The organism is Psychroserpens mesophilus, assembly GCF_050617655.1.
GTDB lineage: Bacteria > Bacteroidota > Bacteroidia > Flavobacteriales > Flavobacteriaceae > Psychroserpens > Psychroserpens mesophilus_A.
The window spans coordinates 115,343-172,382 of the sequence record NZ_JBODQC010000004.1; the positions used below are offsets into that span (position 1 = coordinate 115,343).

General features: G+C 32.3%; 63 protein-coding genes and 1 tRNA gene (2 of these 64 cut by a window edge). 37 read left to right on the forward strand and 27 right to left on the reverse strand.

Annotated elements, in window-relative coordinates; translation table 11 throughout:
- The 12 genes from ACRHNM_RS09160 to ACRHNM_RS09215 all read left to right on the forward strand — a co-directional run.
- A protein-coding gene (locus ACRHNM_RS09160; RefSeq protein WP_431135837.1) for a glycosyltransferase family 4 protein crosses the window boundary here: on the forward strand, positions 1 to 195 show its final stretch. 990 nt of this gene lie to the left of the window's left edge; only the last 195 of its 1,185 coding nucleotides appear in the window; its start codon lies off the left edge, out of view; it ends in the stop codon at positions 193 to 195.
- Positions 196 to 244: 49 nt separating this feature from the next.
- Positions 245 to 1,300, forward strand: a complete 1,056-nt coding sequence (locus tag ACRHNM_RS09165; protein ID WP_431135838.1) for an exostosin domain-containing protein — start codon at positions 245 to 247, stop codon at positions 1,298 to 1,300.
- A 140-nt stretch (positions 1,301 to 1,440) separates the two neighbouring features.
- Complete coding sequence (locus ACRHNM_RS09170) at positions 1,441 to 2,133, forward strand: class I SAM-dependent methyltransferase (RefSeq protein WP_431135840.1); 693 nt, start codon at positions 1,441 to 1,443, stop codon at positions 2,131 to 2,133.
- 24 nt (positions 2,134 to 2,157) lie between these two features.
- Positions 2,158 to 2,880, forward strand: coding sequence for a sulfotransferase family protein (locus ACRHNM_RS09175; RefSeq protein WP_431135842.1), 723 nt, complete (start codon positions 2,158 to 2,160; stop codon positions 2,878 to 2,880).
- Between the two features lie 77 nt (positions 2,881 to 2,957).
- A complete protein-coding gene (locus ACRHNM_RS09180) occupies positions 2,958 to 3,791 on the forward strand; it encodes an FkbM family methyltransferase (RefSeq protein WP_431135844.1) in 834 nt (277 codons plus the stop codon).
- On the forward strand, positions 3,791 to 5,113 hold the full coding sequence (locus tag ACRHNM_RS09185) for a glycosyltransferase family 2 protein (protein ID WP_431135845.1): 1,323 nt from the start codon (positions 3,791 to 3,793) through the stop codon (positions 5,111 to 5,113). Before ACRHNM_RS09180 ends, ACRHNM_RS09185 begins: the two co-directional genes overlap by 1 nt.
- Positions 5,113 to 6,213 carry a glycosyltransferase family 4 protein gene (locus ACRHNM_RS09190; RefSeq protein ID WP_431135847.1) on the forward strand — a complete coding sequence of 367 codons (1,101 nt, stop codon included), beginning with the start codon at positions 5,113 to 5,115 and terminating at the stop codon, positions 6,211 to 6,213. Before ACRHNM_RS09185 ends, ACRHNM_RS09190 begins: the two co-directional genes overlap by 1 nt.
- Positions 6,213 to 7,340, forward strand: a complete 1,128-nt coding sequence (locus ACRHNM_RS09195; RefSeq protein WP_431135849.1) for a glycosyltransferase — start codon at positions 6,213 to 6,215, stop codon at positions 7,338 to 7,340. Before ACRHNM_RS09190 ends, ACRHNM_RS09195 begins: the two co-directional genes overlap by 1 nt.
- A gap of 105 nt (positions 7,341 to 7,445) precedes the next feature.
- Positions 7,446 to 8,255: a transglutaminase domain-containing protein gene (locus ACRHNM_RS09200; RefSeq protein WP_431135851.1), complete on the forward strand. Its 810-nt coding sequence runs from the start codon at positions 7,446 to 7,448 to the stop codon at positions 8,253 to 8,255.
- Between the two features lie 85 nt (positions 8,256 to 8,340).
- A complete protein-coding gene (locus ACRHNM_RS09205) occupies positions 8,341 to 9,696 on the forward strand; it encodes an O-antigen ligase family protein (protein ID WP_431135853.1) in 1,356 nt (451 codons plus the stop codon).
- The gene (locus ACRHNM_RS09210) at positions 9,656 to 10,690 is read left to right on the forward strand and encodes a glycosyltransferase family 4 protein (RefSeq protein ID WP_431135854.1); all 1,035 of its coding nucleotides are present in this window, start codon (positions 9,656 to 9,658) and stop codon (positions 10,688 to 10,690) included. The genes ACRHNM_RS09205 and ACRHNM_RS09210 overlap by 41 nt, the downstream gene beginning before the upstream one ends.
- A gap of 29 nt (positions 10,691 to 10,719) precedes the next feature.
- Positions 10,720 to 12,114, forward strand: a complete 1,395-nt coding sequence (locus ACRHNM_RS09215) for a sugar transferase (RefSeq protein WP_431135856.1) — start codon at positions 10,720 to 10,722, stop codon at positions 12,112 to 12,114.
- Between the two features lie 2 nt (positions 12,115 to 12,116).
- On the opposite strand, the gene ACRHNM_RS09220 is transcribed toward ACRHNM_RS09215, so the two are convergent.
- Entirely contained in the window at positions 12,117 to 13,286 is a 1,170-nt protein-coding gene (locus ACRHNM_RS09220; RefSeq protein WP_431135858.1) for a DUF4105 domain-containing protein, read from the reverse strand.
- Positions 13,287 to 13,298: 12 nt separating this feature from the next.
- A complete protein-coding gene (locus ACRHNM_RS09225) occupies positions 13,299 to 14,369 on the reverse strand; it encodes a PorV/PorQ family protein (RefSeq protein ID WP_431135860.1) in 1,071 nt (356 codons plus the stop codon).
- A gap of 198 nt (positions 14,370 to 14,567) precedes the next feature.
- Between ACRHNM_RS09225 and ACRHNM_RS09230 the strand changes: the two genes are divergently transcribed.
- The 3 genes from ACRHNM_RS09230 (at position 14,568) to ACRHNM_RS09240 (ending at position 16,968) form a co-directional block, all read left to right on the forward strand.
- Entirely contained in the window at positions 14,568 to 15,323 is a 756-nt protein-coding gene (locus ACRHNM_RS09230) for a CDP-alcohol phosphatidyltransferase family protein (RefSeq protein WP_431135862.1), read from the forward strand.
- Between the two features lie 27 nt (positions 15,324 to 15,350).
- Entirely contained in the window at positions 15,351 to 16,226 is an 876-nt protein-coding gene (locus ACRHNM_RS09235; protein ID WP_431135864.1) for a DUF808 domain-containing protein, read from the forward strand.
- A gap of 199 nt (positions 16,227 to 16,425) precedes the next feature.
- Complete coding sequence (locus ACRHNM_RS09240; RefSeq protein WP_431135865.1) at positions 16,426 to 16,968, forward strand: serine acetyltransferase; 543 nt, start codon at positions 16,426 to 16,428, stop codon at positions 16,966 to 16,968.
- Positions 16,969 to 17,008: 40 nt separating this feature from the next.
- On the opposite strand, the gene lptB is transcribed toward ACRHNM_RS09240, so the two are convergent.
- The 3 genes from lptB to ACRHNM_RS09255 form a co-directional block, all read right to left on the reverse strand.
- Entirely contained in the window at positions 17,009 to 17,752 is a 744-nt protein-coding gene (gene lptB / locus ACRHNM_RS09245; protein ID WP_431135867.1) for an LPS export ABC transporter ATP-binding protein, read from the reverse strand.
- Between the two features lie 200 nt (positions 17,753 to 17,952).
- Positions 17,953 to 18,783: a twin-arginine translocase subunit TatC gene (tatC, locus tag ACRHNM_RS09250; protein ID WP_431135869.1), complete on the reverse strand. Its 831-nt coding sequence runs from the start codon at positions 18,781 to 18,783 to the stop codon at positions 17,953 to 17,955.
- Positions 18,783 to 19,748, reverse strand: coding sequence for a KpsF/GutQ family sugar-phosphate isomerase (locus ACRHNM_RS09255; RefSeq protein WP_431135871.1), 966 nt, complete (start codon positions 19,746 to 19,748; stop codon positions 18,783 to 18,785). The genes tatC and ACRHNM_RS09255 overlap by 1 nt, the downstream gene beginning before the upstream one ends.
- An 86-nt stretch (positions 19,749 to 19,834) precedes the next feature.
- Here ACRHNM_RS09255 and recQ point away from each other — a divergent pair, with 86 nt between their 5' ends.
- The 3 genes from recQ (at position 19,835) to ACRHNM_RS09270 (ending at position 23,180) form a co-directional block, all read left to right on the forward strand.
- A complete protein-coding gene (gene recQ, locus ACRHNM_RS09260) occupies positions 19,835 to 22,036 on the forward strand; it encodes a DNA helicase RecQ (RefSeq protein ID WP_431135873.1) in 2,202 nt (733 codons plus the stop codon).
- A gap of 165 nt (positions 22,037 to 22,201) precedes the next feature.
- The gene (locus ACRHNM_RS09265) at positions 22,202 to 22,435 is read left to right on the forward strand and encodes a thioredoxin family protein (protein WP_431135875.1); all 234 of its coding nucleotides are present in this window, start codon (positions 22,202 to 22,204) and stop codon (positions 22,433 to 22,435) included.
- A 139-nt stretch (positions 22,436 to 22,574) separates the two neighbouring features.
- On the forward strand, positions 22,575 to 23,180 hold the full coding sequence (locus ACRHNM_RS09270) for a MarR family winged helix-turn-helix transcriptional regulator (protein ID WP_431135876.1): 606 nt from the start codon (positions 22,575 to 22,577) through the stop codon (positions 23,178 to 23,180).
- Positions 23,181 to 23,187: 7 nt separating this feature from the next.
- On the opposite strand, the gene ACRHNM_RS09275 is transcribed toward ACRHNM_RS09270, so the two are convergent.
- Positions 23,188 to 23,646: a hypothetical protein gene (locus tag ACRHNM_RS09275; protein WP_431135877.1), complete on the reverse strand. Its 459-nt coding sequence runs from the start codon at positions 23,644 to 23,646 to the stop codon at positions 23,188 to 23,190.
- A gap of 154 nt (positions 23,647 to 23,800) precedes the next feature.
- On the opposite strand from ACRHNM_RS09275, the gene ACRHNM_RS09280 reads away from it, so the two are divergent.
- Positions 23,801 to 24,733, forward strand: a complete 933-nt coding sequence (locus ACRHNM_RS09280) for a peptidylprolyl isomerase (protein WP_431135879.1) — start codon at positions 23,801 to 23,803, stop codon at positions 24,731 to 24,733.
- A 235-nt stretch (positions 24,734 to 24,968) separates the two neighbouring features.
- Here ACRHNM_RS09280 and ACRHNM_RS09285 read toward each other — a convergent pair whose 3' ends face one another.
- The 3 genes from ACRHNM_RS09285 to recF are packed head-to-tail and all read right to left on the reverse strand — an operon-like array spanning position 24,969 to position 26,784.
- Positions 24,969 to 25,265, reverse strand: a complete 297-nt coding sequence (locus tag ACRHNM_RS09285) for a DUF721 domain-containing protein (RefSeq protein ID WP_431135881.1) — start codon at positions 25,263 to 25,265, stop codon at positions 24,969 to 24,971.
- 14 nt (positions 25,266 to 25,279) lie between these two features.
- The gene (locus tag ACRHNM_RS09290; protein ID WP_431135882.1) at positions 25,280 to 25,702 is read right to left on the reverse strand and encodes a lipocalin family protein; all 423 of its coding nucleotides are present in this window, start codon (positions 25,700 to 25,702) and stop codon (positions 25,280 to 25,282) included.
- A 2-nt stretch (positions 25,703 to 25,704) separates the two neighbouring features.
- A complete protein-coding gene (gene recF / locus ACRHNM_RS09295) occupies positions 25,705 to 26,784 on the reverse strand; it encodes a DNA replication/repair protein RecF (protein ID WP_431135884.1) in 1,080 nt (359 codons plus the stop codon).
- A 121-nt stretch (positions 26,785 to 26,905) separates the two neighbouring features.
- On the opposite strand from recF, the gene ACRHNM_RS09300 reads away from it, so the two are divergent.
- The 7 genes from ACRHNM_RS09300 to ACRHNM_RS09330 all read left to right on the forward strand — a co-directional run bounded on the left by ACRHNM_RS09300 (position 26,906) and on the right by ACRHNM_RS09330 (position 33,322).
- The gene (locus ACRHNM_RS09300; RefSeq protein ID WP_431135886.1) at positions 26,906 to 27,670 is read left to right on the forward strand and encodes a tetratricopeptide repeat protein; all 765 of its coding nucleotides are present in this window, start codon (positions 26,906 to 26,908) and stop codon (positions 27,668 to 27,670) included.
- A gap of 2 nt (positions 27,671 to 27,672) precedes the next feature.
- A complete protein-coding gene (gene ribH / locus ACRHNM_RS09305) occupies positions 27,673 to 28,155 on the forward strand; it encodes a 6,7-dimethyl-8-ribityllumazine synthase (protein ID WP_431135887.1) in 483 nt (160 codons plus the stop codon).
- 352 nt (positions 28,156 to 28,507) lie between these two features.
- Positions 28,508 to 28,795 (forward strand): riboflavin synthase subunit beta, encoded by a 288-nt coding sequence (locus ACRHNM_RS09310; protein ID WP_431135889.1) that lies wholly within the window; start codon positions 28,508 to 28,510, stop codon positions 28,793 to 28,795.
- A complete protein-coding gene (mutL, locus tag ACRHNM_RS09315) occupies positions 28,795 to 30,654 on the forward strand; it encodes a DNA mismatch repair endonuclease MutL (RefSeq protein ID WP_431135891.1) in 1,860 nt (619 codons plus the stop codon). The genes ACRHNM_RS09310 and mutL overlap by 1 nt, the downstream gene beginning before the upstream one ends.
- A 10-nt stretch (positions 30,655 to 30,664) precedes the next feature.
- A complete protein-coding gene (locus ACRHNM_RS09320) occupies positions 30,665 to 31,417 on the forward strand; it encodes a rhomboid family intramembrane serine protease (RefSeq protein ID WP_431136218.1) in 753 nt (250 codons plus the stop codon).
- Entirely contained in the window at positions 31,414 to 32,289 is an 876-nt protein-coding gene (locus ACRHNM_RS09325) for a rhomboid family intramembrane serine protease (protein WP_431135893.1), read from the forward strand. Before ACRHNM_RS09320 ends, ACRHNM_RS09325 begins: the two co-directional genes overlap by 4 nt.
- Before the next feature lie 10 nt (positions 32,290 to 32,299).
- Positions 32,300 to 33,322, forward strand: a complete 1,023-nt coding sequence (locus ACRHNM_RS09330; protein ID WP_431135895.1) for an endonuclease/exonuclease/phosphatase family protein — start codon at positions 32,300 to 32,302, stop codon at positions 33,320 to 33,322.
- Positions 33,323 to 33,432: 110 nt separating this feature from the next.
- Here ACRHNM_RS09330 and ACRHNM_RS09335 read toward each other — a convergent pair whose 3' ends face one another.
- The 14 genes from ACRHNM_RS09335 to ACRHNM_RS09400 form a co-directional block, all read right to left on the reverse strand.
- A complete protein-coding gene (locus tag ACRHNM_RS09335; RefSeq protein ID WP_431135897.1) occupies positions 33,433 to 33,741 on the reverse strand; it encodes a DUF6122 family protein in 309 nt (102 codons plus the stop codon).
- Positions 33,741 to 34,361, reverse strand: coding sequence for a WbqC family protein (locus ACRHNM_RS09340; protein WP_431135899.1), 621 nt, complete (start codon positions 34,359 to 34,361; stop codon positions 33,741 to 33,743). Before ACRHNM_RS09340 ends, ACRHNM_RS09335 begins: the two co-directional genes overlap by 1 nt.
- Positions 34,362 to 34,388: 27 nt before the next feature.
- Complete coding sequence (gene lepB / locus ACRHNM_RS09345) at positions 34,389 to 35,969, reverse strand: signal peptidase I (protein WP_431135901.1); 1,581 nt, start codon at positions 35,967 to 35,969, stop codon at positions 34,389 to 34,391.
- 60 nt (positions 35,970 to 36,029) lie between these two features.
- On the reverse strand, positions 36,030 to 36,731 hold the full coding sequence (gene dapB / locus ACRHNM_RS09350; RefSeq protein WP_431135903.1) for a 4-hydroxy-tetrahydrodipicolinate reductase: 702 nt from the start codon (positions 36,729 to 36,731) through the stop codon (positions 36,030 to 36,032).
- A gap of 3 nt (positions 36,732 to 36,734) precedes the next feature.
- Positions 36,735 to 37,325, reverse strand: coding sequence for a DUF5683 domain-containing protein (locus tag ACRHNM_RS09355; protein ID WP_431135905.1), 591 nt, complete (start codon positions 37,323 to 37,325; stop codon positions 36,735 to 36,737).
- Positions 37,315 to 38,214, reverse strand: coding sequence for a ParB/RepB/Spo0J family partition protein (locus ACRHNM_RS09360; RefSeq protein ID WP_431135907.1), 900 nt, complete (start codon positions 38,212 to 38,214; stop codon positions 37,315 to 37,317). The genes ACRHNM_RS09355 and ACRHNM_RS09360 overlap by 11 nt, the downstream gene beginning before the upstream one ends.
- Positions 38,214 to 38,978 (reverse strand): ParA family protein, encoded by a 765-nt coding sequence (locus tag ACRHNM_RS09365; RefSeq protein ID WP_431135909.1) that lies wholly within the window; start codon positions 38,976 to 38,978, stop codon positions 38,214 to 38,216. Before ACRHNM_RS09365 ends, ACRHNM_RS09360 begins: the two co-directional genes overlap by 1 nt.
- A 158-nt stretch (positions 38,979 to 39,136) precedes the next feature.
- The gene (locus ACRHNM_RS09370) at positions 39,137 to 41,977 is read right to left on the reverse strand and encodes a M16 family metallopeptidase (RefSeq protein WP_431135911.1); all 2,841 of its coding nucleotides are present in this window, start codon (positions 41,975 to 41,977) and stop codon (positions 39,137 to 39,139) included.
- 240 nt (positions 41,978 to 42,217) lie between these two features.
- Entirely contained in the window at positions 42,218 to 44,341 is a 2,124-nt protein-coding gene (gene scpA, locus ACRHNM_RS09375) for a methylmalonyl-CoA mutase (RefSeq protein WP_431135913.1), read from the reverse strand.
- Positions 44,342 to 44,359: 18 nt separating this feature from the next.
- Positions 44,360 to 45,001: a hypothetical protein gene (locus tag ACRHNM_RS09380; RefSeq protein WP_431135915.1), complete on the reverse strand. Its 642-nt coding sequence runs from the start codon at positions 44,999 to 45,001 to the stop codon at positions 44,360 to 44,362.
- Between the two features lie 11 nt (positions 45,002 to 45,012).
- A complete protein-coding gene (locus tag ACRHNM_RS09385; RefSeq protein WP_431135917.1) occupies positions 45,013 to 46,395 on the reverse strand; it encodes a methylmalonyl-CoA mutase subunit beta in 1,383 nt (460 codons plus the stop codon).
- Entirely contained in the window at positions 46,388 to 46,690 is a 303-nt protein-coding gene (locus ACRHNM_RS09390; protein WP_431135919.1) for an FtsB family cell division protein, read from the reverse strand. The genes ACRHNM_RS09385 and ACRHNM_RS09390 overlap by 8 nt, the downstream gene beginning before the upstream one ends.
- On the reverse strand, positions 46,690 to 47,298 hold the full coding sequence (gene udk / locus ACRHNM_RS09395) for a uridine kinase (protein WP_431135921.1): 609 nt from the start codon (positions 47,296 to 47,298) through the stop codon (positions 46,690 to 46,692). The genes ACRHNM_RS09390 and udk overlap by 1 nt, the downstream gene beginning before the upstream one ends.
- Before the next feature lie 100 nt (positions 47,299 to 47,398).
- Complete coding sequence (locus tag ACRHNM_RS09400) at positions 47,399 to 48,502, reverse strand: PQQ-dependent sugar dehydrogenase (RefSeq protein ID WP_431135923.1); 1,104 nt, start codon at positions 48,500 to 48,502, stop codon at positions 47,399 to 47,401.
- A 122-nt stretch (positions 48,503 to 48,624) separates the two neighbouring features.
- Here ACRHNM_RS09400 and ACRHNM_RS09405 point away from each other — a divergent pair.
- Together ACRHNM_RS09405 and ACRHNM_RS09410 are read left to right on the forward strand one after the other, a co-directional pair.
- Positions 48,625 to 48,699: transfer RNA gene (locus ACRHNM_RS09405), tRNA-Pro, on the forward strand.
- 319 nt (positions 48,700 to 49,018) lie between these two features.
- Positions 49,019 to 49,447 carry an FKBP-type peptidyl-prolyl cis-trans isomerase gene (locus tag ACRHNM_RS09410; RefSeq protein ID WP_431135925.1) on the forward strand — a complete coding sequence of 143 codons (429 nt, stop codon included), beginning with the start codon at positions 49,019 to 49,021 and terminating at the stop codon, positions 49,445 to 49,447.
- 164 nt (positions 49,448 to 49,611) lie between these two features.
- On the opposite strand, the gene ACRHNM_RS09415 is transcribed toward ACRHNM_RS09410, so the two are convergent.
- Both ACRHNM_RS09415 and ACRHNM_RS09420 read right to left on the reverse strand, forming a co-directional pair.
- Positions 49,612 to 49,764 carry a hypothetical protein gene (locus ACRHNM_RS09415; RefSeq protein WP_431135927.1) on the reverse strand — a complete coding sequence of 51 codons (153 nt, stop codon included), beginning with the start codon at positions 49,762 to 49,764 and terminating at the stop codon, positions 49,612 to 49,614.
- A 10-nt stretch (positions 49,765 to 49,774) separates the two neighbouring features.
- Complete coding sequence (locus tag ACRHNM_RS09420; RefSeq protein WP_431135928.1) at positions 49,775 to 51,139, reverse strand: NAD-dependent succinate-semialdehyde dehydrogenase; 1,365 nt, start codon at positions 51,137 to 51,139, stop codon at positions 49,775 to 49,777.
- Between the two features lie 168 nt (positions 51,140 to 51,307).
- Here ACRHNM_RS09420 and ACRHNM_RS09425 point away from each other — a divergent pair, with 168 nt between their 5' ends.
- The 4 genes from ACRHNM_RS09425 to ACRHNM_RS09440 all read left to right on the forward strand — a co-directional run bounded on the left by ACRHNM_RS09425 (position 51,308) and on the right by ACRHNM_RS09440 (position 53,044).
- Positions 51,308 to 51,691 carry a YtxH domain-containing protein gene (locus tag ACRHNM_RS09425; RefSeq protein ID WP_431135930.1) on the forward strand — a complete coding sequence of 128 codons (384 nt, stop codon included), beginning with the start codon at positions 51,308 to 51,310 and terminating at the stop codon, positions 51,689 to 51,691.
- 3 nt (positions 51,692 to 51,694) lie between these two features.
- The gene (locus ACRHNM_RS09430; protein ID WP_431135932.1) at positions 51,695 to 52,042 is read left to right on the forward strand and encodes a hypothetical protein; all 348 of its coding nucleotides are present in this window, start codon (positions 51,695 to 51,697) and stop codon (positions 52,040 to 52,042) included.
- A 9-nt stretch (positions 52,043 to 52,051) separates the two neighbouring features.
- Positions 52,052 to 52,252, forward strand: coding sequence for a hypothetical protein (locus tag ACRHNM_RS09435; RefSeq protein ID WP_431135934.1), 201 nt, complete (start codon positions 52,052 to 52,054; stop codon positions 52,250 to 52,252).
- 204 nt (positions 52,253 to 52,456) lie between these two features.
- Positions 52,457 to 53,044 carry a hypothetical protein gene (locus ACRHNM_RS09440; RefSeq protein ID WP_431135936.1) on the forward strand — a complete coding sequence of 196 codons (588 nt, stop codon included), beginning with the start codon at positions 52,457 to 52,459 and terminating at the stop codon, positions 53,042 to 53,044.
- A gap of 106 nt (positions 53,045 to 53,150) precedes the next feature.
- Here the strand turns inward: ACRHNM_RS09440 and ACRHNM_RS09445 are convergent, their stop codons facing one another.
- Positions 53,151 to 54,194, reverse strand: a complete 1,044-nt coding sequence (locus ACRHNM_RS09445; protein WP_431135937.1) for a helix-turn-helix transcriptional regulator — start codon at positions 54,192 to 54,194, stop codon at positions 53,151 to 53,153.
- A 358-nt stretch (positions 54,195 to 54,552) separates the two neighbouring features.
- Here ACRHNM_RS09445 and ACRHNM_RS09450 point away from each other — a divergent pair, with 358 nt between their 5' ends.
- The 5 genes from ACRHNM_RS09450 (at position 54,553) to ACRHNM_RS09470 (ending at position 56,847) form a co-directional block, all read left to right on the forward strand.
- Positions 54,553 to 54,987, forward strand: coding sequence for a hemerythrin domain-containing protein (locus ACRHNM_RS09450; protein ID WP_431135939.1), 435 nt, complete (start codon positions 54,553 to 54,555; stop codon positions 54,985 to 54,987).
- Between the two features lie 5 nt (positions 54,988 to 54,992).
- On the forward strand, positions 54,993 to 55,187 hold the full coding sequence (locus ACRHNM_RS09455; protein WP_431135942.1) for a hypothetical protein: 195 nt from the start codon (positions 54,993 to 54,995) through the stop codon (positions 55,185 to 55,187).
- Positions 55,156 to 55,389: a hypothetical protein gene (locus ACRHNM_RS09460; protein WP_431135944.1), complete on the forward strand. Its 234-nt coding sequence runs from the start codon at positions 55,156 to 55,158 to the stop codon at positions 55,387 to 55,389. Before ACRHNM_RS09455 ends, ACRHNM_RS09460 begins: the two co-directional genes overlap by 32 nt.
- 173 nt (positions 55,390 to 55,562) lie before the next feature.
- A complete protein-coding gene (locus ACRHNM_RS09465; protein WP_431135946.1) occupies positions 55,563 to 56,012 on the forward strand; it encodes a ferritin-like domain-containing protein in 450 nt (149 codons plus the stop codon).
- Positions 56,013 to 56,130: 118 nt separating this feature from the next.
- The gene (locus ACRHNM_RS09470; protein WP_431135948.1) at positions 56,131 to 56,847 is read left to right on the forward strand and encodes an SOS response-associated peptidase family protein; all 717 of its coding nucleotides are present in this window, start codon (positions 56,131 to 56,133) and stop codon (positions 56,845 to 56,847) included.
- 26 nt (positions 56,848 to 56,873) lie between these two features.
- Here ACRHNM_RS09470 and ACRHNM_RS09475 read toward each other — a convergent pair whose 3' ends face one another.
- Positions 56,874 to 57,040 carry the end of an arsenate reductase family protein gene (locus ACRHNM_RS09475; protein ID WP_431135950.1) on the reverse strand. The gene runs 244 nt beyond the window's last position, so the window shows 167 of its 411 coding nt (coding positions 245-411); the start codon falls outside the window, past its right edge; the stop codon is at positions 56,874 to 56,876.

Sequence of the window (57,040 nt, forward strand, 5' to 3'; positions counted from 1 at the left end):
GTATTAGATACTAAAACAGGATGGGTTGTTCCAAAAAGAAACCCTAGAGCTTTAGCCAATACGATTCAAAAAGTAATAGATATGACTTTCATCGACCAGCAAAAGATTCAAGAAAATGCCATAAACAGGATTGAAAAGGAATTTCACTTAAAACAGCAACAGCAAAGCTTTGTTAAGTTCTACTCAGAAGATTAAAAAAAAGCTATAAAAATCAATATATTTACAGCCCAACACTGCCTCAAATATGAATATATACATTCCTGATATAGATTTTAATACTGTAGAAAAAAGGCATTTGTTCATTGCTACACGACCATTTTTTTTAGGATCAGCTTGGGGAAATGATACAGATCTTAAAAAAAGTTGGGGTATAAATACAACTTACAACTATACAAATAATATTTCTGATGCTCAGGTAATGTTTTTGCCAAAGCCTATCAATTATTATCAAAAAAAAGAACTACAACAAACCGATGAATTATGCAAACAACATAACTTATTATGTTATGGTTTTATCATTGGAGATTGTAGCACTATTTTTCCCTTTTTTGATCGTCTGATGTATTTTCGGGTTGGAGGTTTTAAAGGACAGCTGCCTAAAAACAATATTGGGTTACCAGTTGCTTTGTCAGATATTTACAACAGTCTTTACGAAGGAAAGGCTTTTGAAATAAGAGCTAAACAAAAATTACCAACTATTGGGTTTTGCGGACATGCTAATTTATCTGCTAAAAAGAAATGGAAAGATAAACTTGGTTTTGTAAAGAAAAACGTGCTGCGATTCATTAAAAATCCATTTAACGCAAGCTACGAACCTCTATTTTCCTCTGCGTACGAGCGATTTAAATTGCTTAAAACCTTAGAAAATTCTTCATTAATAAAAACTAATTTTATTTATAGAAATGAATACAGAGCAGGTGCAAATACAAAAAAAGTACGCAAGCAAACAAATAAAGAGTATTATGAAAATATTAGAGAGTCAGATTACATATTATGCGTTAGAGGAGCAGGAAATTTCTCTGTACGTTTATATGAAACCTTAATGATGGGTAGAATTCCAGTATTTGTAGATACTAATTGTCTGTTACCATTTGAAGAAGAATTAAACTGGAAAAAACATTTAGTTTGGGTTCCTTGGAAAAGACGACATGAAATTTCTAAAATCGTTTCTGATTTCCATAACAACTTAAATCATCAGGAATTTAATGAGCTACAACACTCTAACAGGTTACTTTGGGAAAATTCACTTTCAATTGTAGGCATTTTTGAGTACATAAGAAAAAAAACAATTACGAACTGATCTGTTGTTTATATACATATTCTTATAAATGTTTTACAGTTTAATATATTATGTGTTATTATTGCATAGTTAATAACCGTATTGTACAAGAACCTTTTATGACAAATTACGAATTCATGCGCTGGATAACTTTTCCTATCATGACAACTCATTTAGTTACAGTAAGGAATGATATTAAAAGACTTTTAAAAACGAATGCAAAAACTGAAAGGACAACCATTTTAGATGTTGGTGGTCGTAAATCGCCTTATACAATAAACCTTCCAGCAAATATAGTTTTACTGGATGTACCGCAAGAAAGTGGAGATAAACAAAAATTAAATTTAGGTTTTACCAATACACTTCTGACAGAGGTTAAAAAAAAACGCTCTAATATAACTAATATTATTATTGAAGACATGACGCAATCTACTCTGCCTGAAGCATCTTATGACGCTGTAGTTTGTGTTGAAGTTATTGAACATGTTCCAGAAGACGACTTGTTTATTCAAAATATAGCTAAAGTTATAAAAGAAGGAGGTTGGGCTTATTTTACAACACCTAATGGTGATTATATAAAAAACGAAGGTCCTAACAAGAACCCAGATCATATTAGACATTATAAAAGACAAGAATTACAAGATTTATTAGAAAAGTATTTTCAAAGGGTTGAAGTGCATTATGCTGTAAAAACAGGGAAATATCGTGTTTGGGGCTTGAGAAGCTTTAAACTGAAACAACCTTTGCTAATTTTACGAACTTTAATGGGGAATTTTATTAATAAAATTCAATCTAAAGGAGTTGAGAACTCACCAATTAAAACAGCGCATTTGGTGGCTGTAGTTTACAAATAAATGTCAATTGAAGCGTATTAATTTATGGTCAACCAAAAACAGTTAATTTTTATTTCAGGAACAGGAAGATCAGGAACACATCTTGTCGGAAGATCAATTTCAAGCCATCCAGAAATTACTGCTCGAATAGAAGAACCTTATACTTTTGGATTAATAACAAGAATAGCTACAACTCAAGATATAGCTTTTATATTAAAAACATTTTTATTTAAAATACTACTTAAATTTAGACTCGCTAAAGTTTTAAAAGAGTCTTCAAATCATGTGTTGGAGAAATCACACCCTTCGTTATGGTTAGTAGATTTTTTATCTAAAGGATTCAAGACCTCTAAATTTATTTTTGTTTATCGTGATCTCGAACCTACAGTTAGTAGTATGTTAGAGCATAAAGGCGTGAAAACCTGGTATAATAAGTTGCCTCAAAATAAAATTAATAGGTTTTTAGGTATCAATTCATCAAATGTTACAGAATTTGAAACCTATTCGCTAGAAGAAAAATGTGCTTTACGCTGGAAATCTCATTATGATGAGATTTTTCGTTTGCAAAAAAAATATCCACAACAGGTGTATGTGTTGAAATATGATGACTTTTTATCTCATCCTGATAAAATACTTGAAGATGTTTCTCTGTTTTTAAATATCTCTAATGCATTCACAATAGAAACGTTCAAAACAGAATCTCTGGATAAATGGAAAAGTAAATTAAACCTTGACCAGTTAAAAAGGATTAGAAAAATTGTAATGTAACTCATTTATATTGCTTCAAGTTATTAACTAATTATGATTAATATAAGTCATTAAAAATTAAAACTAAGATTAAAGAAATGAATCTTAAAAAAACAATCAAAGGACTGTTATACGTTTTTAGAGGTAAAAGCACTAAATTCTCTAAGGTTACTTTATGTGGTGTTCCTTTAGTTCTCATAAAAAACACAACGCGTGAAAACCCTGATCAAGATGATGCATGGTGGTTTTATCTGGCAAAACATCACAATGTTATTTATGATATTGGTTGTAATATTGGATATACAGCTTTGTTAGCATTAATTCAAGACCCTAACAAACAAATGGTATTGGTTGATCCAAATCCTGAAGCCTTACAAAAGGCAGCAACCAATATAATTAATAATGGTTTAGGAAATAGAACGCAATACATTACCGCATTTGTAGGTGATAAACTAGATGATACTATCAAGTTTTATACGATTGGATCTGGAGCTGCAGGAAGTATGTATGCCTCTCATGCAGAAACAGCTGCTTCTGTAAATTCTTTTATGGAAGTAAAAACAGTGACTCTAGATTATTTGTATTCCTTATATGGTGTTGAGCCAGATTTAGTTAAGATAGATGTAGAAGGTGCTGAAACATTAGTTATGCAAGCCGCAAAAAAACTAGCAAATAGTTCAAAATGTAGTTTTTTTATTGAGATGCACAATGTAGAAAATCTTGGTATGGAAGCAGCAGGTCAAATGATGCTAGACTGGTGTGCAGAAATGGATTATAAAGCTTGGTATCTCAAAACAGGAGAACAACTACAAACAGCTGAAACTATTAAAAACAGAGGCAAATGTCATTTGTTACTATTACCAAAAGAAAAAGATTATCCTATATACTTAAAGGGAATAGCCCAAAATAATCCGCTTCCAAAATCCATTTAATGTTGTTTCATTTTTTAAAATATCTTCAACCAACACATTATTTTCAACATTTTAAAAAAAATGGAACATCTGTTTTTCCAATCGTTGATAAGTTGCCAGAAGATCTTTTTTTAAAACTAAAACCAGATTTAAATTTTCAATCTAAAAAAGCAACTGAATATGATTTATCTTGGCAAAGCATTCAGTCAGGATATATTGGAAATGCCAAAACATATTTAAGTTTTGAAAAGTTATCAGCTCAAGATAACTATCATTTTTTACGTAAATATTTTAATACTGCCTGGGTTTATTATGTATTAATGCTGCGTTTGATGTCATTCCACAATCCAGTACGTGAAATAAGTGCTTTTTGGAAAACCAGAACTACTAAAAGAGTAGTAGAAACCATTCCTGTCATGAATAACGGCTGGGATCACTTTAATGCTAATATGATTGTTAGCGCTCCTAAGGTTAGTGTTGTTATTCCAACCTTAAACAGATACGTGTATCTTAAAGATGTTCTGGAAGATTTGGAACGACAGGACTATAAAAATTTTGAAGTCATTATTGTTGATCAATCCAGTCCATTTAAAGCAGAATTTTACAACAATTTTAATTTAAATATAAATCTTATTCGGCAAGAAGAAAAAGCACTGTGGTTAGCAAGAAATACAGCAATCAGGAATGCTAAAGGGTCACTAATCGCATTGTCTGAAGATGATGTGCGTATAAAAGCGAACTGGATCTCTTCGCATCTTAAATGCTTAGAATTTTTTGATGCTCAGGTTTCAGCAGGAGTTTTTTATCCAAAAGGGAGTGAGATTCCTACAAATCGATCTTTTTTTGCTTTAGCATCTCAATTTGCAACAGGAAATGCGATGTTATATAAAGATGTTTTTAAAAAGGTTGGGCTTTTTGACAGGCAATTTGAAAAGCAACGAATGGGAGATGGTGAATTCGGAATGCGTATCTTTTTAGAAGATATTAAAAGTGTTTCAAATCCATTTGCTTCTTGTATAGATATTAAAGCAGGAACAGGAGGTTTGCGAGAGATGGGAAGTTGGGATGCTTTTAGAACAGCTTCTTATTTTGCTCCCAGACCTATTCCAAGTGTCCTTTATTTTTTTAGAACATATTTTGGAAACAAAGCAGCAAGATTAGCTTTATTGAGAAATGTTCCATTATCAATTTTTCCATACCGATTAAAAAAGAATAAGCCTTTGTTGCTTTTAGGTGTGTTTTGCACTATTTTTTTACTGCCAGTAGTGTGTTATCAAGTTTATAAATCCTGGAGGCTATCAAGTAAAAAAATAAAAGAAGGCGCATTAATCGAAACTTTATAGTGAAACAAAAAAAACATCATATCGTTGTTGTAACATCAGAATTTCCACCACAACCAGGAGGTATTGGAAATCACGCTTATAATCTTGCCTTACATCTACACAAAACTAATCATTCGGTTGAGGTTATTGCAGATCAACGTTCTGAAGATGGAGCGGAGGAAGAGGTGTTTGATCAATCACTAGCTTTTTTTGTCAAAAGAATTAAACGTTATAACTGGCGATTTATAATGTATCTGAAGCGTATTCTTGTTACTTTTAAAAGTTTTAAAAATGCATCTGCAGTAATTGCAACAGGGAAATTTTCTCTATGGAATGTTGCATTTTGTAGCTTGTTTTTTAAAACTAAAACGATTGCAGTCGTCCATGGAAGTGAAGTGAATTTTAAGTCTTTCGTCTTAAAAAAAACTATAGATATGGCTTTAAAACGAATGGATTGCATTGTAGCAGTTTCTAATTATACCAAAAGTCTGATTCAATTAAATCGTGACATAATTGTAATTCCTAATGGTATAAATTTATCAGAATGGTCTCAAGATGTATCAGATGTAATGCATCTAAAAGGAAAACCAGTTCTCACAACCGTTGGGAGAGTCAGTTCCAGAAAAGGACAATTAAATGTAATTAAACTGTTACCAGAGATTGTTAAGCAATTTCCAGAAATACATTATCATTGTGTAGGGATTCCAACTGAAGCAGAATACTTTAGCAATATTGCAGAAGATTTAGGTGTATCAAAATATGTAACATTTCACGGAAGTGTAAATCATGATGCTTTAAAAAATATATTGAAGAATACAGATGTATTCATCATGTTGAGCACTGAAACTAAAACAGGAGACGTTGAAGGCTTTGGTATTGCTATTTTAGAAGCAAATGCATTAGGAGTTCCTGCTATAGGATCAAAAAAATGTGGGATTGAAGATGCCATTGATAATTATAAATCAGGTGTTTTGATTAATGATAATCCTGAGGAATTTAATAAGGCTTTAGAAACTATTTTGAACACGATAGAAAATTATCAAAAAGCATCAATTCTTTGGGCACAAAAGCATTCGTGGAGTAATATTGTAAATAGGTACTTAAAAGTAATACAAGATTAATGAAACTTGCAATTATATCGCATACTGAACATTATAAAACTGAGACAGGACAAATTGTAGGTTGGGGACCAACCGTTAGTGAGATTAATTATCTTTTAGATGCTTTTGATACAATTTATCACGTCGCTATGTTGCATCAAGAAAATCCACCACCAAGTGCCTTGCCATATATTTCAGATCGAGTGAAATTTGTAGCTTTAAAACCTTCAGGAGGAAGAACTCTTTACAGCAAGTGGCAAACGATACAACAAGCTCCATCAGTAATTAATACTGTGGCAAAAACTATAAAAAAAGTTGATTGTTTTCAATTGCGTACACCAACTGGGATTGCTGTATATTTAATTCCGTATTTAACAGTTTTTATAAAGAAAAAAGGGTGGTATAAATATGCTGGAAATTGGAATCAGAAAAACCCGCCTTTTGGTTATAGGTTACAACGTTTAATGCTTCTAAATCAATCTAGAAAAGTAACTATTAATGGATCTTGGGATCAACAACCTGAGCATTGTTATACTTTTGAAAACCCTTGTTTAACGGATGAAGAATTAGGAGAAGGAAAAACCGTAAGAAGTCAAAAAAGCATACTAGAATCACTGCAGTTTTGTTATGTTGGTAGATTAGAAAAGCCAAAAGGGGTTGAACGTATTATCAATGCTTTTAAACTATTGTCTGATGAGGAAAAACAACGGATTGGCTGTGTTCATATGGTTGGTGACGGGTTTGAATATAATTATTTTAGTAACTTAGCTAAAACAACAGGAGTTTTATTTAATTTTCATGGATTTTTGCCAAGACATGAGGTTTTTTCCATTTACAAACAGTCTCATGTTTTTGTCATGCCCACAACAGCTTCAGAGGGATTTCCGAAAGTGATCGCAGAAGCTATGAATTATGGTTGTTTACCAATTGTTTCAAATATTTCTTCCATTGGACATTATTTAAAACATCAAGAAAATGGATTTTTGCTGAATACAGTTACTGTAGACAATTTATTAATTGAAATTAAAAAGGTTATTAAATTAAATGAAGAAGGTTATAATACTATGATAAATAATCAGGACGAAATTCTTACAAAATTCACATTTTCTCACTATAAGAGCCGAATTCTAAGAGATATCTTAAAATAATGTGTAATTTACTCAGATGCATATTTTAGATTATTGACTTAATTTACTAGACTAAATAAAAAAAAAGATATATTTTTAGACGCAATTATTTGTATGGATAAATTCATGATTTTTAAAAAATTACGTTGGACTTTTAAAAGACATCCTTTTTTATATATTGCTCGCTTTAAGTTGTTATCGAAAAACTCTAACGTGTCTGATATTACAAATTTCACATATAATGACACGAATTCTAAAAATGATATTCCAACCTATTTCCAGAAAGTCAATAATATAATATTTGAAACAAAAAAACCCGAAGAAGACTTAGAAGTTGTTAAACACATTGCAATCTGGATGCATCGTAATATAAAAGGAGGAAGAGGTTTAAGCGAACCTTCTGAGAAAGCGCTTAAAATGATGATTAATGGTGATGGAGGCGTTTGTAGTGATATGGTTCAGGTTTTTAATAACTTTTGTATTATAAATGACATTCAAGTAAGAGAATGGGGTGTTACGCGTGCACCATTTAATAAATCTTTTGGAGGACATTCATTTAATGAGGTTTTTTGTAAAAAGCTAGATAAATGGGTGTTAATAGATGTTTCTGCGAGTATACTTTTTTATTCAAACAAAAGCGCTGAACCCTTATCTGTGATAGAATTATATCAATTTCTTCGTTCAGGAGAAACAGTTTTTTTTAAATCCTTCAATGAAAAACATGCTATTTCAAAAGCAAATGTTGAAAATAACTTTTTCAATCCTGATATAGTTCCTTTTTTAATCTGTAATTATTCTAATAAAACCTATGATTTTTTATTGAAATATTCCAGACCTTATGTTCCTATTTTTGTATCACATTTTATACTTTATGCTTTAAATAAAAGTTATTATTATAAATTTCCATTAGACAACTATAAGAACATTTTTTCTTAAATGGATTTTGCTTTTAAACTTATCTAAATAGGTTTTATTGTATTACATGTGGTAAATTTAGACCACTTTTTAATTGAAAATTTGATTGAAGTATAACTTAACATACATAGGTCTTGTCGGTATTCATATAGCCATAGGTTTTTTGATATACTTAAACAGAGATATAGCTAAAATTTATTTTTTAGTGGCTGTCGCAGTTTTCTTATTTCGTATTATTAATATTCAAAAAGAATTAAAAACCTATGAAGTGCTAAAAGCATGTGCCTATTTTGTTGGTGCCGAAGTGCTTTTTAGAATGACCAGAGGTTCGCTTTCTTATGAGGCAGGAAAGTATATTGTCATCTTTTTCTCATTACTAGGCATGGTTTACAAGGGTATCTCAGGTAAAGGATATCCTTATTTTATTTATCTGATGCTATTGGTACCTTCTATTTTTGTTGCGTCCACGACTTTGAGTTTTGATGCAAATTTTAGAACGAATATAGCATTTGTATTAAGTGGACCAGTATGTTTAGGTATAGCTGCTTTGTTTTGCTACGATAAAAAAGTAACGATTAAACAGTTAAACAACATGCTTTTATTTATGGTGTTGCCCATTATAGCCAATACCACTTATGTTTTTTTCTATACACCGAGTATAAAAGAAACTTTATCAAATACAGCTTCAAATGTAGCAGCTTCTGGTGGTTTTGGACCCAATCAGGTTTCTATAACATTAGGTCTAGGGATGTTTATTATGGTTACCCTTTTTTTTAACCAATCCAATTCATTAAAGCTTAAAATATTTAATCTGGGTATTCTCGCTCTCATATCGTATCGAGCTGTTCTAACGTTTAGTAGAGGAGGAGTTATTACTGCAATTCTTGTCATACTTGCTTTTTTGTTTTTCTATTATAGACATAGTTCTATAGTTAAAAAAAATTCCATCATGGTCCAGTTTATGGTACTAATAGTCTGCCTGATGATAACGTGGACTATCTCTTCTAATCACACTGATGGCTATATAGATTTGCGATATGCTAATAAAGACCATTTGGGGCAAAGTAAAGAAGATTTAACTACAGGTAGAGGGGATTTGTTTATGTATGAATTAAAAGGATTCATATCTAATCCTTTTTTTGGTATAGGATCAAGTCGAGCTAAAGATCAGCGAATTGAACTTGAAGGACAAGGAAATATATCACATAGTGAAGTTGGAAGATTGCTTGGGGAACATGGTATTTTTGGAATAATAATATTGCTCATCTTAATTTTTAAGCCATTATATTTTAGGTCTAATAATAAAAAGAATTATTACTTTTATGCCTTTTTAGGGTTTTGGTTCGCAACTATAAACCACGCTTCTATGCGAATTGCAGCACCTTCATTTATTTACGCTTTAGCACTTTTAAATGTGACTCATGAAAAACGTCCTATACATAGGAAACAAATTAAAGAATAAAAAATTTAATGTATCTACGATTCTTATTTTAGGGAATTTGTTAGAAAGTGAAGGTTATAATGTTTTTTATGCGTCTTCAAAAACGAATAAATTCTTTCGTTTATTAGACATGTGTGTTAGTTGTATTAAATATAAAAACACAGCAAATGTTGTATTAATAGATACCTACAGCACTCAAAATTTTTATTATGCATTGATAATTAGTCAACTGTGTAGAATTCTTAATTTAGACTATATCCCAATTCTACATGGAGGTAATCTTCCTGAGCGATTAAAAAGATCTCCTTTAATGAGTAAAATGATCTTTAAACATGCAAAATATAATGTGTCGCCTTCTGGATTTCTTAAAAACGCTTTTCAAAATTATGGGTATGCCAATATTCTGCATATTCCTAATACTATAAAAATAGATGATTACCCGTTTTTACTTAAAAAATATGATACACCAAGATTGTTATGGGTACGCTCATTTTCCAAAATCTATAATCCTGAGTTAGCAGTGAAAGTATTAAATACTCTAAGAAAAGAATATCCAGAGTCAGAATTATGCATGGTTGGTCCAGATACCGATGGCTCTCGGCAATATGTTGAAAACCTAGCAAATAGCTTAAATTTAACTGTAAAATTTACTGGTAAATTAGAAAAGAAGGATTGGATAGATTTATCTAAGAATTATAATATCTTTATAAACACAACAAATTTTGATAATACACCTGTAAGTGTCATTGAAGCAATGGCCTTAGGACTGCCTATCGTTTCAACAAATGTTGGAGGTATACCATATTTAATTGAAGATGGTGTTGACGGACTCCTAGTAGAGCCTAATCAAGTTAATGAGATGAACTCAGCTGTTGTTTCACTAATCAAGGATTTTGAAAAAAGGAAAGTATTGATTGAAAATGCCAGAAAAAAGGCTGAAAAATTTGATTGGAATCAGGTAAAATTACTTTGGATTAAAGCATTAAACGCTAATAAAGGTGATAATCTATCTTAACTTGTTATATTTATCAATAATTTGAATAAATGACCAAAAAGAAAGGCATACATTTTGAGATATCTGAACGCAAGATTCTCTTACGAATTTTTGATATTTTATTCATTTTTGGTGGATTATATCTTATTGAATTGTTCCTTGATTTTGATTATTTAATGATTAATAACCAAAACACAATAGCTCTATTTGTATTGGTTTTATATATTTCTGTTTTTGGAACTATTTTTGAAATCTACGACCTTCAAAAATCAGACAAACTGGATGTTACGTTTAGAAACATTGTAATTACAGCTTCAACAACAGTTCTGTTTTATTTGTTAACACCATTTTTTACTCCATTTCTACCTGAGAACAGATTGCAAATCCTCTACTTTTATTTAACGATAATTGTAATGTTGTTTTTGTGGCGTCTAGCATACACTACTCTAATTTCTTCTCCTCGGTTTTATAAAAAAGTACTCCTAGTTGGCGAGATTTCTAATATTGAAAATATCATTAAGCCTTTAAAAGAAACAGATCCTAACTACAAAATAATAGGATTTATTAACTGTGAAAAGGAAACAAATGCTCCTATAAAATTTAGAGGCTTAAAAGAATTCCAACCATATGAGCTTATGGATGTCATTCAAAAACATAAAATTTCTGAGATTCTTGTAGCCAGTTACGATTCAGAAACGATAACTTCTGAAATATACCACGATTTAATCAATTTATTAGAACATGGTTTTACAATTAGAGAATATACACAAGTTTATGAGGAAATTACTTATCGCGTACCTATTCAGTTTGTAGGTAAAGATTTCTATAAATATTTTCCTTTCAGTAGAAGTAATCAAAACACATTGTATTTGTTTTTTCATAGAACCTTTGATGTTTTATTTTCAATTATTGGATTGTTAATAGGTCTTGTATTAATGCCAGTTATTTTGCTCGGAAACTTAATAGCAAACAGAGGTCCTCTGTTTTACACTCAAGAACGTGTTGGTAAAAACGGAAAGATTTTTCAAATTATGAAATTACGAAGCATGATTGTAAATGCCGAACGTGATGGAGCAAAGTGGGCAGAAAAAAATGATACTAGAATTACCACTTTTGGTAGATTTCTGAGACGCTCTAGATTGGATGAAATCCCACAATTCTATAATGTGCTAAAAGGTGAAATGAGTATTATTGGCCCAAGACCAGAACGGCCTTTTTTTGTTAATGAATTGTCTAGAATTATACCTTTTTATGAAACCAGACATATAGTAAAACCTGGACTTACTGGTTGGGCTCAAGTTAAAACACGTTATGGGTCTTCTGTTGATGATAGCTTAACCAAGTTACAATACGATTTATATTATATTAAACATAGAAGTGTTTTTCTGGATTTAAATATTGTAGTCAAAACCTTAAGTACAATATTATACTATCGTGGTCAGTAGATTTAAGCTCTGTTGAAATACTTAAGGATATAAATATACCTTACAAATAAAGCCATCAGTAAAGGAATTAATGCTATAGCAAACACCTGAACACCAATAATCCAATGTAAGGTTAACAAGAAAAACATGATAATTAAAAATTTCAAATAACTTTTAAACCAGGTTTTTACCTTTGGTTTTAATAGCTGTCCAATCATAAATAGATTTAGAGGAAAAGCCCATAGCATATTGTAATTTTGTGCGGTTGCAGAATGATTGGTACCAAACCATAAAAATAGCATGAGAATACCTAATAAACCTGTCAATCCAAAAATTGCTACATCCAGCCACGTACTTCGTCGTTTGTGTTTTTTATCTGAATAAGTAACAAACAGAATTAAAACAGCTACTAGACTCATGATCATTAACGGACTTAAAATGAAGTTTGCACTGTTGTTTGGCTTCTTTTTTTTGTAGATGGTAGTTGATTTTTTTACAAAGTTTTCTGAGTGGTCTGTTTTAGTTTCTTCAAAAAAATCATGAATGTATTTAGGTAAGAACATTTGTTCGTAAGGTGTGGCTTTTCTATCAATAACAGAACCTAAAGCCATATCTATTCCAAAACTTCCCCAAGAATTTAATCCTACATGTTCATGTATGAGTTGTCTAAACGTTTGAGGTGTATAATCTTTAGGTGTTGAAAATACAATTGCATTATCAGTAGTGATTTTTGCAACATCTCTAATTTTGGTGGCACAGTTGTCATAAAAGAAATCATAGAGGTATTTTCTGTTTTCAGGTTTATAATTAGTAACTAAATAATCATAAAGTTGTTGTTTCTCTGAAGTTGATAGATTTAAAACCTGTTCTTCTATTGTTCTGTCGTAATATTGGTAGGTTTTATAAAATTGCGAAAACGAATGTTTACTAATAAGATAATTCAGTTTTCCCTGCGCAAATTTCAAATAAAAATTAGGTGTGTCAAAATCATATTCGCCATAACCATAAACCACATCCAAACCCAGTTGATTATCTTTAATCCTGAAACCATTATGTCCAAAAGCATCGTTAAGATTATCGCCAGGACCAATGGTTAAAACTGAAATTTCTGCTTGTGGTGACAACGGTCTTTGTTGTCCTAGTGTAATTATTGTCGTTAGTAAGAATAAAAAAAGTAATACGTATTGCTTCATAAGAGTGTATGCTTATCTAAAGATACTAAAATCGAGCTTTAGAGAAAACACATTGCTATACAGAGCGACACTTTGATCTCCTATATCTGTAAATGCATAATCTACATATATGCCTTTGTATTTAAAGCCTAAGCCCAGACTAGGCTGAAAGGTAAGGTTTTCAGAATTATCTAATTGTAACTCATTTTGAAAATTCCCAACACCGGCTCTTAGAAAAACCAGGTCTGTATATCCAAATTCAAACCCTAATGCAGGATTAATACTTGCGAAAGATGTTGAAATAAGATCATTATTTTGTTCAAATCTCACATTTAAATCAAAAGAAGCTAATAATGAGTAATCATAACGAAAGAAATATTTCTTCGACATTCCAATTTGTAATTTTGGAATGGTAAGCTCAGTGCTTTCAGGAACCGTTTGGTTTTGGCCTTCAATCGCATTTTGAATGTCTTCAAGTTTATCATCGTTAAAAGACCAGGCATTAAATGTTGTTGTAATGTCTCTTGCCATGATTCCAAACTTCCAATCATTATCAGACTCAAATTGAATACCAAGATCTAAACCAAATCCCCAAGAATCAGCAAAATCACCTATAATTCGCCTAACAACTTTAGCATTAACTCCATAACTTAAACCTGGAATAGGTAAATTTCTGGCATATGAAAAAGTTAGCGCATAGTCTGCTGTTGAGAATAAGCTTACACGATCATAATTAATATTTCCTTGATCATCAATTAATTGGGTAGTATCTAAAATATCATCAACACCAAAACGGATTAAGGATACTGCAATAGCACTTTTATCATCTAGTGGTTTTGCAAAAGCGATGTAGTTGTAGTTGGCAATATTAGCAAAATAGCTAGAATGCATAGCGGCTAATTGGTTGTCTTCTAATTGTACTAATCCAGCAGGATTCCAATATCCAGAATTAACATCAGATGTGTGTGAAACCACAGCATTGCTCATTCCTAAGGCAGCTGCATCAACACCAATATTTAAAAACTCATTTGAGTATTTACGAACGGTTTGCGCAGAGCCTATCAGTGTCATCAATGACAATACGATGAGTAAGTATTTTTTCAACAGCAAGATTTTTTACAAAGATGCATAATATTTTTCATCTATTAAACTGTAAAATGAGGGAGTTATTGTATGTCTTTGGTATGAATCGGATTAATAATCAAATTGTAAATATAGAAATCACGATTTTCTTCCTCTGTTAATTCAATCAATAAGTGGTTTAGTCGAAAATAGTTTGCTATTTTTACATAAATTTTGTGCATGTCTATAAAACGATTTATTCCTAATTTTATAACACTTCTTAATTTATTCTGTGGAAGTATTGCAGTCATATTCGCTGTAAATAATAATTTTGTGGCAGCTGCTATATTTGTGTTTTTAGGTATTTTCTTTGATTTTTTTGATGGTCTGTTAGCCAGAAAACTTAATGTGCAAAGTGAATTAGGAATTCAACTGGATTCTTTAGCAGACATGGTTACCAGCGGATTAGTGCCTGGAATTGTGATGTATAAATTGATATCTATGAGTATGGTGGCACCAGAAATGTTTACAAAAACAGAATGGAGTTCGACGACAACATGGGATTCAATATCTATTAGTTTTATGCCCTTAGTAGGATTGTTTATTACACTAGCATCAGCTTATCGCTTAGCTAAGTTTAACATTGATGAAGATCAACAAAGTTATTTTAAAGGTTTACCAACACCTGCGAATACCTTGCTTATTTTGTCATTACCTTTGATTATTGAATTTCAGAATAGTAGTTTTTTTAATTCACTTATTTCTAATCAATGGTTCTTAATTGGGTTAACAATTGGAAGTTGTTACATCTTAAATTCAAATATCAAACTCTTTGCTTTAAAATTCAAAAATTATAGTTTTTCAGATAATAAATTTCGATATACTTTGATTGTGTTGAGCATTTTTTTAATGATTGCTTTTCATTTTATTGCAATTCCTTTAATTATCATACTATACATTGTGCTTTCGGTACTTAAAAATGTAACCACTAAATAATTTATGTAATAGCTAACTTTATAATTCATGGCATCAGGATTTTTTGCATTATTAGATGATATTGGAGTACTTATGGACGATGTGGCTGCTATGAGTAAGATTACCACAAAAAAAACAGCTGGTATTTTAGGTGATGATTTGGCTGTTAATGCAGAGAAAGCTTCTGGTTTTGTGTCCTCCAGAGAAATTCCTGTGCTTTGGGCAATCACCAAAGGCTCAATGTTAAATAAGTTAATCATTTTACCGTTAGCATTTTTATTGAGTGCCTTTGTACCTTGGGCAGTAATTGTTATCCTCGTACTTGGTGGAGTCTATCTCGCTTATGAAGGTGCAGAAAAAATCTATGAATATGTTGTGCCACATGAACATGAAAAAGTTGTCGAATTAAAAGCTGATTTTTCTGAAGAAGAACTTTTAGCTTTAGAAAAATCTAAAATAAAATCAGCGATACTTACCGACTTTATACTTTCAGTAGAAATTATAATTATCGCTTTAGGAACTGTTGTTGGAAGAGAATTACTATTTCAGGTTTTGGTAGTGTCTATAGTTGCTGTTATTGCTACTGTTGGAGTTTACGGTATTGTTGCTCTTATTGTTAGGATGGATGATTTAGGGTTTCGGTTAATTAAAATGAGCAAAGACAAGAAAGGTGTGTCTTATACTATCGGAAATATCTTAGTAAAAGCTTTACCTAAAATAATTAAGAGTTTATCTGTCATAGGAACGATTGCTTTACTATTAGTTTCTGGTGGAATATTTGTACATAACTTAGAGTTTTTACATCATTTTTTAGAAGCGCTACCATCTATACTTAGAGATTTTATTGTAGGATTGCTAGTAGGTGCTGTTGCTCTTATAGTGGTTAAATTTATAAAAAAGATGATTCGTTTTTTTAAAAAATAAAATACATAAACTAAGTGTTTGTGTATTTTAGCAGGAACTGTGCTCGATACTTTAGAGTTTATATGGGTTTTAAGTAGCTGTAAATCAAATTGTTTTAAGGGTTGAAGATCATTTCGAAATTTATTAAACTGCTGTTATAAGATAAAATTAATTGATGAAAGTAAGAATTCTGAACACATATAACACACCGCTTTTTTAGATGACTCAAATACAGTTTTTTGTCAAAGATGTTAAGCGTATGCTTGGTAAACGTAAAATAAGAATTTTACATGTCTGGTTAAAGCGTTCTTTTTGGGGAATTTTACTCTATAGGTTAGAGCGTAGTTTTTTTTTAGTTTTTGGTAAGGCTTATGGAATTATTAGAGTTCCATTTATACCAATTTTCAATATATTACAATCTTATTCTAATATTGAAATTCATTATAAAGCTAATATAAAAGGAGGCTTATCTGTATTACATCCTTCAGTAGGATGCGTAATTTCATGGCGAACGAATATTGGAGAAAATTTGACCTTAACTGGAGGGAATATTATTGGGATTAAAACAGAACATAGTAAAGATAAATTTATAATAGGTAATAATTGTACATTTGGAGCTAATGCTACTGTAGTTGGTCCTTTGCAGCTTGGAAACGATATTATTATTGGTGCATCTGCTTGTGTAACTGAAAGTTGTTTGACAGATGGTAGTATTTTAATGGGAGTTCCTGCGAAAGTTTATAACAAAACGAACAGAGTGTAGCTTATTTTTAAAGTTGCTATGTTTTGTTTGTTATGGCTGTTTAAAATTCTAATTTCTTCTTGCGCAACTCAAAGTTCTGACCTAAATATACTTTTCGAACCATTTCATCATCGGCTAATTCTTCAGGTTTACCAGCTTTTAATATACTTCCTTCAAACATTAAATATGTACGGTCTGTAATCGCTAAAGTTTCTTGTACATTGTGGTCGGTAATTAAGATGCCAATATTCTTTTTTGTCAGTTGCGCTATAATTCTCTGAATATCTTCAACAGCCACAGGATCAACACCAGCAAAAGGTTCATCTAACAAAATAAAATCCGGATCAGTAGCAAGAGCTCTGGCAATTTCGGTACGACGACGTTCGCCTCCAGATAATAAATCACCTCTGTTTTTACGAATATGGCCCAAACTGAATTCCTCAATTAAAGACTCCATCTTATCTTCCTGTGCTTTTTTACTGAGTTTGGTCATTTGTAAGACACTCAGAATGTTATCTTCAATACTTAACTTTCTAAATACAGAAGCTTCTTGTGCTAGATATCCAATACCATTTTGAGCACGCTTATACATAGGAAACGATGTGATTTCAGTATCATCAAGAAAAATATTGCCACCATTAGGTTTGATAAGTCCAACAATCATATAGAAAGATGTCGTTTTACCAGCACCATTTGGTCCAAGTAAACCTACAATTTCACCTTGGTTGACTTCTAATGATACATCCTTAACGACTTTTCTTCCGCTGTAGGATTTCATTAAATTTTCGGCTCTTAATTTTTTCATAGTTGCTAAAATAATAAATTAACCAGGAGTTGCTTTTTGTTTATTATAAGTTTAACGCATGCTGTTAATAAACCCTTATAAAACAAAATAAAACTAATCTTGTTTCAAGATTTTGGAATTTGGTGTTTTTGGTTTCATTAGAATTTAATTCCTATACCTCTTAACTTCCAATGTGATAGGTTTTGAATCTGCAAACCATATCAGACCGTTTTTTTCTTCTTCTTCTTGTTTAAGTTTCTTAATACAACTTTTGATATGTAAATACTCACTTGATACAATACTAAAATTGGGATAGCCACAATAATCTGACTGGCTAAATCTGGAGGTGTAATAATTGCAGAAAGTACCAAAACAATGACCAGAGCAAACTTTCTGTATTTCTTCATGATTTTTGGTGTTACCAATCCAACTTTAGTTAAAAAGTATATAATAATTGGCAGTTCAAATACAAGTCCAGAAGCTAAACTAGAGGATCGTATTATTGAAATATAAGAACTAATATCAAACTCATTTGAAATTTCAGAACTTACACTGTAGTTTCCTAAAAAGTTAATTGATAATGGTGTTACGATGTAATAACCGAATAATACACCCAAAAAGAATAAAAAAGAAGTCATAAATATAAATCCTTTTGAATATTTACGTTCATTACTTCGTAATCCAGGACTAATAAAACTCCATAATTGATAAATCACATAAGGGAATGCCAGTATAAAACCTGCAAATATAGACGTCCATATATCAGCAGAAAACTGACCTGCCATAGTTCTACTTTGAACTTTAAATGGGAATTCGGCAGCACAAAACGTTGTATCATTAACACCTATAAATTGTGAAGCCTGGCACAACCATTTATACGTTGGAAAGTCCATACGCTTGGGCGCAAAAATAATGTGTTCAAAAATGAAGCCGCTAAAGATAAAAGCAACCGTTGCACAAATTAAAATTGAAAGTGTGATGCGTATTAAATGCCATCTTAAGTCTTCAATATGATCTAAAAAAGACATTTCATCGGTATTCTTTTTTCCCATTATATAATACCTTCTTTAATTAAGTCATGAATATGAATGACGCCAGCATATTCTCCATTTTTTTCAACTAATAATTGTGAAATTCCATGTTCTTCCATGAGTTCCATGGCATCAATAGCCATCGCATCTTCGTCTATTCGTTTTGGATTACTACCCATAATATCTTTTGCACATAAGTGAATAAAATTATCACTTTTAGTTAACATTCGCCTTAAATCTCCATCCGTTATAATACCAGCAATTTTATTGTTATCGACTACAGCAGTAACACCAAGCATTTTTTCAGAAATTTCAACAATAACATCTTTGGCTGAAGTGTTTAAATTTACTTTAGGTTTTTCATTAACCGATGACAAATCAATTACACGCAAATATAAGCGTTTCCCTAAGGCTCCACCAGGATGATATTTTGCAAAATCTTTACTTGAAAATCCGCGTAACTCTAATAAACAAATAGCTAAGGCATCACCTATCACTAATTGAGCGGTAGTGCTTGTTGTTGGTGCTAAATTATTCGGACAAGCTTCTTGTTCTACATAAGTATTAAGTATATAATCTGATTGTAATGCTAGAAATGATTTATCGTTACCTGTGATAGCAATCATTTTGTTATGTGCATTTTTAATTAAAGGCACTAAAACTTTTATTTCAGGTGTATTTCCACTTTTTGAAATACAAATCACCACATCATCTTCTAAAATTAACCCTAAATCACCATGAATAGCATCTGCAGCATGCATAAATACAGATGGAGTTCCTGTAGAATTTAGAGTTGCTACAATTTTATTAGCGATTATTGCACTTTTACCAATTCCTGTAATAATAACACGACCTTTAGAGTTATATATCAATGAAACGGCATTTGCGAAGTCATCGGTTAATAAATGACTGAGATTAGCTATGGCATCACGTTCTAAATCTATGGTTTTTCTAGCGGTTTCTAGGATAGATTGTATACTATTCAAAATTAATTTTTTTTGAGTTTGATGAGTTTAAAGAAATTGTTATCTTTAGTCTTATGCAAATGTATCAAAAATACTAATAGGGATTAATGAGTATAAAAGAAATTGATATACATTCTGCACTAAAACAGTACTTTGGTTTTTCTAAATTTAAGGGACTCCAGGAGAGTGTCATACAAAGTGTTGTTGCTGGTGAGGATGTATTTGTTATAATGCCAACAGGAGGAGGGAAGTCATTGTGTTACCAACTTCCAGCATTGATAAAAGAAGGTACAGCAATTATCGTATCTCCATTAATAGCTTTAATGAAAAACCAAGTTGATGCCATTAGAGGGATCTCTAATGAAGAAGGTGTCGCTCATGTATTAAATTCTTCGTTAAATAAAACGGAAGTAAAACGCGTTAAAGAAGACATCACAAATGGAATTACTAAACTGTTATATGTGGCTCCAGAATCTTTAACTAAGGAAGAGCATGTAGAGTTTTTAAGGTCTGTTACAATTTCATTTATGGCAGTTGATGAAGCACATTGTATCAGTGAATGGGGACATGATTTTAGACCAGAATACAGAAATCTTCGGCATATAATCAAGCGTATAGGAGACAATATTCCAATTATAGGTTTAACTGCAACTGCAACTCCTAAAGTTCAAGAAGATATTTTAAAAAGTTTAGATATCACCAATGCTACTACATTTAAAGCTTCATTTAACAGGCCAAATTTATATTATGAAATACGTCCGAAGACTAAAAATGTTGATGCAGATATCATTCGTTTTGTGAAACAAAATGAAGGAAAATCTGGAATTGTATACTGTTTAAGTCGTAAGCGTGTTGAAGAATTGGCTCAAGTACTTCAGGTTAATGGTATAAAAGCAGTGCCATATCACGCTGGCTTAGATCCTAAAACCAGAGTAAAACATCAGGACATGTTTCTTATGGAAGATGCTGATGTAGTTGTGGCTACAATTGCATTTGGTATGGGAATCGACAAACCAGATGTACGCTTTGTGATACATCACGATATGCCCAAAAGTATCGAAAGTTATTATCAGGAGACAGGTAGAGCAGGACGTGATGGAGGAGAAGGTCATTGCTTAGCTTATTATGCTTATAAGGATATTGAAAAACTAGAAAAGTTTATGTCTGGTAAACCTGTTGCTGAACAGGAAATCGGACAGGCACTACTGCAGGAAGTTGTGGCTTTTGCCGAAAGTTCTGTATCTCGACGTAAATTTATATTGCATTATTTTGGTGAGGAGTTTGACAATGAAACCGGAGAAGGAGGAGATATGGACGATAATGTTCGTAATCCTAAAAAACAACATGAAGCTAAAGCAGAAGTGGTCACCTTACTAGAAACGGTTGACAAAACCAACGAAAAATATAAATCTAAAGATTTGGTTAATGTATTGGTTGGACACTCAAATGCTTTAATCTCTTCACACAAAACGGATACATTGCCTTTCTTCGGAATTGGAAAAGATCGCGATAAACGCTATTGGATGGCTTTAATTCGTCAAGTATTAGTCGCAGGTTTCCTGAAAAAAGATATTGAAACATATGGCGTTTTACGTTTGCCTCAGGCAGGTCATGATTTTATAAAGTCGCCAGAATCATTCATGATGACTGAAGATCATGTCTTTGACGAAACATCTGATGATGGGATTATTACAGCAGCTAAAGGAGGTGGAGGAGTAGCCGATGAGAAATTAATGGGTATGCTTAAAGACCTTAGAAAACGCAATGCTAAAAAATTAGGTGTGCCACCTTTTGTGATTTTTCAAGACCCTTCTTTAGAAGATATGGCCTTAAAGTATCCTATTACTTTAGAAGAGTTAAGTCATGTTCATGGTGTTGGTGATGGTAAAGCAAATAAATACGGAAAAGACTTTATAGAACTCATTTCCAGATATGTTGAAGATAATGACATTATGCGACCTGACGATTTCGTAGTTAAAAGTACAGGTTCAAATTCTGCTATAAAGCTATATATAATTCAAAATGTAGATAGGAAGTTACGTTTAGATGATATTGCATCATCTAAGGGCATGAGTATGGCAGATTTTACTAAAGAAATGGAAGCCATTGTTTTTTCTGGAACAAAACTCAACATCAATTACTGGATTGATGAAATTTTAGATGAAGAGCAACAGGAAGAAATTCATGAGTACTTTATGGAATCTGAAACCGATAAAATTTCTGATGCTATTGAAGAGTTCGATGGAGATTATGAAGAAGAAGAACTCCGTTTGTATCGTATTAAGTTTATGAGCGAAGTAGCAAATTAATTTCTAATTTACATCTATACTTAGTCACGATTGCTTCTAGGCTTGTAATAACTTTGCTAACAATTTTTTATGTTAAATGATTATTTTCTTGTTTAAAATTTTTAAAAGTAAGGAATCCTAACTATATTTGTAATGCAATAGTGCAATAATTTTAAATAAACTAAGATGAGTAAGACAATTTTTTATCATGCAGGCTGTCCAGTTTGTATAAGCGCAGAACATGACATCATCAATCTGGTTGGTTCAGAAAACGTTGAAATTGTAAATATTGGTCTTGACAGATCAAGGATTCAAGAGGCAGAAAAAGCAGGAGTAGAGTCAGTGCCAGCTTTACGAACTCCAAATGGAAATATTTTGCATATTAATTTTGGAGCTTCAATGGCTGATGTAAAAGGATGACACAACCTTATTAGTTAGGACTACTAATTAAAATAAAATGCTTTTAAATTATAGCTATTCTATAGTAGGAAATTGTGATTAATTTAATTAGGATGACTAACTTTGCCTGTCGATAAAAATCCGACAGGCTTTTTTTATAATGGATAACAGTATTTTTAATCCCAATCATCAGATAGAAAACCTTTCAAGTAAAGTTGTTTCTGGTCTTGAGCGTATTTCTGAAGTATTTAAAGTTTTACTTTGGGAAAAAGCTAAGCAAGTCGGTTTAAGTCCGATACAAATCCAGATTTTAATTTTTGTAGCCTATCACAAACAAGAATTATGTCATGTAAGTCATTTGGCTAAAGAGTTTAACGTCACCAAACCTACCATTAGTGATGCTGTTAAAATCCTAGATAAAAAACAATTAATTCTCAAAGATTACTCATCCAGCGATAGTCGAACTTACAGTATTCATTTATCTCAATTAGGACAACAAATGGTATCCGAAACTAATAATTTTGCTAATCCTTTGAAGCGGCAAATGAATAAGCTTAAACAAGCCGAACTTGAAGATGTATTCAAAACTTTAAGCGAATTAATTTATAAACTGAATCAAAATGGAACGCTAACGGTTCAGCGCACATGTTTCGGTTGTAAATATTATCAAAGACAAGACGATTCCGATTATTGCAGATTACTCGAAAAAAAATTATTACATAAAGATATAAGATTAGATTGTCCTGAGTTTGAAGAAAAAGCTTAAGACTATTTTATTCTTCTTCCTCATCAATTAAGTCATATACTGAAAAAATAATCTTATGATTTTTGCATGTCAATACAAGTTGTTTTACGGTAGAACGATCTATTTTAGCAGCATCAGCTTCTTCAATTTGAAAGTCTATTTTAGAAATACTTCTGTTAGATACATTTGAATGGTCTGATTCTAATTCTATCGTGTCTGAATCCAGTAATAATTCAAAATCATGTCCAATCACTTTAAGTTGTGCGCCTTTGACCGTTTTTATATGAAATGTACCAACAATAACGGTTTGAAAAAAATAATAACCTCCTAATTCATTAAGTCCAGCATATAGCACATTAGATTCTGAAATCGCAAAAGGATCATTGTCTATGTCTTTAATAATAACTTCAGTGTGGTCATCAACATGAAGCTTTTCCATGGCTTTAGGATTTCCGAAGGCTGCTTTTAATTTGGTTATAAAACTCATTCAATACTTATTTTTGTCAAAGCTAAATGAATTAAAGACAAAACCAAAATCAAACCTATTTCATAGTACAAAGTATTGTGTTTCAAAATGTAATTCTAGCTTCGCACTTCTAACTTAGTTTCATATCTTTGCACCTTAATTAAAATACAACAAGATGCAAGACGGTTTATACGCAAAATTTAATACCACAAAAGGCGAAATTTTGGTCGCTTTAGAATTCGAAAAAACACCTGGAACAGTAGGTAATTTCGTTGCTTTAGCTGAAGGTAATTTGGAGAATTCTGTTAAGCCTCAGGGAACTCCTTATTATGATGGATTGAAATTTCATAGAGTTATTCCAGATTTTATGATTCAAGGTGGCTGCCCTCAAGGAGCAGGTACTGGAAATCCAGGTTATAAATTTGACGATGAGTTTCATCCAGATTTAAAACATGATAGACCAGGAGTATTGTCTATGGCAAATGCAGGACCAGGAACTAATGGAAGTCAGTTTTTTATCACACATGTTGAAACGCCTTGGTTAGATAACAATCATACTGTTTTTGGTAAAGTTCAAGAAGGACAAGATGTTGTTGATGCTATTGCTCAAGGTGATGTTATTGAAACTTTAGAAATCATAAGAGTTGGTGATGCTGCCGAAAACTTTAATGCAGTTGAAGCATTCAGAACATTTGAAGGCGCAAGAGAAAAGCGAGTAGCTGCTGAACGTGAAGCTGCAAGAGCAGAATTAGACAAGCTGGCTGCAGGTTTTGAGGAAACTAAAAGCGGATTACGTTACCAGATCATTCAAAAAGGAGATGGTAAAGCTGCTGAAGCTGGTAAAATGGTTTCAGTACATTATAAAGGTCAGTTAGCTGATGGAACTGTATTTGATTCATCGTATAAAAGAAATGCACCATTAGATTTTCAAGTTGGTGTCGGACAGGTTATTCCAGGTTGGGATGAAGGAATTTGTCTGTTAAACGTAGGTGATAAAGCTCGTTTAGTCATTCCTAGTGATTTAGGTTATGGTGCTGCTGGAGCAGGAGGTGTTATTCCTCCAAACGCAACTTTGGTGTTTGATGTTGAATTGATGGATGTCAAGTAAGTAGCGAACCAATTTTGTTAATCAAAATTGCGTGAGTCACTTATACTGAATTTGTTTCAGTGTCTCATAAAAAAGATAGGAAGCTGTCTGAAAAGTATTTTAAACTGCCATTTCGAGTTGAGTTGAGAAATCTATAGTAGTAATGTCTTAGATATTTCGACTATACTCAATGATATAGTTTTAAATGAATTTTACTTTTCAGACAGCTTTTTTATAACTTAAATTTGGTGAAAATCTAACGTAAAACTAATTTGCTGATAATCTCTTTGCCTAAAGATTCGTTTAACATTTTAATGATTTTTTCTTTGCCATAACTTAATTCTTCGCGCAATACACTAGAACTTAATTGTACATAGAGTGTATCACGCTCTAAGACAATATTAGTCGTATAGTTATTGACACCATTTCCCATCATTTTAGCCCAAGCATCTCTTACATTAACTTTATCTAAGCCAGTTTGAAGATTATTAGTGTCGACAAATTCTTTTAAAATATCACTAATAGGAAGGTGTTCATTGTTGCGTTTTGCCATGCTGATTTGATAAATTATTCAATATTAATTGGCTCATACCTTTTATAAAGATACATATCTTTATTGTCATTTACGATTAATAATTGCTCTTCATTAGCATTTAAAACGGTTTCTTTCCATTTCGCATAAGGAGTAGAGTACATTAAATGCAAGCTGTCATTTTCTATCTTAAGCTCAATGCGCTCTTTGTTTGTTGATGTTTCATAGGTGCCAGATAAATTCGGTTTTAATTTGGTTCTAAACCCTGTTAAACTGTCGGTAATTTCAATGTAATCAACCGTGTCATTATACGTATAGGTTTTTTTTGAACCATCAGATAGTGTGACTTCTTCTATTTCCCAGTAACCATTAAGATGAGGTATTAATGTTTCCGGGTTTTTAGAACAACTCAGTATGATGAAGGAAAAAATAACGAAACAGATGTGTTTTAAATTCATAGTTATAATTTGAATATTTTATACGATTGATGAATTTGTTTGACAACATTTTCGGTACGTTCGGCATGTGTGTCACTTATAAATAATTGTCCGAAATTTTCATTGTCAACCAAGCCAATTATTTGTGCGACACGTTGTTCATCTAATTTATCAAAAATATCATCCAAAAGCAATAAGGGAGTTACTCCGCTTTGTTGCTTAACGAAGTCAAACTGTGCTAGTTTTAATGCAATTAAAAATGATTTTTGCTGTCCTTGACTACCAAATTTTTTAATGGGATGTGTTTCAATTTCAAAACTCAAATCATCCTTATGAATACCAACACTTGTATATTGCAAAGCTTTATCTTTATTAATACGTTGTAACAGGAGTGAGTTTAAGTCGTCATCATACAAATCACTTTTGTAAATGAGGTTTACCGATTCATTGTTATTGCTAATAGCTTCGTAGCGGTTTTTGAAAATTGGAATAAACGCTTCCAGAAATTCATGTCTCGTTTTAAAAATTTCAGAGCCATATGTGTGAAGTTGTTCGTTATAGACTTCCAAAGTCTGCTGGTTAAAAGTATTGTTTAATGCAAAATACTTAAGCAGAGCATTTCGTTGAGATAATACCTTATTGTAATTAATTAAATGGTTGAGATATCTTTTGTCGCTTTGTGAAATGACACTATCAATAAACTTGCGTCGTGTGTCACTACCTTCAATAATGAGATCACGATCTGCAGGAGAAATCATTACTAATGGAATAAAACCAATATGATCACTAAATTTTTCATAAGCTTTACCATTGCGTTTAATCATTTTTTTTTGGCCACGTTTAAGCGATACTATAATTTTTTCTGTACGTTCTTGTTTGTCAAAAATACCATCAATAACAAAAAACTCAGCATCGTGTTTGATATTTTGAGTGGCCACAGGATTAAAATAGCTTTTTCCTAAAGACAAGTGGTATATCGCATCCAGCACATTTGTTTTTCCAACACCATTAAAGCCAACAAAGCAATTAATCTTGTCATCAAATTCAAAATCTTGACTTTCAAAATTCTTGTAATTGACCAGGCTGAGGGTTTTTAAAATCATAAAACAGACAGGAATATTCGTGTTTAGGTTTCGTTCTTAGTAAGAAGAAGTAAAAATAACAAATAATTTACCTTTTAAATCCCAATAAAAATTTTATTTTTGCGGGCACAAATATAGAATTATGGCAACTTATAAGAAAAGAGGTTACAAACCAAAAACAAAAGCTGAGAAAGTTGAAGCTATAGAAGAAAACTCAACAACTGCTGAAGTTTTTAATACCTTAGATGAAGGAGCTTCTAAAGCTGAAGATTGGGCTGTTAAGAATCAGAAGAATATTTTTATTGTTGTTGGTCTTGCTGCTGCAATAGTATTAGGATATTTAGGCTACAATAAATTTATTGCTGAACCTAACGCAGATGAGGCTATGAATGAGATGTTTACAGCTCAAAAGTATTTTGAAGAGGCTGTCAATGGTACTGCTAAAGATTCATTATACAACTTATCATTAAATGGTGGTGAAGGAAAGTATGGCATGTTGGATATTGTTAACGAATATGGTAGTACACCAGCCGGAAACCTTGCTAATTATTATGCAGGTATGGCCTATTTAAATCTCAAGGATTACACCAATGCGGTTAAACATTTAAGTGATTTTAATACTGATGATGCTGTTTTAGATCCTGTTGCTAAAGGTGGTATTGGCGATGCATTTGTACAACTGAACCAACCAGAAGATGCTTTAGAATATTATGAAAAAGCAATTGCAGCATCCACTAATGATTATACAACACCAATGTATTTGTTTAAAGCGGCTAATGTGGCTTTAGAACTTGGTCAAGCTGATAAAGCTCTAGGATATTTCAAAAGAATAAAAGAAGAATTTTCTAAATCTGCTGAAGCTACTAATATTGATGTATTTATAGGAAGAGCAGAAGCTAAGAACTAAATATGGCAACTGCAAACCATAACTTATCAAATTACGATAAAAATACAATCCCAAACGCGAAAGATTTTCGGTTTGGGATTGTTGTTTCAGAATGGAATGATACTATAACTAACGGACTCTATAAAGGTGCTTTAGATGCATTAATTGATTGTGGAGCATTACCTGAAAATATAATTAAATGGGATGTGCCTGGAAGTTTTGAGTTGATTTACGGCTCCAAAAAAATGACAACTCAAAATGTCGATGTTGTTATTGCAATAGGCTGTGTGATTCAAGGCGAAACTAAACATTTCGATTTTGTATGTGATGGTGTAACGCAAGGCATTAAAGAATTAAACCTAACCACCAATACTCCTGTTATTTTTTGTGTACTCACCGATAATAACATGCAGCAATCTATAGATCGTTCTGGAGGAAAGCATGGTAATAAAGGCACCGAAGCTGCAATAGCTGCCATAAAAATGGCAGATTTAAACTTAAAGTAATTTTTAATTTAGTTGGTTTTAGTTTTTTATAACTTCAGCTGATGTTAACAATTTTTAGGACTTCAATCTCTATATTTCCTTGTAAATTCAGTACTTTTGGGATATAACATCTATTAGGTTTTGCAGTGAACTTATTTCAGCAACGAAAACATAAACGCTTCAGTTATATACCTAGGCATCTAAGGAATTCTGAGAACAATTCAGATGAGACTATCAGATCGCAATGGAAAACGGTTAGAAATCAAGGTAAAAACAGAAGTAAATCAATTAACAAATTAGTATTATTATTAATTGTTTTAGGAATGATAATTGCAGTTTGGTTACTTTTAAGTCACTACGAAATATCATAATTATGGGAATTCTACACACACGCAAGAACAAAAAATACAGCTATACACCTCGATATTATAAAGGTGAAGGTAATCCTTATGAACTTAAACACAAGTTTGATGAGTATCGCGTTACCGCTACAAGTGATAAAGGTTTAAAAACTAAAATTAATAATGCTTTTGAGGATTATAAATACAATGAAGATACATCTGGTGCTAACAGACGCATCATGCTTATTGTTGGTGTTTTAATTTTAGTGTTTTTATTTGTCATCGATTTTGATCTCTCTATTTTCTTTTCAGACCGCTAATGGCAGACATTATTCAACTTTTACCAGATCATGTTGCTAACCAAATTGCAGCAGGCGAAGTCGTACAGCGTCCAGCTTCAGTAGTTAAAGAATTACTTGAAAATGCTATTGATGCTGAATCTACAAGTATTAAACTTATTGTTAAAGATGCTGGAAAAACCTTAATTCAAGTCATAGATGACGGAAAAGGAATGAGTACAACAGATGCGCGATTAAGTTTCGAACGTCATGCGACCTCTAAAATTCGTTCTGCTGAAGACTTGTTCAGTATCAATACTAAAGGATTTCGTGGAGAAGCTCTTGCAAGTATTGCTGCTATTGCTCATGTAGAATTAAAAACCAAGCAAGAACAAAATGAGCTTGGTACTCAAATTGAAATTGAAGGTAGCGACATAAAATCTCAAGAGGTTGTTGTGACACCAAAGGGAACGTCTGTAGCCGTTAAACATTTGTTTTATAACATTCCTGCAAGGCGAAATTTTTTAAAATCAGATACTGTTGAATTAAGGCATATTATTGATGAGTTTCATCGTGTAGCTCTGGCACATCCTGATATTTCTTTTATGATGTACCACAACGGAAGTGAAAATTTCAACCTTCCAAAGAGCAATTACAGACAACGAGTGGTGAATATTTTTGGTACAAAAACTAATGAAAAACTTGTTCCTGTGGAAGAAGAAACAGAAGTTTTAAAAATATCAGGTTTTGTAGGTAAGCCTGAGTTTTCCAGAAAAACAAAAACCGAACAATTCTTTTTTGTTAACAACCGTTTTATTAAAAGTGCTTACCTTAATCATGCTATAAATTCAGCATTTGAAGGTTTAATTAAAGAAGGAAGCCACCCAAGTTATTTCTTGAACCTTACGGTTGATCCAAAAACCATAGATATCAATATTCATCCGACAAAAACTGAAATTAAGTTTGACGATGAGCACACACTATATGCCATTTTACGGTCGTCTGTTAAACATAGTTTAGGACAGTTTAATATTGCTCCAGTGCTGGATTTTGAGCGTGACAAAAACCTTGATACACCTTATAATTTTGAAGGTAAACACGTATCTAACCCAACTGTTGAAGTCGATAGAAGTTTCAATCCGTTTCAAGAGGAAAGATTGTCAGGCAAATCTGGTGGTTTTTCTATGCCATATAAAAAAGAAGCAGCTGCACAATGGGAAAGTTTATATGTCGGACTTGAAAGTAAAGGCACGAAAACAACACAAGAATTCAGTGAGATTCAAGTAGAAAGTCAACATGAAAGTCAATCACTTTTTAATGAAAAGCATGCAATTGAATCTACGCAAACAACCTATCAACTGCACAATAAATATATCATAAGTACGATAAAATCTGGTATGCTGATTATCGATCAGCATCGTGCGCATCAACGGATACTTTATGAAAGCTTATTAAAGCATACGATGATTAAAGAAGCTGTAAGTCAGCAGTTGTTGTTTCCATTGCAATTACAATTTTCGTCTTCTGAAATGGAATTGCTAAAACAATTAAAAGAAGATTTAGAACATACAGGTTTTGTGTTTTCAAAGTTTGAAGATAGTGAGATTGAAATAACAGGCGTTCCTGTAAATGTACCCGAAAGTGAAGTTTCTATTATTTTAGAACAACTTATTAGTGATGTCGAGCAAGAAGTGCCAGATAGTAATTTTAGTTCAACAGACTTATTGGCTAAATCATTGTCTAAAAGTTTAGCAATTAAAACAGGGCATACGCTAACAAATATGGAACAAGAACACTTGGTAAATAGTTTGTTTGCCTGTAAGGAACCTTCGGTTTCACCAACTAACAGAACCACATTTATTACGATGAGTGTAGATGATTTTGATAAAAAATTTATGTAATTAATTTATGATGAGAGGCATTACAGATACCGTTAAACACTTAATTATTATCAATGTAATTATGTTTGTAGGAACACTAACCATTGGTAATGGAGAGTTGTTCTATCAATGGTTTGCATTGTACTTTCCTAAAAATGAATTATTTCAGCCTTGGCAAATCATTACACATATGTTTATGCATGGAGGAGTAACTCATATCTTATTCAATATGTTCGCCTTATGGATGTTTGGTACAGCTGTTGAGGCACAATTGGGAAGTAAGAAGTTCTTGTTCATTTATATGTCTGCGGGATTTGGAGCCGTACTATTTCAATTAGGCTATTACTATTTTAATTATATGCCTTTGTATTCAGAGTTAATTTCTAGTGGATTAACTAGTACAGAGATTACTCAAATGTTTACTACAAATGAACTTATTCAAGGTGTGACTGAAAGTCAATTAGCTTTATTAAAGGAAGGATTTCCTATGTATAATGCTTCCATGGTTGGAGCATCTGGTTGTATTATGGGAATTTTAGCCGCTTTCGGAATGATGAATCCTGAAGCAAAGCTCATGTTGATTTTCTTGCCCATTCCTATAAAAGCCAAGTACTTTATTCCTGGGATAATCCTTTTAGATGTCATTTCTGCTCTTACTGGTCAATCGTTTTTTAGTCCAAGTAATACAGCTTATATGGCTCACGTTGGAGGTGCGTTAACAGGATTTATCATTATGTGGTACTGGAAAAAAAATCAGTTTAATCAAAATCGTTGGGATCGATGACCTCGTTATCATACGACATAAAAGACAAGCTTAAAAACCTTAATATTTTTGAAAAGATTATTGCTGTTAATGTTATCATCTTTTTTGCAAGCTGGTTGATTGCTGTTGTCTTAAAAATTCCGAGAGAATCGACTTTAACTTGGTTAGAGTTACCAAAGGATTTTTTAGATTTTATAGTGCAACCATGGTCTATTATTAGCTATGGCTTTTTACACTATCGACCGTTTCACCTGTTGTTTAATATGATTGTTCTGTATTTTGTATCCAGAACCATGGTTAATTTATTTCCAAGAAACCAATCGTTAAGCATTTATTTTCTTGGTATCATAGCAGGAGGATTGGCGTATGTATCAGTTTACAATATTATGCCAGAGCATTTATCATCTAAAGTAGGTTCGTTGGTAGGTGCATCAGCAGGTGTTAATGCGTTACTAATTTTTATTTGCGCTTATATGCCTTATCGGGAAACTCAGTTCTTTGCAATTAAAATTAAATTATGGCATATTGGATTAGCGATTGTTGTTATTGATTTTGTTGGTCTTTTTGGAATAAATCAAGGTGGTAAAGTAGCTCATCTTGGAGGAAGCCTATTAGGATATTTATATGCAACACAATTACTTAAAGGAAAAGATATTGGTAAAAGTTTTGGAGAGTTTATAGATAGGATTTCAAGCTTTTTTAAACAAAAACCAACACTTAAGACCGTTCATAAAAATAAAAAGAAACCATTTGCTGGTCATAATAAAGAGCAGTTTAGTGAGTTTAATAATCAAAAAAAGATTGACCTTATACTCGATAAAATAAGTAAAAGTGGTTATGATAGTTTAACCAAAGAAGAAAAAGCATTTCTATTTAAAGCAGGTAAAGACTAGCTATTCATAAATGAAAAATCTTAAAGGTTTTCACAAGTTAATATTTGTTGTCAATTCATTGATGGCATTTGCCTTGTTATTATCTTATGTGTTGCCTTATATGGCTCCGAAACAATTTGCAATTCTATCTGTATTGAGTTTAGCTGTACCTGCGCTAATTATTATTAATATTCTATTTGCCGTGTACTGGTTGCTTAATGTGAAACGCCAGCTGTTGTTGTCGCTTATCGTTCTTACTATTGGTTATAATCATGTGTTTTCTCTGTATAAATTTTCCTCATCTAAAAATGTAGATGACAGTCAGAATATTTCAGTAATGAATTATAATGTACGCTTGTTCAATGTGTTCGATTGGATAAAAGACGCAAATATAAAGCAGGACATTTCTAATTTTATTATTGAAAAGCAGCCAGATATATTATGTATACAAGAATATAGGCCAGATGCTGAGGTTACTCTTGACGGTTATTATAAATATGAAGAGTTATCTGGCAAGCAGGTTAAAAATGGTCAAGCAATATTGACTAAGTTTCCCATCATAAATTCTGGTTCTATTGAGTTTCCAAACACGTCTAATAATGCTATTTTTGCTGATATAGTTAAAGGTTCAGATACCATTAGAATTTATAATGTTCACTTGCAATCTTTAGGAATTGATCCCACTGTTGAAAAATTAAAGAATGAAGATTCTGAAAATTTATTTAAGCGTGTGAGCAGCACTTTTAAAATGCAACAATTTCAGACTGAACTTTTTTTAATGCATAAAAAGGAATGTCCCTATAAAATGATAATTTGCGGAGACTTTAATAATACGGCATATTCTTATGTATATAAAGAAATTAAAGGAGACCTTAAAGACGCTTTTAAGCAATCAGGAAATGGTTTCGGACGTACATTTGATTTCAAGTTTTTTCCAGTGAGGATAGACTTTGTTCTTGTTGATCAAAGCTTTAAAGTTAATTCTTTTAAAACTTTTGACGTTAAGCTATCTGATCATTATCCTGTTATGGCTAAAGTTAAGCTGGAAAAATAGAGGACTTGATTTTCTGTTTAGTTGTTATGCGTTAAGTCGTTGATTTGTTAAGCTATAGTGTTGTAAACTGAATTCTTTTCGAATTTTTTTACAAAACAACAAACAGCATTCTACATCATCAAGCAATCTACAGTATCTGCTAGAATATGAATTAATAAACCAACACCTAAAATTCTTGTTTTTTTAAGGATTGCCAAGCATACATATACGGCAATAGCAATGTAGGAGTGAAGTGGATGAAAATTGATACTACAACGGTTAGAATCAAATATTGGAGTTGCTAAAAGATGATCTAAATCGATTAGCATTGTACTAATCATGATCACAAAGGCTATTTTCCATTGATTTTTAAAACATAAAAGTGCAACCCATAAAGGAACTAAAAAATGAATTCCGTAATGAGCAATTGGTTGTAACATTATAGATGTAGTTTTTGAGATTCTAAATATATAGTGGTGTTTGGGCCTTCATTAAAGAGTAAATCCAAAATGCTTAAGTTTTGTAGAAAACCATGTTTGTCATCAAATACCTGAGCATAAGGTGTGAAGTTTTGGTCAATTTCTTTTCTACTGTTAGCTAAAGGTCTTGCATCTAAAGTGTTAATGGGTTTCTTTTGAAAACGTTGCGTTGTTTCATATTCAAATGGTAATTGAAGACATTCGAAAATAAATTCTAAGCACTTGAAATTAAAGTCCATAATATTGTTAGCTTCAACTTCAAATAAAGGTTTTAAATCATCGATATAAAACTCAAAAAAAGGGGAAGCACTATAAGCAGATTCTAACGATTTTAAATGTAAATCCTGCCAGTTGTCAATGTTAGAGATATTTACATCTTTGTATAGTTGACGATTTTTTTGGGTGTAATGAACAGGGATGTTCAAATCTAATCTTCCGTTTGCACCATAAATAGTAGCTCTGTTTCTATAGGTTTGTTTTTGATAGTTATCACTAATTTCAAAGACAAGAGTCTCAGCCTTTGCCATTGCTACAAAATGAGCAATACTGGGAAAGTATGTAGGATGTATTAAGACTTTCATTCGTCTTTCTTAAAGTTTAAAAAGCAATTAGCTATTTGCTTTTTTTCGTTTTCGCCATTTATTAAAACCTAACCAGCCAAATAATAATATTAAGAAAGGAATGAGGTAAGATGTCGCTTTTCCGCTTCCACCAACAGTTGTAAACCAACGTTCCCAACGCGGATTTTTAAGTCCGTCCCAACTCATCCAAATAAAGACAGGTTTGCCAACAACATGATCAAAAGGCACATATCCCCAAGCTCTGGCATCAATAGAATTGTTTCTGTTGTCTCCCATCATCCAGTAATAATCTTGTTTAAATGTATAGGAGTCAGCAGGTGTTCCATTAATTAAAATCTGATTGCCATTTACGGTGAGTGAATTGCGTTCATATTCTGAAATCAATCTTCTGTACAAGGGTAAAACGTCCAAATTTAAGTCAATTGTTGCGCCTTTTTTAGGTATATAAATTGGACCGAAGTTGTCATAGTTCCAAGGATATTGTGGATCTCTCGGAAAAAGATTTTTGTCAGTACCTTCGGGAGTAACACGTCTCGTAATACTTGCAAAATAGGGATTGTTTTTGGCTTTTTCGACAGATGCTTCCGTTGCCTGAACTACAATAGATCCATCTTCTACTTGATATGGATTATCAGTGATGTCATAGCGTTTTAAAGCTTCAAGAACTTGCTGGCCAGTATAGTTTCCTTTCAATTCAATATCGTATGCAAATTGTAGTTTTGCTCTATCAGGTAATTCATTTTTCTTCCCATTGATGTATACATAACCATCAATTACTTCCAGAGAGTCACCTGGTATGCCAACACAGCGTTTTACCAAATTCGTTTTCTTATCTATAGGCTTGTAATAGTTTCGATCTGGATTGAAATCATTCATGTCTAGTAACGTGTCTGCTGGCTGATTAAAGACGACAATATCATTACGTTCAATATTTTCAAAACATGGTAATCTCATATAAGGCAGTTGGAGTTTGTTTTTCCAAGAGCTGTTTCTTTTTTCGAAGCGATCATCAAATAAATATGACTTTTTATTGAGCACAGGAATAGTGTCATGAACCATTGGAGCTGCAACAGTCGTCATCGGTATTCTGGCTCCATAATGAAATTTGCTCACAAAAAGGAAATCACCAACCAACAAGGATTTTTCTAATGACGAACTAGGAATTGTAAACGGCTGAATAAAATACGTATGAACAATAGTAGCAGCAACTATAGCAAATAAAATAGAACTTACCCAGTCTCCAGAACTTGATTTAGGATGTAAATCTCTATTTTCTACATACGAAACGTCTGCAGCATAGTTGAGATAAAAATTGTAAAACCCTAAAGTTATAATTGCTAAAAAGGTATCTTGGTAGGTGTTTTTTCCAAAACTTCTTGCGGTTTCCACCCAAACTACAGGAAGCATGATAAGATTAACTATAGGTACAAATAGTAAGATGGTCCACCACCAAGGTCTGTTGATGATTTTCATTAAAATCACAGAATTATAGACAGGTACAAAAGCTTCCCAGGCTTGTCGTCCGGCTTTAACGTAGAGTTTCCATGTTCCAAGTCCGTGAATAATCTGTATTATCAAGATGAAAATTAACCACTGTGTTATCGTCATAATATATTGTTTGAGTTGTTGGTTGAAAAATATCTTAAAACGTTACTTTTAAATTACATATTAACCAATGTTTAACACATCTTTCATAGTGTAAACACCCATTTTGTCATGAATCCATTCAGCAGCAATTACAGCACCAAGCGCAAAACCTTCTCTGCTATGCGCAGTGTGTTTTATAGTAATAGTATCTACTTCAGATTCATAATTGATTTCGTGTGTTCCAGAAACATTTTCAATTCGTTTTGCTAAAATACCAATCTCTTTTGGTTTAGGTGTCTCAAGTGTCCAGTTTTTATAATCCGATTGATGAATAATTTCTTCAGCTAGTGTAATTGCGGTACCACTTGGTGCATCTAGTTTTTGTGTATGGTGTATTTCTTCAATACTAACGTTGTATTGAGGCAACTCATTCATCAATTTTGCCAAAGTTTTATTCACCTCAAAAAAAATATTAACACCTAAACTGAAATTAGAAGCATATAAGAATGTTCCTTTATTTTCTTTACAAAGCGATACAATATCATTATATTTTTCCAGCCATCCTGTAGTTCCTGAAATGACAGGTGTATGTTGAAGAATAGAATTACTAATATTTTCAAACGCAGAAGATGGTACACTAAAATCTATAGCAACGTCAACATTGTCAAGTGAGTACTTTTGGGTGTCTTTAGAAACCTTTAAAGTGATTTGGTGCCCTCTTTTAAGGGCAACCTTCTCAATTGCCTTTCCCATCTTTCCGTAGCCCAATAACGCAATGTTCATGGTTTAGAATTTAAAGTTGAGTGTGAGTCCTAAGTCTGAAGAATTCTCCATTTCATTATATTGAAAATGAGGTTTTATGGCTAAATTTTGATCCACATTGTATTGTAATAAATGGGCATCAACATTAGCATCCAAAATATTTAATGCATATAAACCAATGGTGATCAACAGAGATAGTTCTTTACGGCGTTTTAGAGTTTGTTGAGCATTGATAAGGCCTTCATCGCTAACTCCAGGAAATGCTCCAGAAGCAGCACTGTTTCCTGCTAAACGACTTTTATATTCATTTCTGTAACGGTCGTATTCTTTATCGTTAGAAACATAAAAATAGACACCAGTACCAATAGCAGCATAAACGATAGGGATTTTCCAATATTTCTTATTATAAGCTTGCCCTAAACCAGGTAAAACAGCCGAATAAAAAGCGGCTTTTGAAGGAGCAAGAATATTAATTGGTTGACGAGGAATCGTATCCATAACAATCATCAGGTCGTTTTCAACCTTTAAAGTGTCACTCTCTTTGTTGTTTTGGGCTAGAGAATTAAGACCCATAAACAAAAAGAAACCAATGATATAGAGATGCTTATTTAGCACTTTGAACGAGTTTTTTTATCCGATTAAAATCTTCTTCTGAATGAAATGGAATTGTGATTTGCCCTTTACCATTCTTGGATACTTTAACGTTGATTTTGTGACCAAAGTATTCTGAAAACTCTTTTACGCCTTTTTTTATATACTTTGGTAACTCTTCGTTTTTTGTAGGTTTTACAGTATTGGTATTATGAAAATTTTTCACTAATTGTTCTGTAGCTCTAACAGACAATTTATCGGTAATTATTTTTTCATAAATATCAAGTTGCGTGCTTTGGTCTTCAATGTTAATAATAGCTCTGCCATGTCCCATAGAAATAAAACCATCGCGCATGCCTGTTTGAATAATTGGATCTAGCTTTAGTAAACGTAAATAGTTGGCTATAGTTGAGCGTTTTTTACCAACACGCTCACTCATTTGCTCTTGAGTTAATTGAATTTCGTCAATTAAACGTTGGTAAGAGAGGGCAATTTCAATAGGATCTAAGTCTTGTCTCTGGATATTTTCAACCAAAGCCATTTCAAGGGATTCCTGATCGTTTGCAATTCGTATGTAAGCAGGAATCGTTTGTAACCCGATTAATTTAGAAGCTCTAAAACGACGTTCACCAGATACCAATTGAAACTTGTTGAAATCTAATTTTCTAACTGTTATGGGCTGAATAACACCAAGTTCTCGTATTGAAGAAGCTAATTCTCTTAAGGTTTCTTCATTGAAATTAGTTCGAGGTTGAAACGGATTGATTTCAATAGCTTCAACGTCAAGCTCCACAATGTTACCTATGATTGTGTCGGCATTTTTATCTTTAACAGAATTGATATCGTTAGAAGGATCCTTCAGTAATGCTGAAAGTCCTCTGCCTAAAGCTTGTTTTTTTGTTGCTTTCGCCATTATGCGTTCTTATTAATAATTTCTTTGGCCAAACTTAAATAATTTGAAGCTCCTTTACTGCTTACATCATATTTAATAATACTTTCACCATAACTTGGTGCTTCACCTAAACGAACATTACGCTGTATGATGGTTTCAAAAACCATATCACTAAAGTGTTTTTGTACTTCTTCAACGACCTGATTAGATAAACGTAAACGTTGATCAAACATTGTGAGAAGCATGCCTTCAATGTCTAAATCTTTATTGTGAATTTTTTGAACACTTTTTACAGTGTTTAATAACTTACCAAGACCTTCAAGAGCAAAATACTCACATTGAATAGGTATAATTACAGAATCTGAAGCCGTTAGTGCATTTAAAGTTAGTAACCCTAAGGAAGGTGCACAATCTATTAAGATGTAATCGTAAGTTGTTTTTAAATGTGATATTGCTTTTTTGAGCATGTATTCACGTTCATCTTTATCGACCAATTCAATTTCAATAGCCACTAAGTCTATGTGAGCAGGAATGATATCCACATTTGGTGAATTGGTTTTTACGATACAGTCTTCAGCAGAAGCAGTATGTTCAAGCAATTGGTAGGATCCAGTTTCAACACTTTCAACATCTATTCCTAGACCAGAAGTTGCATTAGCTTGTGGATCTGCATCAATAAGCAACACTTTTTTTTCTAATACACCTAGAGAAGCTGCAAGGTTTACGGAGGTTGTTGTTTTTCCAACACCACCTTTTTGATTGGCAATTGCAATGATTTTACCCATTAATTGATTTGGTTTTTATGAAGTGTAAAAATACGATTATTTGCGACTATTGGAAACGGAAGTTGTTAACAGTTGTTTATATATTTAAAGGTTTAAGTATAAAAAAACCACTTTAAAAATTCAATTTTTAAAGTGGTTAAGAATGTGCTATTTAAAAATTATTTTTCAGGATTATGAATTCCTAGAATATATCCATTAGTCAAGTATTTTTTAGCAACGTTTTGTAAGTCGGCAACAGTTAAATCATTAACACTTTTTTCAAAGTCAAACACTTTTAAAGCATCTCGACCTTCGTAATCTACATCTTTTAATGTGTTTAGCCAGAATCTATTTTGTTTCATATCTTCTTTGTGGTCAAGTATTTGAGCTTCTTTGACTTTGTCTAAATCTTTTTGACTAGGTCCTTCGGTAATTAGCTTTTCTACTTCAGCTAAGGCTGCAGTTTTTAATTTATCCACATTTTCAGGTCCGCAAGGGAAACTAATGTTAAAACGATACCAGCCGTAAGGCATCTTGCTTATATTGGCATTTGCACCAGCACCATAAACACCACCTTCTTCTTCTCTAAGTTTTTCAATGAGTTTAATAGATAGTACTTCGGCTAAGCTTTTAAATGCATGTGCTTCTTTAGCATCGTATTCAGTTGGTCCATGATATGTAATTCTAACGGAACTTTTAGGGTCTTCACCTTTTTCAATAACTTTTTCATGCATTCCTGTGATAGGTCTAAAATCACTTACTTTATACATTTCATTAGAATTTGTAGAAGGTAAACTCGCTAAGTATTTCATGCTGAATTCGGCTAGTTTATTCTCATCAATATTTCCTACAAAATAGAAATGGAAATCTCCAGCGTCAGCAAAACGTTCTTGGTATTTCTTGTATGCAAGGTCATAATTGGCTTCGTCCATTTTTTCTGGAGTAGGAAAACCTGTATATCTTGGGTTTTCACCATACATGAATTCTCCCATTTTTACAGAAAAATAGGTCTGCGGATTAGACATCATATTTCCAAGAAATGATTTTTGTTTTTCGATAAAGGATTTAAACGCCTTTTCGTCTTTATTAAGTGCCGTAAAATGAAGGTGTATTAGTTGAAATAATTCTTCTAAATCTTTAGGAGTTGCGCTTCCAGACATGCCTTCACTGTAAGTACTGATGCTTGGTCTTACTCGAACAATTTTACCAGACATCATTTTAGATAGTTCTGTTTTGTCAAATCCGTTTACGCCAGCTTCAGCTAAACCACCATTGGCATTTACGGTTGCAAGGTACTCCTCATCAGAATATAATGAGTTTCCACCAAAGCTAAAGGAGTCAAATAAGACTTCATCGTTTTTAAAATCTGTAACCTTGTAGGTTACTTTTGCACCATTGCTTAAGATTAAAGTGGTAGTGCCTAGTTTCTCATTAATTTTGTAATCTGTGATGGTTCCTGTTTCTGGAAGTTTTGTGATTAAAGATTCAGCAACATCTTTATCTTCATAAGGTTCCAATTTAGAGTTTTTTACAGTTTCTAAAAGTGTGTGCACTTCAGCTTCAGTAACTTTTGTCATCCCTTCTTTTTCTGGGCCAGTAAGAACGATAACTCTATTGTCATCTTTAATATAGCTGGATATCAATGCATTTATCTCATCTAAACCAATCGTTGGAAGTTGTTCTTTGTAAAAATTATATTCCCATTCAATTCCAGGCATAGGCTCATTTTCTAAAAAGTGTCTTACGTATTCGCCAATCACTCGGTTGGATTCCATTTTGTCATTATCCTTATACATCTTTTCCATTCTAGCAATGATATCTTTCTTTGCACGTTCTAATTCACCTTTGAAAAAACCATGTTGTTTCACACGTTCATTTTCTTCTAACAATGTTTTTAATGCTGTCATTTGACCAGATTCACTTGACATTGCAAATGATTGATAAGCATTTTTAGTTCGTGCATAGGTGCCACCATAACCGCTAGACCCAAAAACAAAAGGAGGATTTTCACTGTTTCTCAGTTCTTCTAAACGATTATTTATCATTTGAGAGAATAAGCCTTGAACAATTGATTTTCTGTATTCTCCAAGCGTTACATCTGCTTTAGACTCATCTCTGTCTTTAAACATTACCTGAATTTGAGAAAAAGAAGCTTCCTTATCGGTTTCAATAGCTATAAATGTTTCTTTATGATTAGGAAGGTCAAAAACAGGTCTTGGTTTTGGGTTTTTGGCTGCAGGAATTTTACCGAAATGCTCTTTTATTTTAGCTTCAAGAGTTGCTACATCTACATCACCTACAGCCATTACAGCCATTAGGTCTGGTCTGTACCAATCCTTATAGTAGCGTCTGATGCTTTCATGTTTAAACGTTTCTAAATTTTCTTTAGTACCTATTGGAAGGCGCTCTGCATATTTAGAACCATATAGAACTTTGGGCAAATATCGTTGCATCATACGTTCATCGGCTCCTTTTCCCAATCTGTATTCTTCAAGAACAACACCTCTTTCATTATCAATTTCTTCGTCAGTTAAAAGGGCATTATGTGCCCAGTCTTCTATAATTTGAAATCCTTTTTCAAGCTTTTCTGGATCATCACTCGGAATCGGAAGTATGTATACTGTTTCGTCAAAACTGGTATAGGCATTTAAGTGTGCTCCAAATTTAACACCAATGCCTTGTAGGTAATCTACGAGTTCATTTTTCTTGAAGTTTTTGGTGCCATTAAAATTCATATGCTCCATAAAATGAGCAAGACCAAGTTGGTCTTCATCTTCTAAGATAGAACCTGCATTAACTACTAGTCTAAGTTCTACCTTGTTTTCTGGTTTACCATTATTTTTAATGTAGTAGGTGAGTCCGTTGCTTAATTTGCCCATTTTAACTTCTGGGTTAAAGGGGATTTTCTCTTTAGTATTTAGAGTTGTAGTCTTGTTTAAGACTTCTTGAGCTTGAAAATGAAATGAGAATGTTAGCATTAGGAGTGTGATTCCGAATGCATAGCGTGATAGTTTTTGCATTTTTTTGAGAGTTTTGTGGATTAAAAAATAGTTGTTAATCAAATATAACTAAAAATTTAGTTGAAAATTGTATGGTGTGCTATTTTTCTTTCTTTAAGCTCTAAATATACTTTATAAATAATTGTTTATGTGTGTGTTGGCTGTAAATTAACTTTTGATAATGAAGGTTGAGGTGTTCAATCAACATCTTTTATGAAGTTAAAACGGATGTGTTTAGAATTTTGGGTTATTTAGATATGTTTACTCAATTAAAATCTCTAAGATTTTTATGGCAGCATCGCTAATTTTAGTACCAGGACCAAAAACAGCAACTGCACCTGCATCAAATAAATATTGGTAATCTTGTTTAGGAATAACACCTCCAACAATAACTATAATATCTTCGCGACCAAAGTTTTTGAGTTCTTCAATAACTTGAGGAACCAGTGTTTTATGACCAGCAGCTAGTGAAGAAACGCCTAAAATATGTACGTCATTTTCTACGGCCTGCTTAGCCGCTTCTTTTGGTGTTTGAAATAATGGCCCTATGTCTACATCAAAGCCAACATCAGCATAACCAGTAGCTACTACTTTGGCGCCTCTATCATGACCATCTTGTCCCATTTTAGCTATCATAATACGAGGTCTTCGACCATCTTGTTCAGCAAACTTATCAGCAAGTTCTCTTGCTTTTTGGAAACTGTTATCATCTTTAATTTCTTTACTATACACGCCTGAAAATGATTTAATTTGAGCTTTATATCTGCCAAATTCGACTTCTAAAGCATCACTAATTTCTCCTAAAGTTGCTCTGTTACGAGCAGCATCTACAGCTAAAGCTAATAAATTTTCTTTTCCTGTTTGAGCAGCTTCTGTTAATTTTTTAAGCGATTGCTTAACGACTTCCGTGTTTCTAGAGGCTTTAATCTCGTTTAAACGCTTTATTTGTCCGTTTCTAACCGTTTGATTGTCGACCTCTAGTGTTGAGATAGGATCTTCCTCTTCCAAGCGGTATTTGTTAACACCAACAATAATATCTTGGCCAGAATCGATTCTTGCTTGTTTACGAGCTGCAGCTTCTTCTATTCTTAATTTTGGAATTCCAGCCTCAATAGCTTTAGTCATTCCGCCAAGTTCTTCAACTTCTTCAATGAGTGACCATGCTTTGTGAGCGATATCGTGTGTTAGTTTTTCAACATAGTAGCTTCCAGCCCAAGGGTCAACAGTTTTGGTAATGTAAGTTTCTTCCTGTAAGAATATTTGTGTATTTCTGGCTATTCTAGCTGAAAAATCTGTAGGTAAAGCGATAGCTTCATCTAAAGCATTAGTATGTAAGCTTTGCGTGCCTCCAAAGGCAGCAGCAGCGGCTTCAATAGTTGTTCGTGCCACATTGTTAAAAGGGTCTTGTTCGGTTAAACTCCATCCCGAAGTTTGGCAATGCGTTCGTAAAGCCAGTGATTTTTGATTCTTGGGATTAAACTGACTCACGAGTTTTGCCCATAACATACGAGCGGCTCGCATTTTAGCAATTTCCATAAAATGATTCATGCCAATAGCCCAAAAGAAAGAGAGGCGAGGTGCAAAGGTGTCGATGTCCATTCCGGCTTCAAGTCCTTTTTTTATGTATTCTAAACCGTCGGCTAAAGTGTAAGCTAATTCAATATCACAAGTTGCTCCAGCTTCCTGCATATGATAGCCAGAAATACTGATGCTGTTGAATTTTGGCATATTCTGACTTGTATATTCAAAAATATCAGAAATGATTTTCATGGATGGTGTAGGAGGATAGATGTACGTATTTCTCACCATAAACTCTTTTAGTATATCATTTTGAATGGTACCTGCCAATTGTTCAGGTTTTACACCTTGTTCTTCTGCAGCAACTATATAAAATGCCATAATTGGTAAAACTGCACCATTCATGGTCATTGAAACCGACATTTTATCTAATGGAATCTGGTCGAAGAGGATTTTCATATCCTCAACCGAATCTATTGCAACACCAGCTTTACCAACATCGCCAACAACACGCTCATGATCAGAATCATAACCTCTATGTGTTGCTAAATCGAATGCTACAGACAGTCCTTTTTGTCCAGCAGCAAGATTGCGTCTGTAAAACGCATTACTGTCTTCGGCAGTTGAAAAACCAGCATATTGTCTGATTGTCCAAGGTCGTCGAACATACATAGTAGAGTATGGACCTCTCAGGTTAGGAGTAATACCAGCAACAAAATTTAAGTGTTCTAGGCTTTCAATATCTGCTTTAGAATATGTTGATTTTACATTGATGTCTTCTGCAGTATGAAAATCATTATGAGTTTCATCAGCTTTGTGATTTGACTTTTGGTCTAATTTGATATGTTGAATGTTCTTTCTTTTCATTTAAATAGATGTCATCTTCTAATCATGATTATGTCCAGCATGCGGATCATTCTTTTCTTTGAGTTTTGCGTCTGAGGTTTTTTCTTGTTTTTTTGATAAATCCACGTCTGACAATTTTGAGTAATACAACTCAAGCGCAACAAATGTTGCTAAATATTTATCAGTGTTAAGTCTGTTGCTCTTTGTTAAGAGTACATCTTTTAACATTCTTATACTCATGCTGTTGGTTTCTAGCAAGGCATTAAAAGTCGTTTTTAAATCTTTGTCACTTATGTTTTCTCCAATGCAGTTAAATATATCGTGCTTGTAATTTAGGGATAGCTTATTATTTTTAATAATCCATAAACCTTCAATGTTTTTAAGAGCTTCAAAAACATCAATAGAATGCTGATTAGAGATGTTATTATAATTTGCTGTGTTATTTGCGCTTTCTTTTAAAAACATGCGGTAAGCAGAATACAGGTTTGTATTTTCATTGGTATAGTGTTCGACTAAATTAGCTTCAAAATTATAAACAGCTTCATTGAGTAACTTTGAGTTATCGTTACCACAAGTGATAAGTGCAGGATCATTAGAATACTTAAATGTTAATTTTGGTTTGGGTTCTTTACAATTGACAAGAATCAAACATATTACAAAACAAATTAATCGTGATTTCATTATATTAGTTTTTAGTTTTTTTCGTTTTCTAATCTTTTGTAGTCCAGTTTATTTGATATTCTTTTTTTAAGTATAGGTTCAATAATTGTTTTGACTGGATTTGTTTTTAAAAAGGGATATAATTCTATTTCATGATGCATTATATCTTCCTTATTTGGATGCTTGTTTGTGCCTAATAAAACAAGTTTGCCTTCATCAAATTGCATTTGTTCTTTCGTAGCACTCTCTTTAATCTTTCTTTGAATTGTTCCTTCTTTGAGCTGATTTAAAAATCCGCCATTTGCTTCAATATCTTTAAATAGTTCTAAAGCTTTTTCAGAAATTTGAGATGTTAACGATTCAATATAATAGGTGCCATCAGCTGGATTATTTACTTTATCGAAATAACTTTCATGCTTTAATATGAGCAATTGATTACGAGCAATGCGCTCGCTAAACTCATTGTCTTTATGGTATACAGCATCATATGCTAGGTTATTTATCGTATTTGCACCACCAAGAATAGCACTCATGCATTCCGTTGTGGTTCGAAGCATATTTGTATTATAATCATAAATGGTTTTGTTGCGTATAGAAGGCGTTACGAAAATATGGCATTCAGTATTAACGCCATATTCTGAAGCTAAATTTCTCCAAAGAACTCTTAAGGCTCTAAGCTTTGCAATTTCGAAAAAATAGTTTGTGCCAACAGATACGTTAAAAATAACTTTCAATTGTTTTTTTCTGTCTTTATCAAATGATTCATCATCAAAATGATTTAAATATTCGTTTACATGTGCAAGTGCATAGCCCAATTGCTGTATGATGTTTGCACCTGCATTTTGATAAACCGATACGTTAACCGTTAAAGTTTTAGTGTTAGAAACAATAGCGTCAAATTGATTGTGGTCTTCTTTTAGATTAGAAAACCAATTTCCAGATTTAGTAAGGTTTCCTATAATATCAGTATTGATATAAACCGAGCGATTAGGTTGAATGTGGCTGTTTATTTGCTTTACAAATTCAGGAGATAAAAACTGTAACTCAAAATAAATGCTAGTTTCTACTGCGTTTATATTTTGAAGGAGTTTTTCAAGAGAGGTTTCTTCTGAAGGAATTACAAATTTTATGGCTTCAGCACCTCTGGAAATAGCATCTAAAGCTTTAGTGTTTGATTTTTCAGCATTAGCGACAAAAATGGTTTGACAAATTTTAAATACTTTAGCTTTAGAAGCTGAAACTTCTTGAAGTTGATCAAATTCATCTCTGTGATAAAATGGTTTTACGTCAATACCTTCGTTGGTTTGCCATATAAGTGTGTCGTTGTAATCGGCACCTTTTAAATCTACCTGTATTTTTTGTTTCCATTGTTTTGAAGAAATCTCAGGAAACTGTTTAAATAATGATTCACTCATCGTTAGTCGTTTTTAGGCTGTCTTCATATTCAATGATATATATGTCTTCATTCTCTTTTTTCATATAATATTTTTCACGAGCCAGTTTTTCAATACCATCATCTGTACTGAGCTCTTTGATGGCTTTTTTGTCTTTTTCAATCTCTTTATTGTAATATTCTTTTTCATTTTCTAGATCACTAATATCCTCGTTTAGTTCATGATGAATTAATAAGGAGTTAGAATCAATAAACAGCATCCATACAGCGAATACTATAAAGATGATTACAAATATGTTTTTGAGATACTTAATCATTAATTGAGTTTTTCGTTAATGATGGTTTTTACTATATCAACTGCAACAGTATTGTATTTGTTGTTTGGAATAATAATGTCGGCATATTCTTTCATGGGCTCAATAAACTGCTGATGCATAGGTTTTAATGTATTTTGATAGCGAGATAATACTTCATCAATGTCTCTTCCTCGTTCTGAAATATCTCGTTTTAATCTTCTTATGAGTCGTTCATCACTATCAGCATGTACAAATATTTTAATATCAAACATTTCTCTTAGCTCAGGATTTGTTAAAATTAAAATACCTTCAACAATCATTACTTTTCTTGGTAGTGTTTTGATAATATCGCCTGTTCTGTTATGTTTTACGAACGAATAAACAGGTTGATCTATAGCATGTCCCATTCTAAGATCTTTTAAATGCGATTCTAGCAATTCGAAATCTATAGATCTAGGATGATCAAAATTAATTTTAACGCGTTCATCATAACTTAGATGCGAGGTGTCTTTATAGTATGAATCTTGAGAAATGATACCAACTTCTCCTTCAGGAAGTTCATTTAATATTTGATTTACTACTGTGGTTTTACCACATCCAGTTCCACCAGCAATACCTATGATGAGCATAATTAAGTTTTAGATTGTAGCAACAAATTTAATTATTTATAGGCAGTTTATAGCGTAATTTTTGAAACTTCTTTTTAGTTTAAAACTCTTGCGGTACTTTTTATTCTTTAATGAGCTTAACTATGCCTAAGTTTTCAATTCCAACGTAAATATAACCATCAGGTCCTTGATTTACAGACCTTACGCGACCAAGTCCATCTAATAAGCGCTCTTCTTTAATGACTTTACCGTTTTTAATATAGCAATTGTCTAAATACTGAAATTTCAAAGAGCCAATTAGAAGATTGCCTTTCCAGTCTTTATACTTATCGCTAGAAATAAATTCCATTCCACTTGGTGCAATAGATGGATCCCAATAGTGCAAGGGTTGTTCCATGCCTTCTTTTTTAGTAAGGTCTGTAAAACTTGTTCCGCTATAATTAACTCCATAACTAATAACTGGCCAACCATAGTTTTTACCTGATTTAATAATGTTGATTTCATCACCACCTCTCGGACCATGCTCATGAGTCCATATCTCTCTGGTTTCTGGATGAATAACCATGCCTTGAGGATTACGGTGACCATAGGAATAAATCGCTTGTTTAGCATTGGTTTCATTTACAAAAGGGTTGTTGTTGGGAATGCGTCCATCATCGTGCAAACGATATACTTTTCCACCATCTCGAGTGATATCTTGTGGGTTTACATCGCGTTCTCCACGTTCACCTATGGTGAAGTAAAGGTAGCCTTGATCATCGAAAACAATTCTTGATCCAAAATGCTGACCTTTTGTTGTGTTTGGTGATGCCTTATATAATACTTGTTTATCAATTAGCGAGTTGTCTTTAAGTTTTGCTCTCATTAGAGCAGTATGACCTCCTTTATTGTCTCCTTCAGAAGATGCATAGGTAAAATACACCCAACCATTTTCAGAATAATCAGGATGTAATACAATGTCTAAAAGTCCACCTTGTCCACGATTATAAACTTCAGGAACATTTTTAATATCAGTTTTTCTTCCATTTTTAAAATGAATGATTTTACCCTCTTTCTCTGTTATAAGCATGGATTCGTCTGGAAGGAATGTAAAACCCCAAGGGTTCTTCAGATCTTTTACTATCACTTCATAAGAGTGTTCTGTGTTGATGGGGTTTTTGTCTTGAGCACAGGCTAAAACAGTAGAAAGCGCTATGAATATCAGGATTTTATTTTTAAATGTCATAAAAACGGCTTTTGAGTTTAAATTTAATAAAAAAATGTATCTGTTTTTAAAGAAAAGCTATATATTTGCAGTCCAATTTTGGAAAGCGTATTGTTTACTTTTCAAAATTTAGATAACCATTTCGGAGTGTAGCGTAGCCCGGTTATCGCGCCGCGTTTGGGACGCGGAGGTCGCAGGTTCGAATCCTGCCACTCCGACTACCAAAATCCAATCACTAGATAGTGATTGGATTTTTTGTTTACAGCAAATCGAAGTTTGCTTCAAGGTTTCAAAGAAATAAAAAAAAACAAAGGAGTTACCAGCTTAGATTTTGATGAGCATTTCTCTCAGTTTAGTATAGCAGAGCTGTTCTTTTCTCTCTGGTTAAAAAACCTAAGCTGTTTTATAACGCTTTCATTTAATAGGCTATTGACGTTAAGTTTTTCTTAAAATAATAAGAAAAACAGATGTAAATTCTCTTAAAAGTCATGTAATTAATAGGTTTGCAACTTATTAAAATAAAAAACAATAAGATTTATGAGTCAAGTAAAACAAAACGACACTGTAAGAGTACACTATACCGGAAAATTAAAAGATGGACAAGTCTTTGATAGTTCTGAAGATCGCGAACCTCTGGAGTTTACCTTAGGTCAAGGGATGTTAATTCCAGGATTTGAAAAAGCAGTTATCGATATGAAAGTGAATGATAAGAAAACTGTTGACATACCTGTAGAAGATGCATATGGAGACGTTAATAAAGATTTATTTCATAAAGTTGAAAAAGCGCAATTGCCAGAAACGATTAAACCTGAAGTTGGTGTGGGATTGGTGTCAAAAGATGCTAATGGTAATGAACATCAATTTAGAATTGCGGAAGTAAAGGAAGATCATATTATTGTTGATGGAAACCATCCTTTAGCTGGTCGTGAGTTAATTTTTGACTTAGAATTAGTTGAGATTAAATAAAATGAATCCTATTAACTAAAAACTAGCCTGAGTTTGATACTCAGGCTTTTTTTGTAAAGTATTATGTTTAAAGTTTTCTAATTAGGTTTGGTTTCCAATTTAGTTGACTTTCATTGTGACAAACTTATTTTATTTCAATCGATTTGATAGATAAATTAACCTTCTTACTGGTAAGTAAAATATATACCTGAAGCCACAACACCAATTATTAATAAGACTAAAACGACAATAACAAATGTTGATACGCTTTTAGTTTTTTCGTCCTTTTGTAAAATATAGTCTCTTCTTTTTTCGTCTTCTTCTTTTATAAATTTCATGTTTTTATTTTTATTTATTAATGTAAACTGTTTTTTTGTTAGTAAATTCTAAAATCCCTTCCCTAGATAGTTCTCTTCCGTAGCCTGAAGCTTTTATGCCTCCAAAAGGCAATCTTGGATCTGATTTTACCATCTCGTTGATAAAAAAAGCTCCATCTTCAATATTTAATATTCTATTGGTAGCGTCTTCAATATCTTCGGTAAAAACCATAGTGCCTAAACCAAATTTTGAATTATTAGCAACGTCATACGCTTCATCCTTATTTTTAACTTTTACAATAGCAGCTACAGGACCAAATGTTTCTTCGTCAAATACAGGCATACCAGAAGATACATTTGTAATAATGGTTGGTTGATAATATGTATTATCTATTTGATTACCATAGTGGATTAAAGCACCTTTACCAACAGACTTATCTACTTGTTCTTTTAAAATATCTGCTAAATCCTGACGTGCTAATACTCCAATTTCTGTGTCTTTTTCTAAGGGATTACCAGATTTTAACGCTTTAACTTTGGAAGTAAACCTTTCTATAAACTCATCATATATTCCTTTGGTTACAATAAATCGTTTGGCCGCAATGCAACTTTGACCTGTATTTTGCATACGAGCTTTGACAATGATATCTATATATTTATCTAAATTGGCATCATCTAGAATGATGCAAGCATTATTACCTCCTAATTCGAGAACCGTCTTTTTTAAGTGCTTTCCTGCGATTTCGGCAATTTTTTGTCCAGCTTTTTCACTACCTGTTAATGATATGGCTTTGATTCTATTATCTTCTATAAGTTTTTCAATTGAATCGTGATTTGTTACCAGCGTTTGAAAACAGCCTTCTGGATATCCAGATGATTTAAGTAAATCTTCAATTAATAGCGCACATCCAGTAACGTTTGAAGCATGCTTTAACAAAATTGTATTACCAGCTGTTAATGTTGGCACAGCAAACCTCATCACTTGCCAAAACGGATAATTCCAAGGCATGATACCTAGTATTGTTCCTAAAGGATCATAACTTATAAAACTTTCATGAGCTTCCGTTTCAATAAGTTCATCAGACAACAACTGTTCTGCATTTTTGATGTAAAAATCACACAACAATATGCACTTTTCAATTTCTGCTTTGCTTTCAGTAATTGGTTTCCCCATTTCCTGAGTCATTAATAGTGCATACTTTTCTTGATTAATTGATAGTCTGTCTGCCACCTTATTTAAACATTCAATTCTATAAGAGATTGATTCTTGTTTCCAGTCATCATATGCTTTTTTAGACTTAGAAACCTTGTTATTTAATTCTTCATTGCTCAATAAAGTATAAGTGTGCAAAGATTCCGAATTGTAAGGATTAGTGGTTTTGATTGTATTTGACATTTTTAATTTAAATATAGATTTGATTTGTTTTGCTGATTAACTCATATAGAAAAAGTATTAACGTTTATAATGGTTTCGGTTTACGTTAATAATGATATCTATTGCGTCAATGTAATTGATGCTTTTATGAGATATTTGTATTGAATTAATAATTTAAAACATACAATTATGGCTAAAGATAGTAATACAATTATTGGAATATTGGCAGGAACTGCTATTGGAGCAACATTAGGAATTTTGTTTGCACCAGATAAAGGAAGTAAGACGAGAAAGCGTATAGCTGATGAAGCAGCCTTACAAAAAGAAAGATTAGCATCTACTGCAGGCGATATCAAAGATCGAGTCGTTACAGAAGCTGAACTTATGAAAGATAAAGTAGCTTCAACAGTTGGAGCTAAAAAACAAACTTTAGACGAGCAATTAGACCATTTAGTTACTGACGCGAGTTATAAGGCAGATGATGTCATTTCAAAGTTGGAACTAAAATTAAAACAATTGAAAGAAAAGAATAAAAAGTACCATAATGGTGCTGGAACCAAAGCAACATCTTAATAGATGACTGTATTTGAATCTTTAAATAGAACTACAGACAAAGCCACCGAAAAAGCTGAGAAATATATTAAGACTTCTCAAGAGTATTTTAGGTTGAAAGTTTTTCAACAAATTACTCTATCGTTGAGTTTGATATTAAAATTGGTAATTATTGGTGGACTAGCAATGCTTTCCATAGTATTTATTGCTGTATCGGCTGCAATAGCTATAGGTGAAGCACTGGGAAATATGCCAGTTGGCTACCTGATTGTTGGTGGAATATTTTTGACAATCGCTGTGATAGCCTATTTTATTAGGCATTTGATTGATAAAAAAATCATTACATCAATTTCAGATAAATTTTTTGATTAATAAACACAAATGAAACACTATAGAACGTTTAACGAAATAGAATATGATCTCAAACGACTAAATCTTGAAAGACAAATTGCCTTTGAGGAGCTTAAGGGTATAAGAAGCGATGTTAAAGAAGATTTAAAACCGTTGCATTGGTTGCAAACAGTTCTGAAGTACGTAACTAAATACGGTTCTTTTCTGTTGCTAAAAAAAATAGTTAAATAATTAGTTCTTTATTGAATACATTCCAAGGCACAGGTAATATTTATCTGTGCTTTTTTATGTGAATGTGTTAAGAGACTATTAAACAAGTTAAATATCATTTTAAATGAGCAAAATGGTTTAAGTGGCTAATGGTATATTGCTACTGACTTTAAAATGTAAAAATTACATAGTTATTAACTAATTTAAAATTTAAATATTATGAAAATGAATAAAATAGGAATTAGCTTGTTTTTAGCTGTACTAATGATGAGTTGCAACGTAAACCAAAAAAAGGAAGCTGAATTACCTGAAGTGGATGTTGATGTGTCTGCTGAAGAAGGACAATTACCAACATATGATGTTAATTGGGCTGATGTAAACGTAGGAACTACAACTAAAACAATGGAAATACCAAAAGTTGTTGTGGTTATGGAAGAAGAAGAAGTAGAAGTACCTTACATAGATGTCGATATGCCTAACGATGAAGATGGTAATGAAAAGGTTGAACGCAGTATCGTTATTGAAGCAGAAGTTACCGACAATGAACACGAACTGAACATCAAAGAAGTGTGGGCAGCAAACAATAATTTATATGTAATTTCTGAGCTTAAAGAATTAGATCAGACCATTGGTGATAAAAAAATGAGAGTATCTGATCAACTGACTTTAAATGCAAGAGACTTAAATGTTAAGCATTATATCGTTGGAGAAAGACCAGATAGAGTTTTCAATACTCAACATGATTATGTCAACAGTATGAATGACTTGAAAAACAAATTAGATGGTGATTATAAGGTTATTTACTCTAAATAATTTATTGTAATAGTTATCACCTTTTAATTGAACCTCAATCAAATTACGATTGAGGTTTTTTTATATCCAATTTGTACTTTATAAATTAGCTCGAACCTTCCTTTTATTAAGAAACAGACTCTTCTGCCATTAGATTGTTTAAGGCATTTTTTCTATAGTCATTGGGAGTTACACCATATTTTTGTTTAAAAATTTTTGAAAAATAACTTCTGCTAGTAAATCCGATACTATACACCACCTGAGATACGTTTAAGTCTGCATTTCTCATCAATTCTCGAGCAGCTTCTAATCGAATATGTCTTACATACTCTGTTACGGTTCTGGTGTACAAAAACTTAAACCCGTCTTGAAGCTTAGCTTGTGATAAACCAGACTCTAAAGACAATTGATCAAGGGAATAATGGTATGATGGTTTTTTTATAATTTTAAGACCTAAGCGTCTAATGATTTTTAATTCGTTCTTAGATAACGACGTTGGTAACTGAATGCCTTTATAAAATTTATTATGCTGCTGGATATGAAGTGATAGCATTTCATAGACAAGAGCTTCCACTTTTAAGGTCTTTACCATTCCTTTAGATTTGATTTTTTTCATCTTTTTAATGAAATCTGCCATTCTTAGGTTGAGAGAACCATAGTGAGAAAACCTGTTGTCGTGATCTGTATCGACAAAAATATCATAAAGCCTCTTGTTCAATAAAGATGCATTTGTGGTTCTTTTTTTTAGAAAATTCTTTCTGACAATCTGTATGACATTAATCTCTAATTTTTCGTTTTTTGGAAAATGGATATAATTACATCCTCCGGTTTTATTTGTGAATATTAGAGAATGAAATTTTTCAACAAGCTTTTCTTCATTATTTATACCAAAACGATGTTTAAAACTTCCGTTATAATTGTAAATAAATCGAATTGGGTTAAAATCATCAGCCTCAATCTTGAGAACAAACTCTTTTGAAAACTTAATGTCAAAATCAATAACGTTTACGCCCCAATCAAATGGTATAGATTTTATAGTTCCAAATGCATTTTCGTTATTGAGCTTAAGACTGTACTCATTCCATTTTTCAGTAATTTCACCTCCTAAAGCATCATTTATTTGATTGAGAAAATCTAAAGGGTTCTCTGCGGAAATTTCAATTTCTAACATGATTGGATGGTTAAATAGTTACTTATTGAATGACATATCACAAATTGATATTATTGTAAAAATAAAATTCTTTTTAAAGACTAAATACATATTAGTGATTTTTTTAATACAATACCATAAATCGTTGACTTTAATGTAGGTAAACAAACAGCTTTGATTCTTTTTAAGTCAATTTTTTTCTAGATACAGCACTTAATAGCTGTCACATATCATTAATTTTGTTTCAGATTCTTATTATAAGATACTTCAATTATAATAAAAATTGGTTGGTTAGGCCTCAGTAGTCATTTTGGTTGCTGAGGTTTTTTTAACAAAAGATATTATAAATCAAATTATTAATCATTAAATACTCAACATTATGAACATTTTTGAAGCTATTAGAAAAGATCACGACATTCAAAGAAATCTATTAGATAAACTCATTAATACATCTGGTGATACAGACAAACGTGATGTGATTTTTAATTCTCTAAAAAAAGAACTTCAGATACACGCAGATGCTGAAGAACGTCATTATTATAAGCCGTTAATTGATAGCGACTTAATGCAAGATAAAGCAAGACATGGTATAGCAGAGCATCATGAGATAGATGAACTCGTTGAGCAATTAGAAGACACAGATTACGACTCATCAGCCTGGTTGAAAATTGCTAAAAATCTTAAAGAAAAGGTGGAGCATCATTTAGAAGATGAAGAGCATAAATTTTTTCAGCTTTCTGGTAAGGTCTTATCTGAAAAACAAAAGGAAGCATTAGCAAATTCATATTCTAAATATATGAAATCTCACAGATAATTTTTATGAGTGTGCAAAAACTCAGTTCAACATTACTTAAAAAGATTGATGACAATCCTGAATCTGTAATGCATCAGTTTGATTTGGTCTATGTAAAAAGTGATCAGCTTTCAATTGAAAGAAAAAAATTTGGAAAAACAATGGAATTTGACAGACTAGAAAGCGAAAGTGAACGGAAAAAATATTTTAAAAGGGTTTGATTTAGTAGCTAAAGAATTGGGAAACTCTAGGAATGTCTGTCGAAAGTATTATGTGCATCCAATTTTGGTTAAATCTTATAATGATGATACGTTACACAATGTTTTTACTAAAATGGAAACCACATCTGAAGTTAATGAACTCTTGACACCTACAGAAGCTTCCGTTATAAAAATACTTAAAGATTATAAACCATTAATTTAGATAAAAACGACCTGGTAAATGAATAGGGTTAATCTTTATATCAATAGCACAAATTACAAGATGGTGATGTAATTATCTTTGGGATAAGGTTAGTTTCAAAAACTAATACTTACAAGGATGTAAATCGATAGGCATCATAAGCAAACTGTCGTCTAATTAAACACATACATACAATGAGTACATACACAGAAGAAGTAGGAAAAAAACTAAATAGTTTACTTGAAAAGACATACGATGCAGAAAAAGGTTTTAAGAAAGCAGCAGAAAATGTAGAACATGCAGCACTAAAATCTTACTTTAACGAAAAGGCGCAAGAACGATATAATTTTGGACATGAATTGAAATCGGAATTGGTGTCGTTCAATCAAGATATTGATAAAGGAGGAAGCCTAACTGGTCAAGCTCACAGAGCCTGGATGGATGTAAAATCTTTATTCTCGGCAGACGATGAAGAATCTATGCTAGAAGAAGCTATCAGAGGTGAAAAATCAGCTATAGAAGAGTATCAGGATGTTTTAAATGAAACAACGTTGCCTACCTCAACTAAGTCTTTATTAGCATCTCAAAAAAACACCATAGAGTATGGACTTTCAAATATTAAAAAATTGGAAGACTTGAGATAATCATCTACATACAAATTTGTTAAAAAGCGTCTTGTTCAAGGCGCTTTTTTGTATGAATACACTTTAATAGGATATGAGTTAAGGCTTGTAGTACTTATTTAGTTATTTTAAATAAAAAATGTTTTATAAACTGTCTAATACTTGTGATTTAAAAACCATTGAAAATGAGTTTGATGCAAATTTTAGATTCCCCAATCTATATGAACCAAAAGTCATAATTAGCGGCACTGAAGAATCTAACCTTTCGATTATTACAGCTCAGGATTCTAAACGGATTGATTATGCTATTTGGGGATTACTACCAGAAGATTACGATGACGATTGGGATCGTTTTCAAAGTGTCACAAATACACTAAATACTAATGTTGACGACCTAAATTTAAGTGAAGAAATATATTCAAAATCTTTAGATGAAAGAAGATGTTTAATCATTGTTAATGGATTTTTTACATCTAATATTTACAAAGGAAAATTATATCCCTTCCATGTGCATTTAAAAAACCACAAGCCATTTTGCATCGCTGGGATTTATAATAAATTAAATGATGGTTTTTTAACCTGTTCGTTGTTGGTTACTAACTTTAGTTCAAACCTGAATGAGATACCACATTTAGGTAAGCAAAGACCTTTAACATTTAGACAATCTGATTTTGAAGAATGGCTGTCTAAAGATAAAAGTAAAGCAGATTTGGAAAGGCTCATCCATAATCATAATGCACCAGATTTTATATCGCATCCCATAAAGGAAGATTTTTATAAAAATAACAGTGTGTTTGAAGATATTTTAGAAAGTGACAACTATAGTCATATTTTGAAGAATTTACATAGATCTTGAAAAAAAATGATTTTTAAACCAGACGTTTAAATGTGTTTCTTTTCATCAATGCCTTTGCTGTTCGGTTCTAACTTTTTCTCAATATCTGAAGGATTCTTAATTTGAGTGTAAGTATCATTAATAATAACAACAGGGTAAACTAAAACTTCAGGATTGTTATCTAAAACTTTTATCCAATCGTTCTCATCAAGAT

Coding starts and splice junctions, on each gene's coding strand:
- ACRHNM_RS09325 (WP_431135893.1), top strand. CDS start 31,414: ATGACCTCGTTATCATACGACATAAAAGACAAGCTTAAAAACCTTAAT.
- ACRHNM_RS09445 (WP_431135937.1), bottom strand. CDS start 54,194: ATGTTAGAAATTGAAATTTCCGCAGAGAACCCTTTAGATTTTCTCAAT.
- ACRHNM_RS09330 (WP_431135895.1), top strand. CDS start 32,300: ATGAAAAATCTTAAAGGTTTTCACAAGTTAATATTTGTTGTCAATTCA.
- ACRHNM_RS09440 (WP_431135936.1), top strand. CDS start 52,457: ATGAATAAAATAGGAATTAGCTTGTTTTTAGCTGTACTAATGATGAGT.
- recF (WP_431135884.1), bottom strand. CDS start 26,784: ATGATTTTAAAAACCCTCAGCCTGGTCAATTACAAGAATTTTGAAAGT.
- ACRHNM_RS09400 (WP_431135923.1), bottom strand. CDS start 48,502: ATGACATTTAAAAATAAAATCCTGATATTCATAGCGCTTTCTACTGTT.
- lepB (WP_431135901.1), bottom strand. CDS start 35,969: ATGACGATAACACAGTGGTTAATTTTCATCTTGATAATACAGATTATT.
- ACRHNM_RS09270 (WP_431135876.1), top strand. CDS start 22,575: ATGGATAACAGTATTTTTAATCCCAATCATCAGATAGAAAACCTTTCA.
- ACRHNM_RS09435 (WP_431135934.1), top strand. CDS start 52,052: ATGAAACACTATAGAACGTTTAACGAAATAGAATATGATCTCAAACGA.
- ACRHNM_RS09170 (WP_431135840.1), top strand. CDS start 1,441: ATGACAACTCATTTAGTTACAGTAAGGAATGATATTAAAAGACTTTTA.
- mutL (WP_431135891.1), top strand. CDS start 28,795: ATGGCAGACATTATTCAACTTTTACCAGATCATGTTGCTAACCAAATT.
- ACRHNM_RS09180 (WP_431135844.1), top strand. CDS start 2,958: ATGAATCTTAAAAAAACAATCAAAGGACTGTTATACGTTTTTAGAGGT.
- lptB (WP_431135867.1), bottom strand. CDS start 17,752: ATGAAAAAATTAAGAGCCGAAAATTTAATGAAATCCTACAGCGGAAGA.
- ACRHNM_RS09320 (WP_431136218.1), top strand. CDS start 30,665: ATGAGAGGCATTACAGATACCGTTAAACACTTAATTATTATCAATGTA.
- ribH (WP_431135887.1), top strand. CDS start 27,673: ATGGCAACTGCAAACCATAACTTATCAAATTACGATAAAAATACAATC.
- ACRHNM_RS09235 (WP_431135864.1), top strand. CDS start 15,351: ATGGCATCAGGATTTTTTGCATTATTAGATGATATTGGAGTACTTATG.
- ACRHNM_RS09425 (WP_431135930.1), top strand. CDS start 51,308: ATGGCTAAAGATAGTAATACAATTATTGGAATATTGGCAGGAACTGCT.
- ACRHNM_RS09415 (WP_431135927.1), bottom strand. CDS start 49,764: ATGAAATTTATAAAAGAAGAAGACGAAAAAAGAAGAGACTATATTTTA.
- ACRHNM_RS09370 (WP_431135911.1), bottom strand. CDS start 41,977: ATGCAAAAACTATCACGCTATGCATTCGGAATCACACTCCTAATGCTA.
- ACRHNM_RS09340 (WP_431135899.1), bottom strand. CDS start 34,361: ATGAAAGTCTTAATACATCCTACATACTTTCCCAGTATTGCTCATTTT.
- ACRHNM_RS09265 (WP_431135875.1), top strand. CDS start 22,202: ATGAGTAAGACAATTTTTTATCATGCAGGCTGTCCAGTTTGTATAAGC.
- ACRHNM_RS09360 (WP_431135907.1), bottom strand. CDS start 38,214: ATGGCGAAAGCAACAAAAAAACAAGCTTTAGGCAGAGGACTTTCAGCA.
- ACRHNM_RS09410 (WP_431135925.1), top strand. CDS start 49,019: ATGAGTCAAGTAAAACAAAACGACACTGTAAGAGTACACTATACCGGA.
- ACRHNM_RS09165 (WP_431135838.1), top strand. CDS start 245: ATGAATATATACATTCCTGATATAGATTTTAATACTGTAGAAAAAAGG.
- ACRHNM_RS09470 (WP_431135948.1), top strand. CDS start 56,131: ATGTTTTATAAACTGTCTAATACTTGTGATTTAAAAACCATTGAAAAT.
- ACRHNM_RS09450 (WP_431135939.1), top strand. CDS start 54,553: ATGAACATTTTTGAAGCTATTAGAAAAGATCACGACATTCAAAGAAAT.
- ACRHNM_RS09185 (WP_431135845.1), top strand. CDS start 3,791: ATGTTGTTTCATTTTTTAAAATATCTTCAACCAACACATTATTTTCAA.
- ACRHNM_RS09215 (WP_431135856.1), top strand. CDS start 10,720: ATGACCAAAAAGAAAGGCATACATTTTGAGATATCTGAACGCAAGATT.
- ACRHNM_RS09430 (WP_431135932.1), top strand. CDS start 51,695: ATGACTGTATTTGAATCTTTAAATAGAACTACAGACAAAGCCACCGAA.
- ACRHNM_RS09420 (WP_431135928.1), bottom strand. CDS start 51,139: ATGTCAAATACAATCAAAACCACTAATCCTTACAATTCGGAATCTTTG.
- recQ (WP_431135873.1), top strand. CDS start 19,835: ATGAGTATAAAAGAAATTGATATACATTCTGCACTAAAACAGTACTTT.
- scpA (WP_431135913.1), bottom strand. CDS start 44,341: ATGAAAAGAAAGAACATTCAACATATCAAATTAGACCAAAAGTCAAAT.
- ACRHNM_RS09365 (WP_431135909.1), bottom strand. CDS start 38,978: ATGGGTAAAATCATTGCAATTGCCAATCAAAAAGGTGGTGTTGGAAAA.
- ACRHNM_RS09380 (WP_431135915.1), bottom strand. CDS start 45,001: ATGAAATCACGATTAATTTGTTTTGTAATATGTTTGATTCTTGTCAAT.
- ACRHNM_RS09385 (WP_431135917.1), bottom strand. CDS start 46,395: ATGAGTGAATCATTATTTAAACAGTTTCCTGAGATTTCTTCAAAACAA.
- ACRHNM_RS09335 (WP_431135897.1), bottom strand. CDS start 33,741: ATGTTACAACCAATTGCTCATTACGGAATTCATTTTTTAGTTCCTTTA.
- ACRHNM_RS09285 (WP_431135881.1), bottom strand. CDS start 25,265: ATGGCAAAACGCAACAATGAACACCTTCCTATTAGTGATATTTTAAAA.
- udk (WP_431135921.1), bottom strand. CDS start 47,298: ATGCTCATCATAGGTATTGCTGGTGGAACTGGATGTGGTAAAACCACA.
- ACRHNM_RS09290 (WP_431135882.1), bottom strand. CDS start 25,702: ATGAATTTAAAACACATCTGTTTCGTTATTTTTTCCTTCATCATACTG.
- ACRHNM_RS09240 (WP_431135865.1), top strand. CDS start 16,426: ATGACTCAAATACAGTTTTTTGTCAAAGATGTTAAGCGTATGCTTGGT.
- ACRHNM_RS09220 (WP_431135858.1), bottom strand. CDS start 13,286: ATGAAGCAATACGTATTACTTTTTTTATTCTTACTAACGACAATAATT.
- ACRHNM_RS09200 (WP_431135851.1), top strand. CDS start 7,446: ATGATTTTTAAAAAATTACGTTGGACTTTTAAAAGACATCCTTTTTTA.
- ACRHNM_RS09310 (WP_431135889.1), top strand. CDS start 28,508: ATGGGAATTCTACACACACGCAAGAACAAAAAATACAGCTATACACCT.
- tatC (WP_431135869.1), bottom strand. CDS start 18,783: ATGGGAAAAAAGAATACCGATGAAATGTCTTTTTTAGATCATATTGAA.
- ACRHNM_RS09195 (WP_431135849.1), top strand. CDS start 6,213: ATGAAACTTGCAATTATATCGCATACTGAACATTATAAAACTGAGACA.
- ACRHNM_RS09275 (WP_431135877.1), bottom strand. CDS start 23,646: ATGAGTTTTATAACCAAATTAAAAGCAGCCTTCGGAAATCCTAAAGCC.
- ACRHNM_RS09280 (WP_431135879.1), top strand. CDS start 23,801: ATGCAAGACGGTTTATACGCAAAATTTAATACCACAAAAGGCGAAATT.
- ACRHNM_RS09465 (WP_431135946.1), top strand. CDS start 55,563: ATGAGTACATACACAGAAGAAGTAGGAAAAAAACTAAATAGTTTACTT.
- ACRHNM_RS09300 (WP_431135886.1), top strand. CDS start 26,906: ATGGCAACTTATAAGAAAAGAGGTTACAAACCAAAAACAAAAGCTGAG.
- dapB (WP_431135903.1), bottom strand. CDS start 36,731: ATGAACATTGCGTTATTGGGCTACGGAAAGATGGGAAAGGCAATTGAG.
- ACRHNM_RS09210 (WP_431135854.1), top strand. CDS start 9,656: ATGAAAAACGTCCTATACATAGGAAACAAATTAAAGAATAAAAAATTT.
- ACRHNM_RS09390 (WP_431135919.1), bottom strand. CDS start 46,690: ATGATTAAGTATCTCAAAAACATATTTGTAATCATCTTTATAGTATTC.
- ACRHNM_RS09230 (WP_431135862.1), top strand. CDS start 14,568: ATGTCTATAAAACGATTTATTCCTAATTTTATAACACTTCTTAATTTA.
- ACRHNM_RS09455 (WP_431135942.1), top strand. CDS start 54,993: ATGAGTGTGCAAAAACTCAGTTCAACATTACTTAAAAAGATTGATGAC.
- ACRHNM_RS09175 (WP_431135842.1), top strand. CDS start 2,158: ATGGTCAACCAAAAACAGTTAATTTTTATTTCAGGAACAGGAAGATCA.